This is a genomic window from Hafnia psychrotolerans, assembly GCF_014639435.1.
Taxonomy (GTDB): Bacteria; Pseudomonadota; Gammaproteobacteria; order Enterobacterales; family Enterobacteriaceae; genus Ewingella; species Ewingella psychrotolerans.
In genome coordinates, this window is record NZ_BMFZ01000011.1 from 1 (window position 1) to 57,671 (window position 57,671).

At 50.6% G+C, this 57,671-nt stretch carries 51 protein-coding genes and 3 pseudogenes (1 of these 54 running past the window's edge); 36 read left to right on the plus strand and 18 right to left on the minus strand.

The window, feature by feature from the left end; genetic code table 11:
- Positions 1 to 287 precede the first annotated feature (287 nt).
- Positions 288 to 977 carry a FadR/GntR family transcriptional regulator gene (locus IEV89_RS17600; RefSeq protein WP_188474828.1) on the plus strand — a complete coding sequence of 230 codons (690 nt, stop codon included), beginning with the start codon at positions 288 to 290 and terminating at the stop codon, positions 975 to 977.
- Here IEV89_RS17600 and rbsR read toward each other — a convergent pair.
- From rbsR to kup, 7 genes and pseudogenes are all read right to left on the minus strand, one after another.
- Entirely contained in the window at positions 957 to 1,970 is a 1,014-nt protein-coding gene (rbsR, locus tag IEV89_RS17605) for a ribose operon transcriptional repressor RbsR (RefSeq protein WP_188474829.1), read from the minus strand. The two genes, IEV89_RS17600 and rbsR, sit on opposite strands and share 21 nt — an antisense overlap.
- A complete protein-coding gene (gene rbsK, locus IEV89_RS17610) occupies positions 1,971 to 2,900 on the minus strand; it encodes a ribokinase (RefSeq protein WP_188474830.1) in 930 nt (309 codons plus the stop codon).
- 75 nt (positions 2,901 to 2,975) lie between these two features.
- Complete coding sequence (gene rbsB, locus IEV89_RS17615; protein ID WP_188474831.1) at positions 2,976 to 3,866, minus strand: ribose ABC transporter substrate-binding protein RbsB; 891 nt, start codon at positions 3,864 to 3,866, stop codon at positions 2,976 to 2,978.
- Positions 3,867 to 3,889: 23 nt separating this feature from the next.
- Positions 3,890 to 4,861, minus strand: coding sequence for a ribose ABC transporter permease (gene rbsC / locus IEV89_RS17620; RefSeq protein WP_188474832.1), 972 nt, complete (start codon positions 4,859 to 4,861; stop codon positions 3,890 to 3,892).
- A 6-nt stretch (positions 4,862 to 4,867) separates the two neighbouring features.
- Positions 4,868 to 6,344, minus strand: a pseudogene (gene rbsA / locus IEV89_RS17625) (ribose ABC transporter ATP-binding protein RbsA).
- Positions 6,345 to 6,351: 7 nt separating this feature from the next.
- The gene (gene rbsD / locus IEV89_RS17630) at positions 6,352 to 6,771 is read right to left on the minus strand and encodes a D-ribose pyranase (protein WP_188474833.1); all 420 of its coding nucleotides are present in this window, start codon (positions 6,769 to 6,771) and stop codon (positions 6,352 to 6,354) included.
- Positions 6,772 to 6,981: 210 nt separating this feature from the next.
- The gene (gene kup, locus IEV89_RS17635; protein ID WP_188474834.1) at positions 6,982 to 8,850 is read right to left on the minus strand and encodes a low affinity potassium transporter Kup; all 1,869 of its coding nucleotides are present in this window, start codon (positions 8,848 to 8,850) and stop codon (positions 6,982 to 6,984) included.
- Between the two features lie 290 nt (positions 8,851 to 9,140).
- Here kup and ravA point away from each other — a divergent pair, with 290 nt between their 5' ends.
- The 23 genes and pseudogenes from ravA to phoU all read left to right on the plus strand — a co-directional run bounded on the left by ravA (position 9,141) and on the right by phoU (position 33,083).
- A complete protein-coding gene (ravA, locus tag IEV89_RS17640; RefSeq protein WP_188474835.1) occupies positions 9,141 to 10,649 on the plus strand; it encodes an ATPase RavA in 1,509 nt (502 codons plus the stop codon).
- A gap of 3 nt (positions 10,650 to 10,652) precedes the next feature.
- Entirely contained in the window at positions 10,653 to 12,122 is a 1,470-nt protein-coding gene (viaA, locus tag IEV89_RS17645; RefSeq protein WP_188474836.1) for an ATPase RavA stimulator ViaA, read from the plus strand.
- A 138-nt stretch (positions 12,123 to 12,260) separates the two neighbouring features.
- Positions 12,261 to 12,722, plus strand: coding sequence for a transcriptional regulator AsnC (gene asnC / locus IEV89_RS17650; protein ID WP_140475459.1), 462 nt, complete (start codon positions 12,261 to 12,263; stop codon positions 12,720 to 12,722).
- 89 nt (positions 12,723 to 12,811) lie between these two features.
- Positions 12,812 to 13,255: an FMN-binding protein MioC gene (gene mioC / locus IEV89_RS17655; RefSeq protein WP_188474951.1), complete on the plus strand. Its 444-nt coding sequence runs from the start codon at positions 12,812 to 12,814 to the stop codon at positions 13,253 to 13,255.
- Between the two features lie 379 nt (positions 13,256 to 13,634).
- Entirely contained in the window at positions 13,635 to 15,524 is a 1,890-nt protein-coding gene (gene mnmG, locus IEV89_RS17660; protein ID WP_188474837.1) for a tRNA uridine-5-carboxymethylaminomethyl(34) synthesis enzyme MnmG, read from the plus strand.
- Between the two features lie 132 nt (positions 15,525 to 15,656).
- Positions 15,657 to 16,277: a 16S rRNA (guanine(527)-N(7))-methyltransferase RsmG gene (gene rsmG, locus IEV89_RS17665; RefSeq protein ID WP_188474838.1), complete on the plus strand. Its 621-nt coding sequence runs from the start codon at positions 15,657 to 15,659 to the stop codon at positions 16,275 to 16,277.
- Positions 16,278 to 16,923: 646 nt separating this feature from the next.
- The gene (gene atpI / locus IEV89_RS17670) at positions 16,924 to 17,322 is read left to right on the plus strand and encodes a F0F1 ATP synthase subunit I (RefSeq protein ID WP_188474839.1); all 399 of its coding nucleotides are present in this window, start codon (positions 16,924 to 16,926) and stop codon (positions 17,320 to 17,322) included.
- 22 nt (positions 17,323 to 17,344) lie between these two features.
- Positions 17,345 to 18,127, plus strand: coding sequence for a F0F1 ATP synthase subunit A (gene atpB / locus IEV89_RS17675; RefSeq protein ID WP_188474840.1), 783 nt, complete (start codon positions 17,345 to 17,347; stop codon positions 18,125 to 18,127).
- 50 nt (positions 18,128 to 18,177) lie between these two features.
- A complete protein-coding gene (gene atpE / locus IEV89_RS17680; RefSeq protein WP_004093904.1) occupies positions 18,178 to 18,417 on the plus strand; it encodes a F0F1 ATP synthase subunit C in 240 nt (79 codons plus the stop codon).
- 65 nt (positions 18,418 to 18,482) lie between these two features.
- A complete protein-coding gene (gene atpF / locus IEV89_RS17685) occupies positions 18,483 to 18,953 on the plus strand; it encodes a F0F1 ATP synthase subunit B (protein ID WP_188474841.1) in 471 nt (156 codons plus the stop codon).
- A 14-nt stretch (positions 18,954 to 18,967) separates the two neighbouring features.
- Entirely contained in the window at positions 18,968 to 19,501 is a 534-nt protein-coding gene (gene atpH / locus IEV89_RS17690) for a F0F1 ATP synthase subunit delta (protein WP_188474842.1), read from the plus strand.
- A gap of 12 nt (positions 19,502 to 19,513) precedes the next feature.
- A complete protein-coding gene (atpA, locus tag IEV89_RS17695; RefSeq protein ID WP_188474843.1) occupies positions 19,514 to 21,055 on the plus strand; it encodes a F0F1 ATP synthase subunit alpha in 1,542 nt (513 codons plus the stop codon).
- Positions 21,056 to 21,126: 71 nt separating this feature from the next.
- Positions 21,127 to 21,990 carry a F0F1 ATP synthase subunit gamma gene (gene atpG / locus IEV89_RS17700; protein WP_188474844.1) on the plus strand — a complete coding sequence of 288 codons (864 nt, stop codon included), beginning with the start codon at positions 21,127 to 21,129 and terminating at the stop codon, positions 21,988 to 21,990.
- 32 nt (positions 21,991 to 22,022) lie between these two features.
- Positions 22,023 to 23,405: a F0F1 ATP synthase subunit beta gene (gene atpD / locus IEV89_RS17705; protein WP_188474845.1), complete on the plus strand. Its 1,383-nt coding sequence runs from the start codon at positions 22,023 to 22,025 to the stop codon at positions 23,403 to 23,405.
- Between the two features lie 27 nt (positions 23,406 to 23,432).
- Entirely contained in the window at positions 23,433 to 23,855 is a 423-nt protein-coding gene (locus IEV89_RS17710; RefSeq protein WP_188474846.1) for a F0F1 ATP synthase subunit epsilon, read from the plus strand.
- Positions 23,856 to 24,126: 271 nt separating this feature from the next.
- A complete protein-coding gene (gene glmU, locus IEV89_RS17715; protein ID WP_188474847.1) occupies positions 24,127 to 25,497 on the plus strand; it encodes a bifunctional UDP-N-acetylglucosamine diphosphorylase/glucosamine-1-phosphate N-acetyltransferase GlmU in 1,371 nt (456 codons plus the stop codon).
- Between the two features lie 130 nt (positions 25,498 to 25,627).
- Positions 25,628 to 27,457, plus strand: a complete 1,830-nt coding sequence (glmS, locus tag IEV89_RS17720; RefSeq protein ID WP_188474848.1) for a glutamine--fructose-6-phosphate transaminase (isomerizing) — start codon at positions 25,628 to 25,630, stop codon at positions 27,455 to 27,457.
- 100 nt (positions 27,458 to 27,557) lie between these two features.
- Positions 27,558 to 28,283, plus strand: a pseudogene (gene rluF / locus IEV89_RS17725) (23S rRNA pseudouridine(2604) synthase RluF); the annotation flags it as partial.
- 194 nt (positions 28,284 to 28,477) lie between these two features.
- Positions 28,478 to 29,518: a phosphate ABC transporter substrate-binding protein PstS gene (pstS, locus tag IEV89_RS17730; RefSeq protein WP_188474850.1), complete on the plus strand. Its 1,041-nt coding sequence runs from the start codon at positions 28,478 to 28,480 to the stop codon at positions 29,516 to 29,518.
- Positions 29,519 to 29,612: 94 nt separating this feature from the next.
- Positions 29,613 to 30,569 carry a phosphate ABC transporter permease PstC gene (gene pstC / locus IEV89_RS17735; protein WP_188474851.1) on the plus strand — a complete coding sequence of 319 codons (957 nt, stop codon included), beginning with the start codon at positions 29,613 to 29,615 and terminating at the stop codon, positions 30,567 to 30,569.
- Position 30,570: 1 nt separating this feature from the next.
- Positions 30,571 to 31,458, plus strand: a complete 888-nt coding sequence (gene pstA, locus IEV89_RS17740) for a phosphate ABC transporter permease PstA (protein ID WP_188474852.1) — start codon at positions 30,571 to 30,573, stop codon at positions 31,456 to 31,458.
- Between the two features lie 115 nt (positions 31,459 to 31,573).
- Positions 31,574 to 32,341, plus strand: coding sequence for a phosphate ABC transporter ATP-binding protein PstB (gene pstB / locus IEV89_RS17745; RefSeq protein ID WP_373283413.1), 768 nt, complete (start codon positions 31,574 to 31,576; stop codon positions 32,339 to 32,341).
- 10 nt (positions 32,342 to 32,351) lie between these two features.
- Complete coding sequence (gene phoU, locus IEV89_RS17750) at positions 32,352 to 33,083, plus strand: phosphate signaling complex protein PhoU (protein WP_188474854.1); 732 nt, start codon at positions 32,352 to 32,354, stop codon at positions 33,081 to 33,083.
- A gap of 84 nt (positions 33,084 to 33,167) precedes the next feature.
- Here phoU and yieH read toward each other — a convergent pair whose 3' ends face one another.
- Positions 33,168 to 33,836 carry a 6-phosphogluconate phosphatase gene (gene yieH / locus IEV89_RS17755; RefSeq protein WP_188474855.1) on the minus strand — a complete coding sequence of 223 codons (669 nt, stop codon included), beginning with the start codon at positions 33,834 to 33,836 and terminating at the stop codon, positions 33,168 to 33,170.
- A gap of 175 nt (positions 33,837 to 34,011) precedes the next feature.
- Here yieH and IEV89_RS17760 point away from each other — a divergent pair, with 175 nt between their 5' ends.
- Positions 34,012 to 35,349, plus strand: coding sequence for an NCS2 family permease (locus IEV89_RS17760; RefSeq protein WP_188474856.1), 1,338 nt, complete (start codon positions 34,012 to 34,014; stop codon positions 35,347 to 35,349).
- Positions 35,350 to 35,417: 68 nt separating this feature from the next.
- On the opposite strand, the gene IEV89_RS17765 is transcribed toward IEV89_RS17760, so the two are convergent.
- Together IEV89_RS17765 and IEV89_RS17770 are read right to left on the minus strand one after the other, a co-directional pair.
- Positions 35,418 to 35,990 carry an NADPH-dependent FMN reductase gene (locus tag IEV89_RS17765; protein WP_188474857.1) on the minus strand — a complete coding sequence of 191 codons (573 nt, stop codon included), beginning with the start codon at positions 35,988 to 35,990 and terminating at the stop codon, positions 35,418 to 35,420.
- Between the two features lie 98 nt (positions 35,991 to 36,088).
- Positions 36,089 to 36,814 (minus strand): 4'-phosphopantetheinyl transferase family protein, encoded by a 726-nt coding sequence (locus tag IEV89_RS17770; protein WP_188474858.1) that lies wholly within the window; start codon positions 36,812 to 36,814, stop codon positions 36,089 to 36,091.
- Positions 36,815 to 37,113: 299 nt separating this feature from the next.
- On the opposite strand from IEV89_RS17770, the gene IEV89_RS17775 reads away from it, so the two are divergent.
- The 3 genes and pseudogenes from IEV89_RS17775 to IEV89_RS17785 form a co-directional block, all read left to right on the plus strand.
- Positions 37,114 to 39,009 carry a methyl-accepting chemotaxis protein gene (locus tag IEV89_RS17775; RefSeq protein ID WP_188474859.1) on the plus strand — a complete coding sequence of 632 codons (1,896 nt, stop codon included), beginning with the start codon at positions 37,114 to 37,116 and terminating at the stop codon, positions 39,007 to 39,009.
- 114 nt (positions 39,010 to 39,123) lie between these two features.
- Positions 39,124 to 40,422, plus strand: coding sequence for a cytochrome c (locus IEV89_RS17780; protein WP_229746527.1), 1,299 nt, complete (start codon positions 39,124 to 39,126; stop codon positions 40,420 to 40,422).
- Between the two features lie 75 nt (positions 40,423 to 40,497).
- Positions 40,498 to 40,779: pseudogene (locus IEV89_RS17785) on the plus strand (SDR family oxidoreductase); the annotation flags it as partial.
- Positions 40,780 to 40,797: 18 nt separating this feature from the next.
- On the opposite strand, the gene mnmE reads toward IEV89_RS17785, so the two are convergent.
- From mnmE to rpmH, 5 genes are all read right to left on the minus strand, one after another.
- Positions 40,798 to 42,162 (minus strand): tRNA uridine-5-carboxymethylaminomethyl(34) synthesis GTPase MnmE, encoded by a 1,365-nt coding sequence (gene mnmE, locus IEV89_RS17790; RefSeq protein WP_188474860.1) that lies wholly within the window; start codon positions 42,160 to 42,162, stop codon positions 40,798 to 40,800.
- A 113-nt stretch (positions 42,163 to 42,275) separates the two neighbouring features.
- Complete coding sequence (yidC, locus tag IEV89_RS17795; protein WP_188474861.1) at positions 42,276 to 43,910, minus strand: membrane protein insertase YidC; 1,635 nt, start codon at positions 43,908 to 43,910, stop codon at positions 42,276 to 42,278.
- Positions 43,911 to 43,912: 2 nt separating this feature from the next.
- Positions 43,913 to 44,170: a membrane protein insertion efficiency factor YidD gene (gene yidD, locus IEV89_RS17800; protein ID WP_072009927.1), complete on the minus strand. Its 258-nt coding sequence runs from the start codon at positions 44,168 to 44,170 to the stop codon at positions 43,913 to 43,915.
- Positions 44,134 to 44,493 carry a ribonuclease P protein component gene (rnpA, locus tag IEV89_RS17805; RefSeq protein WP_034794314.1) on the minus strand — a complete coding sequence of 120 codons (360 nt, stop codon included), beginning with the start codon at positions 44,491 to 44,493 and terminating at the stop codon, positions 44,134 to 44,136. Before rnpA ends, yidD begins: the two co-directional genes overlap by 37 nt.
- 18 nt (positions 44,494 to 44,511) lie before the next feature.
- Entirely contained in the window at positions 44,512 to 44,652 is a 141-nt protein-coding gene (gene rpmH, locus IEV89_RS17810) for a 50S ribosomal protein L34 (protein WP_140475521.1), read from the minus strand.
- Positions 44,653 to 45,350: 698 nt separating this feature from the next.
- Between rpmH and dnaA the strand changes: the two genes are divergently transcribed.
- From dnaA to IEV89_RS17840, 6 genes are all read left to right on the plus strand, one after another.
- Complete coding sequence (dnaA, locus tag IEV89_RS17815) at positions 45,351 to 46,748, plus strand: chromosomal replication initiator protein DnaA (protein WP_188474862.1); 1,398 nt, start codon at positions 45,351 to 45,353, stop codon at positions 46,746 to 46,748.
- A gap of 4 nt (positions 46,749 to 46,752) precedes the next feature.
- Positions 46,753 to 47,853 (plus strand): DNA polymerase III subunit beta, encoded by a 1,101-nt coding sequence (gene dnaN, locus IEV89_RS17820; RefSeq protein WP_188474863.1) that lies wholly within the window; start codon positions 46,753 to 46,755, stop codon positions 47,851 to 47,853.
- A 145-nt stretch (positions 47,854 to 47,998) separates the two neighbouring features.
- On the plus strand, positions 47,999 to 49,087 hold the full coding sequence (recF, locus tag IEV89_RS17825; RefSeq protein WP_188474864.1) for a DNA replication/repair protein RecF: 1,089 nt from the start codon (positions 47,999 to 48,001) through the stop codon (positions 49,085 to 49,087).
- 19 nt (positions 49,088 to 49,106) lie between these two features.
- On the plus strand, positions 49,107 to 51,521 hold the full coding sequence (gene gyrB, locus IEV89_RS17830) for a DNA topoisomerase (ATP-hydrolyzing) subunit B (protein WP_188474865.1): 2,415 nt from the start codon (positions 49,107 to 49,109) through the stop codon (positions 51,519 to 51,521).
- Between the two features lie 158 nt (positions 51,522 to 51,679).
- A complete protein-coding gene (yidA, locus tag IEV89_RS17835; RefSeq protein WP_188474866.1) occupies positions 51,680 to 52,495 on the plus strand; it encodes a sugar-phosphatase in 816 nt (271 codons plus the stop codon).
- 28 nt (positions 52,496 to 52,523) lie between these two features.
- A complete protein-coding gene (locus IEV89_RS17840) occupies positions 52,524 to 53,786 on the plus strand; it encodes a YidR family protein (protein ID WP_188474867.1) in 1,263 nt (420 codons plus the stop codon).
- 57 nt (positions 53,787 to 53,843) lie between these two features.
- Here IEV89_RS17840 and IEV89_RS17845 read toward each other — a convergent pair whose 3' ends face one another.
- On the minus strand, positions 53,844 to 54,221 hold the full coding sequence (locus tag IEV89_RS17845) for a YceK/YidQ family lipoprotein (RefSeq protein ID WP_188474868.1): 378 nt from the start codon (positions 54,219 to 54,221) through the stop codon (positions 53,844 to 53,846).
- A gap of 417 nt (positions 54,222 to 54,638) precedes the next feature.
- Between IEV89_RS17845 and ibpA the strand changes: the two genes are divergently transcribed.
- Entirely contained in the window at positions 54,639 to 55,049 is a 411-nt protein-coding gene (gene ibpA, locus IEV89_RS17850) for a small heat shock chaperone IbpA (RefSeq protein WP_188474869.1), read from the plus strand.
- A 113-nt stretch (positions 55,050 to 55,162) separates the two neighbouring features.
- Complete coding sequence (ibpB, locus tag IEV89_RS17855; RefSeq protein WP_188474870.1) at positions 55,163 to 55,597, plus strand: small heat shock chaperone IbpB; 435 nt, start codon at positions 55,163 to 55,165, stop codon at positions 55,595 to 55,597.
- 90 nt (positions 55,598 to 55,687) lie between these two features.
- Here ibpB and IEV89_RS17860 read toward each other — a convergent pair whose 3' ends face one another.
- Both IEV89_RS17860 and ghrB read right to left on the minus strand, forming a co-directional pair.
- Positions 55,688 to 56,944, minus strand: a complete 1,257-nt coding sequence (locus IEV89_RS17860; RefSeq protein ID WP_188474871.1) for a valine--pyruvate transaminase — start codon at positions 56,942 to 56,944, stop codon at positions 55,688 to 55,690.
- 187 nt (positions 56,945 to 57,131) lie between these two features.
- Positions 57,132 to 57,671: the 3' portion of a glyoxylate/hydroxypyruvate reductase GhrB gene (ghrB, locus tag IEV89_RS17865; protein WP_188474872.1), read on the minus strand. It continues 438 nt past the right edge of the window; only the last 540 of its 978 coding nucleotides appear in the window; its start codon lies beyond the right edge, outside the window; the stop codon is at positions 57,132 to 57,134.

A 57,671-nucleotide genomic window follows, 5' to 3' on the forward strand; every position in this document is an offset into this window, starting at 1 on the left:
GCTGAAGAGTCAAGAGATTATTCATTCGAACTTTCATCTTTTCCTCTTCCTGTCCGAGCGACTTGTCAGTCGTTGTTCCCGGTCAGTGGAGGCGCATTATAGGGAGTTCTCAGAAGGCCGCAACCCTTAATTTCAAATAAATTACTGACCGTTCTTTTTTTCAACAAACCGAGTGAATAAGCACAATATTCCCGCACTTTTCGTCTCAAAAGCGCCGTTTGAAGCGACAGCGGTAGGGTAAACTGTTTTTCTATTAGTTAGACCATCGCCTTCCAGGAACAATGACTATGCCCCTCAATGCTCAACAACAGGCCGCCCAGCGTAACCTTTCTTATCTATTAGCAGAGAAAATAGCTCAGCGTATTTTATCCGGGGAATATAACGAAGGCAGTATCCTGCCAGGTGAGATGGAACTGGGTAAGATTTTTGGCGTCAGCCGAACTGCGGTACGTGAAGCCGTCAAGACGCTTACAGCTAAAGGCATGTTATTGCCTCGTCCACGCATTGGTACCCGAGTGATGCCTCAATCAAATTGGAACTTTCTCGACCAAGACCTGCTGAACTGGTGGATGACGCGTGAAAACTTTGATCAGGTGATGTCACACTTTGTTATTTTACGTCGCGCGCTGGAACCCCAAGCCTGTGCTCTCGCCGCTATAGCGGCCAGTGATGAACAGAAACGTCAGCTCTCTTTATATATGATGGAAATGCGACAACTGCATACAAGCTTTGACAGAGAACGCTGGATAAACGTCGACACGCAATTCCACCAGCTGATTTATGAAGCCGGAAAAAACCCATTTCTGACGTCATTCTCTAATCTGTTCAGTTCGGTTTATCAAAGTTACTTCCGTGCCATCACAGGCAACGAGGTGATCAAACTGGAGTATCATCAGGCTCTGGTCGATGCCATCCTGAACAGCGACGCACAAGAAGCGCAGCTAGCCTGCCAACAGCTATTGATTGCCGTTGAATGAACCGACTGATTCACGCACGACCAGTTCAGGGGTCAGAACCAGCACCTGCGGTTCAGCTTCTGGAGCTTGTAAACGATGGAGTAATGCATCAATAGCCAGTTCGCCCAGCGAGTCTTTAGGCTGATGGATAGTTGTGAGCGGTGGCGTCATATATTGCGCCAGTTGGATATCGTCATAGCCTATAACAGCAACATCTTGCGGAACTCGCAGTCCTTTCTTATAGAGAGCCTGATAAACCCCCACAGCCATGGCATCATTACTGGCAAAGACTGCCTGCGGGCGCGGTGAAAGCGCCAACAGCTGGTTCATCGCCGGTACTCCACCCTCGAATTCAAAATCCCCACTGACTTCATATCCAGGTAGAACCGGCAAACCAGCACGATGCATCGCTTGACGGTAACCGTTCAGCCGCTCTTGTGCGGTGGTTTTATCTAGCGGACCGGTGATGCAAGCAATCCGTTGATAGCCTTGGCTTATCAGATAGTCGGTGGCCATCTCCCCGCCCAAGAAGGCATTATCCTGAATGACATCGTTAGCAGCACCAAAAGGCGCCCAATCCATCATCACGATAGGTAATGAAGGATAACGGCTGAGAGCATCCTGCGAAGGGCGGTGGTTTTCAGTACACATTAATAGCAGGCCATCGACACGCTTTTGCAGCAACGTTTCCATACTGCGGTTCATACGTTCTGCATCGCCATCCGTATTGCACAGAATCAAACTATAGCCACGCTCATAACAGCTGCGTTCAACCCCACGCACGACTTCTGAATAGAAAGGGTTGCTGCTGGCGGTCAGCAACATTCCAATGGTACGGGTTTGATTAAGTTTGAGGCTACGAGCCAGCGCCGAGGGAGCATAATTGAGACTATCAATGGCAGTCGTCACTTTGTCGCGGATAACGTCGCTGACAAAACGATTGTTATTAATCACATGAGAGACCGTGGAGGTTGAAACGCCCGCCAGGCGGGCGACATCTTTCATGGTAGCCAATCAGGACTCCTGACGAGCTAAGAAATCATCGATTTCGTGACGCCATGGCACTGAAGGTTGTGCACCTGGACGGGTTACTGCAATTGCGGCGGCGGCGTGAGCAAAACGCACGGCGCTTTCCATCAATTTGCCCTCTAGCAAAGACGTGACTAACGCACCATTAAAGGTGTCGCCGGCAGCAATCGTATCTATTGCTTTGACGCGGAAACCGACGATCTGTTTACCCTCACCTTTCTGACTGAGCCAAACGCCTTTGCTGCCCAGCGTGATAATGACGGTATCGATGCCTTTCTCATGCAGCACTTTCGCAGCGCGCGCGGCATCATCATTGTTATTGACCTGAACGCCGGTCAGACGCTCGGCTTCGGTCTCATTGGGGGTGATAATATCTACCAGCGACAACAGCTCCGCCGGTAAATCACAGGCCGGAGCCGGATTGAGGATCACCTGGGTATTATGTTGTTTCGCCAGTTTGGCGGCAGCGATAACCGTTTCCAGTGGTGATTCCAGCTGCATCAGTAAAGCTGATGCCTCGATAATATTCTGTTGGTAACGATTCAGGTACTCAGGAGTCACCGCTTTATTAGCGCCGGCATCAATGCCGATAACATTTTCACCTTCAGCATTCACAAAAATCAACGCAACACCGGTCGTGGCACCCGAGATGGCTTCAACAGGAGACGTATCAATGTCGTCACTCGCGAGCTGTTTGCAAACGCGCTCACCAATATCATCCTCCCCGACACAGGCAATAAACGAAATATCGGCACCAGCACGACCGGCAGCCACGGCTTGATTCGCACCTTTGCCACCAAACGCCACGGTATATTGTTTGCCGATCACGGTTTCGCCAGGCTGGGGGAATTGTTCGATATTAAGAATATGGTCGGCATTGATACTGCCAAGAACTACCAGTTTACCTGTATCCATTTTCATTTCCTGAGTCATATTACGCCACCCATTCCATTAAGGGTGGCGTAGATACTGCCAATAAAAACCGTAAAATTAAGGCTGGGCAACCAATTTCAGATCAACCGGAATGATGGCAGGTACTTTCTCGCCTTTCAGCACTTTATCCGCGGTCTGTACGCCAATCACACCAATTTGATCAGGACGTTGCGCGACTGTAGCCCCCATTTTACCGCTGTTAACCGCTTTGATGCCGTCTTCAGTGCCGTCAAAACCGACCACCAACACATCTGTTTTACCGGCGGTTTGCAGAGCACGCAAAGCGCCCAGCGCCATTTCGTCATTCTGCGCGAACACCGCTTGCACGTCAGGATGTGCAGTCAGCAAGTTCTGCATAACGTTGAGGCCTTTAGTACGGTCGAAGTCAGCAGGCTGAGTCGCGAGCATCACGAAATGATGTTTTTCAGCAGATTGTGCAAAACCTTTACCACGTTCACGGGCAACCGACGTACCAGCAATGCCTTCCAGTTCGATAACTTTAGCGTTTTCGCCGAGTTTCTTGGCGATGTAATCACCGGCCATTTTACCACCGAAGACATTATCCGATGCAACATGGCTGACAACGACACCTTTGGTCGCCTGACGGTCTAAAGTAATAACAGGGATCTTAGCCTGATTGGCCATCGCCACGGCGTTACCTACTGCATCAGAGTCCGTTGGGTTGATCAACAGCAGTTTGGTGCCGCGTACGGTCAAGTCCTGCACGTTTGCCAGCTCTTTCGCCGGGTTGTTCTGCGAATCCAACACCACCAGGTTGTAGCCCAGTTTGTCAGCTTCTTTCTGTGCACCGTCTTTCATCGAAACAAAGAACGGGTTATTCAGCGTAGAAACCACCAGAGCGATAGTGTCTTTTGCCAGCACGTTGGCACTGAACGAAGCGGTAATCGCTGCGGCGGAAACCCAAACTGCCAGTTTTTTCATATTCATGGTCATAATTCCTGTAGGAGAGATTATTTGTTGCTTTTGTTATCTACCAAAACCGCCAGCAGAATGACGACTGCTTTGACGATCATTTGGTAGTAGGAGGAGACACCTAATAAATTCAAACCGTTATTCAGGAAACCGAGGATCAGCGCACCGACCAACGTTCCGACAATACGTCCTTTACCACCTGACAGGCTGGTTCCTCCCAAAACAACAGCGGCAATTGCGTCCAGCTCGTAACCGGTACCGGCCGTCGGTTGCGCAGAAGACAAACGCGCCACTTCAATAATGCCAGCCAAAGCCGCTAATAGACCGCAAAGGGAGTAGACGATAATTTTTACTTTATCAACGCTGATACCAGACAAACGCGTAGCGGATTCATTACCGCCCAACGCATAGATATAGCGACCTAAACGGGTGTGATGCAGCATGTACCAGGCCGCAGCAAACACCACTACCATCAGCCAGACAGGTGTGGGAACACCAAGCGGGCGACCAATACCAAACCAGCCAAAAGTATCTGCGACATCATTGAAACCGGTACTTATCGGGCTACCATTGGTGTAAACCATAGTGACCCCGCGCAACAGCAACATCATCACCAAGGTGGCGATAAATGCCTGAACTTTACCTTTGGCGACAATGATCCCGGTTATGGCGCCAACCCCAGCCCCCACCGCCAAGGCTGCCGCCACAGCCACCAGCGCATTCACTTCCAACCCGACCACCGAAGCCGCAACCGCGCCGGAAAGCGCCAGAAGAGAACCCACTGACAAATCAATACCCGATGTCAGAATCACCAGCGTCATACCTACGGCCATAATGGCGTTGACGGACGTCTGTTGAAGAATATTGAACAGGTTATTCACCGTGAAGAAATTCGGGCTCATCGAAGAGACCACGGCAATCAGCACCAGCAGCGCAATCAGCGATTTCTGCTCTAATAACCATTCTTTAGTGATCCAGCGTTTTTTCGCCGGCAATGTCTGAGAACTCATAGTTGATTACTCCTGCGTCACGCTGTATTGCTTGCCGACAGCGGCTGCCATCAACACTTCTTGCGTTGCCTGTTCTATCGGGAATTCACCGCTTAAATGGCCTTCATGCATCACCAGAATCCTATCACTCATACCAATCACTTCCGGCATTTCAGAGGAAACCAAAATGATGCTCAACCCATCGCGCTTGAACTGGTTTATAAGCTGGTAAATCTCTTTCTTAGCACCGACGTCGACGCCACGCGTCGGTTCGTCGAGGATCAATATTTTCGGACGAGTCATTAGTACCACCAGACAACAACCCAATAGGCTGCATCATTGAGGGGGTTTTGATATTAAACATGCGGATGAAATCACCTACAGCCTGCTGCTCGTCAGCATGTTTGAGGCTACCGCCCGCACGGCTGAAATAGCGCAACGCCGTCAGTGACATATTGTCTTTGACCGACATCCCGAGAACGAGACCATCGCGCTTACGGTCCTCTGAGATATAAACAATACCGTTCGCCAGGCCGTCCTGAGGTGAGTGAGTCACCACTTCACGGCCATCAAGAGCGACATAGCCTGTTTTACGCGGCAGCGCGCCGTATAAAATTTTCATCAGTTCGGTGCGTCCTGCCCCCATCAAACCGGACACACCGAGAATTTCGCCACTGTATAAATTAAAACTCACATCTTCAACGCCAGGACCGGAAACATTACGCACCTGCAAACGCAGCGCTCCACGTTCCTGACTCAGACGGGGATACTGCTCTTCAAGCTTGCGGCCCACCATCATTTCAATCAGGGTATCTTCCTGCAATTCGTTGACCGGGCGTTCGGCAATGAACTGGCCGTCACGGAATACGGTGATGTCATCGCAGATTTCAAAAATCTCTCTCAGCCGATGCGAAATATAGACCACACCGCAACCCGCAGATTTCAATTCACGGATCACGTTAAACAAAGAGGCGGTTTCGGTATCGGTTAACGCATCGGTAGGCTCATCCATGATGATGACGCGCGATTCAAAGCTCAGCACTTTGGCAATTTCAACCATTTGCTGGTCGCCTATCGACAATTCGCCGACCAGTCGATGACTGCTATAGCTCAGATTCAGACGGGCGAGCAGTTTGTCAGCTTCGGCATACATCTTCTTCCAGTTGATGCGTCCAAAACCATTAACGAATTCCCGGCCAAGGAAGATGTTTTCGGCGATGGTTAATTGAGGGATCAGGTTGAGTTCCTGATGGATGATACCAATGCCGGCTTCCTGCGAGGCTTTAGGGCCATTGAACGCCGCTTCCTTTCCGAGGTAATGGACTGAACCGGCATCTTTTTGATAGATGCCGGTTAGTACTTTCATCATCGTGGACTTGCCCGCGCCGTTTTCACCCACCAGCGCCATAACCCGTCCCGGGTAGACGCTCAACGCCGCCCCGGAAAGTGCTTTTACGCCAGGAAACGCTTTATCAATCCCTGTCAGTTGCAGCAAAGGTTGCATAAAGGCCTCAGAAGGTTACGCCGGCACACAGAATAATGTTCGCGTAGGGCGAGCACTCCCCGCTGCGGATAACCGCCCGGCTTTGTTCAGTTTGTACCTTGAAAGCATCATGGCTGATGTAATCCAAGGTGATTGTGTTTCCCTGGTGTTGCTCAAGTTGTTTCAACTGCGCGAGTAACGCTTCATGGAGTTGAGGATTCTTTTCGATGATCTCCCCGGCGAGTATCGCCCGCTCAACCTGCATCTCATGTGTCACAACCTTTAAAACCTGTAAAAAGGTGGGAACACCCGCAGTCAGCGCCAGATCGATGCGTTGGGAAGATGGGGGTATCGGTAAACCCGCATCCGCAATAACCAGCTGATCGGTGTGACCTAACTTGGCAATGGTATGTGAGATTTCGGCATTCAAAAGCGGTGATTTCTTCATGGTTAGCTCCAACAGCGAAACGTTTCGCTCATTGATGAGTTTAGGAAGATGTAGAAATCTGGCAATGGTCTTGTGGCGAAATTGTGATCGTCGTCGAAACGTTTCGCTGACACATTGAGAAAAGAGCGGATAATTTGAGTTAGTGCGTTTTTTAGGCTTTTAGAAATGCAAAAGGGCACCAGAAGGTGCCCTCAGCCATCTTGTCAAAAATCAGATTTCGACTTGGGTTCCCAGTTCAATAACCCGGTTCGGTGGAATTTCAAACTGGTCCGGCGCACGCAGTGCATTGCGGCTCAAGGTCATAAACAGTTTCCCACGCAAATAGAGATACCAAGGACGCTTAGCAAGGATCAGTGACTCATGGGACATAAAGAACGAAGTTTCCATCATTCGGCACGGCAAGCCTTCCAGTCCACAACGATGGAAGACCTCCTCCACGTTCGGAGTCTCTTTGAAACCGTAGCTGGCAACCACTCGCCAGAAGGTCGGCGATAGCTGTTCGATAGTGACACGCCGGACATTATGAACATAAGGTGCATCTTCAGTACGCAGCGTCAGTAACACCACTCGCTCATGCAACACTTTGTTGTGCTTGAGGTTATGTAACAGTGCAAACGGGATGATGTTGATCGCACGCGACATGTAAACCGCGGTGCCCGGAACGCGCATCGGAGGAGATTTCTCTAGCGAGGCGATCATCGCTTCTAACGAGTTTCCGTGTTCATGCATACGCCGCATAAGTCTGAAACGCTCGCTTTTCCAGGTCGTCATGATAATAAACATACACAAGCCAAGCGTCAGCGGTAACCAGCCACCGGAGAACAGTTTAGTGGCATTCGCAGCAAACATTGGCACGTCGATAAGGAGAAGCACAACTAATAAAATACCCACCAGGAAGGGTTTCCAGTGCCAGTTTTTCAGCGCAACGGCACAGGCAAGAATACTGGTCAGCACCATCGTACCCGTTACAGCAATACCGTAAGCCGCCGCCAGATTACCAGAATGCTCGAAGCTGGCAATAACGATTACCACAGCGATATAGAGCGTCCAGTTAATGACCGGGATATAAATCTGGCCTGCTTCCATTTCCGAGGTGTGGATAATGCGCATCGGAGGTAAATAGCCCAGTCGCACAGCCTGACGCGTCAGGGAGAACACGCCGGAAATCACAGCCTGAGATGCAATGATGGTCGCTAACGTCGCTAAGACCAGTAAAGGAATTAACGCCCAGTCAGGTGCCAGCAGGAAAAAAGGGTTTTTGATAGCTTCCGGGTTCTTCAGCAGCAGCGCGCCTTGACCGAAATAGTTCAGCACCAGAGACGGCAATACCACCGTGAACCATGCCAGACGGATAGGGAATTTCCCAAAGTGGCCCATATCGGCATATAAGGCTTCCACACCGGTAATCGACAGAACGACAGCGCCGAGTGCCAGGAACGAGAAGGATTTATGTTCGATAAAGAAATTAACCGCCCACATTGGGTTCATCGCGCGCAAGACTTCAGGGTTCTGCATGATGCTATTCACGCCGAGAACAGCGAGCGTCAGGAACCACAGCAGCATCACAGGAGCGAAGAGTTTACCCACGATACCGGTACCGTGTTTCTGAATAATGAAAAGCAGTGTCAGGACAGTAATCGATAGAGGAACGATATAAGGGTCAAGCGAAGGCGCAGCAATCTCAAGGCCTTCCATCGCGGACAGGACCGAAATCGCCGGCGTGATCACCACTTCACCATAGAAGAAACTGCCACCGATCAATCCCAGAATGACCAGTATGGCGGTGTTTCTGGAGGAGGTATTTCTACCTGCCAGTGACATCAGCGTCAGGATACCGCCCTCACCGGCATTGTCTGCGCGCATCACAAAAGTGAGGTATTTCAGCGAGACAATGAGGATCAGCATCCAGAATATTAGCGACAGAAAGCCGAAAACAACGCTGGGTTCAACATTGAAGCCATAGTGGCCGGAAAAACACTCTCTAAGGGTATAAAGAGGACTGGTGCCAATATCGCCATACACTACGCCAATGGCGGCTAAGGTTACTGCCGGGAGTGACCGTTTATGTTCTGTGCTCATAATTGGGTTCTTATGCTGCTCTTTTATGACAAAGAATTCTGTAAGCGAAAAGGTACGCTCAATCCTTGATGCCCACTAAACGGCGCACAGTATGCACGAATAAAACAGATTGCCTATCCTTATATGAGCTAAGAAATACAGACTCAGGCAATAGATGTGGTAATTTTCATAATAGAAAATTTCTAGTAATCAACAAGCTATATCACTAAAAAAAGCATGGTTTATTATCCCTGCTCAGTCCACTATTCATTCATTTATGTCATCAATTTAACGAAAGCGGAAGACTCAGTATGGCCTATTCTCCCCTACTTGCAGAACGGATTGCCCGTCTTGCCAACGCGCTAGAACACGGCTTGTATGAGCGTCAACATGCTATACGTCTATGCCTTTTGGCCGCGTTGTGTGGCGAAAGTGTATTTCTACTTGGGCCACCAGGTATCGCCAAAAGCCTGATCGCTCGCCGCCTGAAATTTGCTTTCCGCAATGCACGCGCATTTGAATACCTGATGACCCGCTTTTCCACGCCGGAAGAGGTGTTCGGCCCATTGTCTATTCAAGCGCTGAAAGATGAAGGGCGCTATCTACGCCTGACACAAGGCTACCTGCCGGAAGCCGAAATCGTCTTTCTGGATGAGATATGGAAAGCCGGTCCGGCCATTTTGAATACCTTGCTAACCGCCATCAACGAGCGGCGTTTCCGCAACGGCGAACGTGAAGAGACCATTCCGCTGCGTCTGCTGGTCAGCGCATCCAATGAACTGCCTGAAGCAGATGGCAGTCTGGAAGCACTCTACGACCGCATGCTAATCCGCCTGTGGCTGGATAAAGTCCAGGATAAGCAGAATTTCCACTCATTACTCACCACGCGCCAGAATGAAAGTGCCAATCCGGTGCCCGAAGCACTGAGTATCAGTGACGAGGAGTATCAGCAATGGCAGCCGAAAATTGATAAAATCACCCTATCCGAACACTGTTTTGAATTAATTTTCCAACTGCGCCAGCGGCTGAACGCACTAGAAACAGCACCTTACGTCTCCGATCGTCGCTGGAAAAAAGCCTTACGCCTGTTGCAGGCATGTGCCTTCTTTAGTGGTCGTCAGGCCATCACTCCGGTCGATTTGATCCTGCTGAAAGATTGTTTATGGCATGACCTGAACACCTATCAACTTTTGCAGACGCAAATTGAACAGATGATCACCGAACAGGCCTACCAGCAGCAGACATTATTGATGAAGCTACGCCAATTGAATCAGGAATGGATGCAATATCAACAGCAACAGAGCTCCCGCCAGTCGCTTAAAATGAGCAAAAAAGTCGGCATCTTCAGCCGCAAGCCACAGTACAACCTGCCAGACTCACTTTCGGCCCCACACCTGACCTTATTATTGCAAATGCCTCTGCATCTGCATGATATCAGTGTCTCTCATTTAGTCGTGGAACGACCGGTGCTGGAGGAGTGGCTTAATAAAGGTGGCGTGCTGAAAGCAAAACTCAACGGTATGGGGTTTGCACAAAATATTGATGCTGAAGTCGATGAAAAATTACAGCTGGTGGTACGGGATATCAGCCGCCTGGCAACGCCGCTGACGCTGCCAGGCAAAGAAAATATTGCCGTACCTGCTGAGATGAAAAGTACCCTCGAAGGGATTACGGCCAAACTCAATCAACAACGGCATGAATTCAGCCAACAACAGGGCTGTCTCTTTATTGAGGCTACCTGGGCTGCAAAAATTGAAGCGAGCCTGGTTGCTGTCTCCGAACAGTTGATTCATCAGCAACAGCTGTTCAGTGGGCACTGACCGATGCTCAGTCTGGAATCTCTCGATCTTTTACTGTCGATCAGCGAAGGCGAACTGATCGACGAATTGATCATTGGTTTATTAGCGACACCACAGTTGGTGATTTTCTTCGAGAAATTCCCTCGACTTAAACGAGCGCTGACCAAGGATCTCTCTGAGTGGAAATTTCGCCTGCGCCAGAGGATCCATGAAGCCGCGGTCCCGCCCGATCTGGCCACAGAGTTCTATCTTTATCAGCATTGCCAACAGATAGATGCTGCCACTTTTCAGTCTGAACTGGCTGCGCTGGTGGATTCACTCGATACACTGAGCTCTCCTTTTATTACTGAAGCCCGCAAACTGCAAAAAAATGCCGATGAGACGCGCAGCCCGCAAACAGGAAACAGCTTTCACACGCTATTTCTGCAGCGCTGGCGGTTGAGCCTGACTTTCCAGACGGTGACCGTTCATCATCATCTGCTTGAGCAGGAACAAGAACAACTGCAGGAGGAATTACAACAGCGATTGGAACTGAGCGGCAAACTCTCGCCCTTATTAGCCGAAAATGATGCGGCCGCAGGACGTCTCTGGGACATGAGTAAAGGGCAGCGCCAGCGCGGTGAAGTGCAATCATTGGCACGTTATGGCAGTTTTTTGCAGCAACAACCTGAACTGCAAAGGCTGGCTGAGCAACTTGGGCGCAGCCAGAAGGCCAAAACCAGCCCACATGATGATACAAAAATGGTGGAGCATCGGCTAATGGTGCGTGAGCCCGCCACGGTCCCAGAAGAGGTCAATGGCATCCATCAAAGTGATGACATTTTGCGCCTGATGCCAACCGAGCTCGGCACACTAGGTATCCCTGAATTGGAGTATGAATTTTATCGGAAATTACTGGAAAAACGCCTGATGACTTATCGCCTGCAGGGCGACGTTTGGCGGGAAAAAGTGGTTAAACGCCCGATAACGCATCAGCAGCAGGAACCACAACCGCGCGGGCCGTTTGTGGTCTGTGTGGATACATCAGGATCGATGGGTGGGTTCAACGAACAGTGCGCCAAGGCGTTCTGTCTTGCGCTGCTGAGGATCGCGTTGGCGGATAACCGCCGCTGCTACATCATGTTATTTGCCAGTGAAGTCATTCATTACGAGCTGACCTCTTCCAGTGGTCTCGAGCAGGCACTGCGTTTTCTCGGCCAGCATTTTCGCGGAGGGACTGATCTGACAGCCTGCCTGAATGCTACCCTGGATAAACTCTCTTCGCCGGAATGGCAAGATGCAGATGCCGTGATCATTTCCGACTTTATCGCTCAAAGGCTTCCGGAGGAGGTTAAGAAAAGAGTGAAAAAGTTGCAGCAAGATAAACATCACCGCTTTCATGCACTGGCCATGTCGCAGTATGGCAAGCCCGCGATCATGCGTATTTTCGACCATATCTGGCGCTTTGATACCGGAATGAAAAGCCGCGTCCAGCGTCGCTGGCAGCGTTCCTAAATCTGCTGATGGAAAAATCCCTACCATCAATAAAATCCTCGTTATACCTAACATTTAATAATAAATGTTGCCTGGAAATTATTATTCCCTCATTTTTAGGGTGAAATGATCACGAAATAGGAATAACTGAGGACAAAAATGACCGAAATTTATCAGATCGATAATCTCGATCGCGCCATTCTTAACGCCCTGATGGAAAATGCCCGTACGGCCTACGCCGAACTCGCGAAGGTGTTTGCCGTCAGTCCCGGCACTATTCACGTTCGGGTAGAGAAAATGAAGCAGGCGGGGATCATTACCGGTGCCAACGTCACGGTGAATCCGAAGCAATTGGGCTATGACGTGTGCTGCTTTATCGGCATTATTCTCAAAAGTGCCAAAGATTATCCTTCCGCGCTAAAAAAACTGGAAAGCATTGAAGAAGTGGTAGAAGCCTATTACACCACAGGGCATTACAGTATCTTTATTAAGATAATGTGCCGTTCTATCGATTCGCTACAACACGTACTTATCAACAAGATCCAAACCATTGATGAGATCCAGTCTACAGAGACCCTAATCTCCCTGCAGAACCCCATTATGCGGACCATCAAGCCATAACAGCCAATTTCTATACCCCTATTATCCACAGGTAGATCCCAGCTGATTCACAGCGTACAATGCCGTTTCTTTTATCGGGTGAGAGCATGATGTCTGATATTACCCTGATTAGTGGAAGTACACTTGGTAGTGCTGAATATGTGGCAGAACATGTCGCAGATAAATTAGAAGATGCGGGTTTCAGCACGCAGATGTTTCATGGTCCTGAGCTGTATGAGGTGCCAACTGAAGGCATTTGGCTGGTGGTGTGTTCAACACACGGTGCCGGTGAGGTTCCCGATAATCTTCAACCTTTCATGGAACAGTTGGAAGAGCAGCAGCCGGATCTATCAAAAGTCCGTTTCGGTGCTCTGGGGTTAGGCAGCAGTGAATACGATACGTTTTGCGGTGCGATCCGATCTTTGGATCAAAAACTGACCTCGTTAGGGGCAAAACGCATAGGGGATCGCATGGAGATCGACGTGACTCAACATGAGATTCCTGAGGATCCTGCTGAGATTTGGGTGTTCGACTGGATTGATTTAGTCAAATAAGTGTAAATTTCAAGCGATCAGATGTGGATAACTATGCTTATAAGCAGGGTAAAACCAGTAGTTATCCCTCTAACAACCGATGGTAGCAATTCATGCTGTGCATAACTCTCTATTTTGATCCCAGCTTATACTGAACAGGATCACCGATCATTCACAGCATTCGATCGTTAGTAGTGCCTTGATCCTTATCGAGAATAATCACTTATGCACAGAGGATCGCGATCTTAATAGAAGTAATAGTAAGAGATCTTTAAATAAAAAAGATCTTCTTTTAATTAGTGACGATCCCCCGGGACTTGTGGAACCTCTAAACTTGAGTAGAATCCTTCATCCCAACACCACACATCATTTCATCGCATGAACTCCGAGGTGCAGTACCATGTTTTATCCGGAACAATTTGACGTCATCATCATCGGTGGAGGCCATGCGGGCACAGAAGCCGCGATGGCTTCTGCAAGAATGGGACGTCAGACCCTGTTATTGACCCACAATATCGACACGCTTGGGCAAATGTCGTGTAACCCTGCTATTGGCGGGATCGGGAAAGGACATCTGGTTAAAGAAGTGGATGCACTCGGTGGATTAATGGCCACCGCCATTGATCATGCAGGGATACAGTTTAGGATACTAAACGCCAGTAAAGGCCCGGCAGTTCGTGCGACACGTGCCCAGGCTGACCGCGTACTGTATCGACAAGCGATCCGCACTGCACTGGAAAACCAGCCGAACCTCATGATCTTCCAACAGCCCGTTGAAGATCTGATCATGGAAAACGATCGTGTTGTTGGTGCAGTGACACAAATGGGTCTTAAATTCCGTGCCAAGGCCGTTGTACTGACCGTCGGTACTTTCCTGGATGGTAAGATCCACATCGGTCTTGAAAATTACAGCGGTGGCCGTGCAGGTGATCCTCCTGCTATCTCGCTTTCACAGCGTTTGCGTGAACTGCCACTGCGTGTCAATCGCCTCAAAACCGGTACACCGCCGCGAATTGACGCACGCTCCATCGATTTCAGTTGCCTTGCGCCACAGCACGGTGACAATCCAGCACCCGTATTCTCTTTCATGGGCAATGTGTCGCAACATCCGCGCCAGATCCCGTGTTACATGACCTATACCAATGAAAAAACGCATGATGTGATCCGCAGTAATCTGGATCGTAGCCCGATGTATGCCGGAATAATCGAAGGGATCGGCCCACGTTACTGTCCGTCGATCGAAGATAAAGTCATGCGTTTTGCCGATCGCACTTCTCACCAGATCTTCCTGGAACCTGAAGGTTTGACGAGTAACGAAGTTTATCCAAACGGGATCTCCACCAGCTTGCCTTTTGACGTACAGATAAAGATCGTGCGTTCAATGCAGGGTTTGGAAAATGCGGTGATCGTTCGCCCAGGCTATGCGATTGAGTATGATTTCTTTGACCCACGTGACTTAAAACCAACCCTGGAGAGCAAGTTTATTCCAGGTTTATTCTTCGCAGGCCAGATCAACGGCACCACAGGCTATGAAGAAGCTGCGGCACAAGGGTTACTGGCTGGTCTGAATGCTGCTCGTCATGCATCAGAGCAAGAAGGATGGGCACCACGCCGTGATCAGGCTTATCTGGGAGTTCTGGTCGACGACCTCTGTACTCTTGGAACCAAAGAGCCCTACCGCATGTTTACGTCACGTGCTGAATACCGACTGATGCTGCGTGAAGACAATGCTGATTTGCGACTGACTGAAAAAGGTCGTGAGCTGGGTCTGGTTGATGACGCACGCTGGGCCCGTTTCAATCAAAAACTGGAAATGATTGAACAAGAACGTCAGCGTCTGCGAGGTATTTGGATTAATCCGCGTTCTGAGCAGGTAGAGCAAGTCAATGCTGCGCTTTCAGCTCCGCTTTCGAAAGAAGCCAGTGCTGAAGAGTTGCTACGTCGTCCTGAAATGACTTATGCGCTGTTAACCAGTCTTACACCGTTTACACCGCCAGTACCTGATGTTCAGGCTGCTGAGCAGGTGGAGATCCAGGTTAAATACGAAGGATATATTGCCAGGCAACAGGACGAGATCGAAAAACAGCAGCGTAACGAAAATACGTTGTTACCGCTGGATCTTGATTACCGCCAGGTCAACGGCTTGTCGAATGAAGTGATCGCTAAACTTAACGATCACAAACCGACGTCAATCGGCCAAGCGACACGTATCTCAGGCATTACCCCCGCAGCCATTTCTATTTTGTTAATCTGGTTGAAAAAACAGGGTCTGCTGCGTCGCAGCGCCTGAATTATCTCCGCTTCTGGCCGCTGAATGATTTCTATTCGGCGGCTAAATCAATCTTTTCCCGTCTGGCAGACTGTTTTATTATTACCGTTCCGGACTTCTCCGGAGCTTCGTTTTCGTTAGAGGACCTCAATAGTGCATAAGAAATTAGACTCGCTGCTTGCTGCGGCAGAATTAACGCTACCCGATCAGCAAAAACAGCAGTTAGTCGCATACATAGAGATGCTGCACAAGTGGAATAAGGCCTATAACCTCACCTCTGTCCGTGATCCCATGCAAATGCTGGTGCGTCACATCATGGACAGTATCGTCGTTAACGCTCACCTGTCCGGTTCACGCTTTATTGATGTCGGCACTGGGCCCGGCTTACCCGGTATTCCGCTGGCTATCGTGCGTCCTGATTCGCACTTCACTCTGTTGGACAGCTTAGGCAAGCGTATACGCTTCCTACGCCAGGTGCAGCATGAACTGGGACTGACCAATATTGAGCCTGTGCAAAGCCGCGTCGAAGAGTTCATCCCTGAACGGCCTTTCGATGGTGTTATTAGCCGAGCCTTTGCCTCGCTGCAGGACATGATCTCCTGGTGCCATCACTTGCCCGCAAAAGGTCAGGGACATTTTTATGCCCTCAAAGGTGTCCGCCCTCATGATGAACTTGATTTACTTGGGCCAGGTGTTGTGTTGGAAGGGATAGTAAAACTACGAGTGCCAGAACTTGATGGAGAACGCCATTTGGTGATTCTTAAAGCGAACTAAGTTTGCGGTGAGTCAATAAATCTTCAGAATTCAAATGTGTGTTAAACGTAAAATAAGCACGCTAATTAAATTAATGTCATGCTTATTAATTCACCTGATTCTTACATCTTGATAGCAATTCAATGACCTTTGCTATTTAATCAGGTCCGAAATAGAGACTTTTGAGATTAGATTGCTCTTCTCTCCGCATTAATCAATATGTAATGAAAATGTTGTTGTTTGTTGGGTTGTTGTTTCGTATTCGTTTCGTTATTTGGAATTTTGCTTTAATAATCAATCTTATTTATTTATCTTTTTGATTATTAAGGTTTTTAAAAGGCTTCTTTAGCTTAAAAGAATCCACATCATTGGGGTATAGGGGACTGAAAATAGCAATTATGTGATCCGGCGCACGCTTCTTTGTCGATCAATAAAATATTCAGACAAGTGCATAGGGCTGATTCATAGCTATAGTTTCCTTATGAAAATAGCGATAAAGGGTAAAATTTAAATAATTGTTCACCTTTTCGCTACTTATCCATTGAATTCGTTTGAGTGGCCCGTATAATTTGCTCGTTTTTTGCTGCTTGACTCAAAACCGTAAAGGCTATGATATACGGCACTCAGCATACCTCTAGCTAGGTACTTGAAGGAGAGAACAAACGTCATGTCTGTACCGGGTATTTTAAACAGTATGAACGGCGCGAAGATGGCCAGAAAACTGTTGATACTGCAGTTACTGACCTTTGTTCTGCTCAGTGTGCTACTTGGCTTTAAAAGTCTGACATGGACGACGTCAGCCTTGATGGGAGGGATGGCTGCTTGGCTACCCAACGTACTCTTCATGCTGTTTGCATGGCGTTATCAAGCGCAAACAACGGTATCTGGACGGGTTGCCTGGACTTTTGCCATCGGAGAAGCGCTGAAGGTTCTGATAACGATTATCTTGATGATTATCGCGCTGGGCCTGTTCAAGGCGGTTTTTGCTCCGCTGGGTTTGGCTTATTTATCGGTGTTGATGACGCAGATTTTAGCACCGGCCATCATTAACAGTTACCGAACTTAACTACTAAAGGGTAAGAGGCATCATGTCTGCATCAGGAGAAATCTCTACTCCACAAGAGTATATCGGTCACCATCTGACTCAGCTTCAGGTAGGGACGGGATTCTGGTCGATTAACATCGATTCGATGTTTTTCTCCGTGGTCCTTGGGGTACTCTTTCTGGTTATTTTCCATCGCGTCGCTAAAAGCGCCACCAGTGGTGTTCCAGGAAAGCTGCAAACGGCCATCGAGTTGGTTGTAGGCTTTGTTGATAGCAACGTGCGTGACATGTATCACGGCAAAAGCAAGGTCATTGCTCCTTTGGCTCTGACTGTCTTCGTCTGGGTGTTCATGATGAACATGATGGATTTGCTGCCAATCGATTTTCTGCCGTACATCGGCGAACATCTTCTTGGTCTGCCGGCTCTGCGTGTTGTACCCACGGCTGACGTGAATATCACGTTGTCTATGGCGCTCGGCGTATTCATTCTGATTCTTTTCTATAGCATTAAGATGAAAGGCGTTGGCGGTTTCGTTAAAGAACTGACAATGCAGCCATTCAATCATCCGGTTTTTATTCCGATTAACCTGATTCTTGAGGGTGTCAGCCTGCTGTCTAAACCCGTTTCACTGGGTCTGCGACTGTTTGGCAATATGTATGCGGGTGAGTTGATCTTCATCCTTATTGCTGGCCTGCTGCCGTGGTGGTCACAGTGGATCCTGAGTGTGCCTTGGGCCATTTTCCACATCCTGATCATTACGCTGCAAGCTTTTATCTTCATGGTTCTGACGATTGTCTATCTCTCGATGGCATCTGAAAAACACTGATTTTTCTTTCAACACTACTGCGTTTTAACTGAAACAAACTGGAGACTGTCATGGAAAACCTGAGTATGGATCTGCTGTACATGGCTGCCGCTGTGATGATGGGCCTGGCGGCAATCGGTGCTGCAATCGGTATCGGCATCTTGGGTGGTAAATTCTTGGAAGGTGCTGCACGTCAGCCTGACCTGATCCCTCTGTTGCGTACACAGTTCTTTATCGTTATGGGTCTGGTCGATGCAATCCCAATGATTGCTGTTGGTCTGGGTCTGTACGTGATGTTTGCTGTCGCTTAACGCTGAGCTTGCTCACGGTTAAACGAACTACATCAAATATTTCACTTTGAAAGAGGCATTGTGCTGTGAATCTTAACGCAACAATCCTCGGCCAGGCTATCGCGTTTGTCCTGTTTGTCCTGTTCTGCATGAAGTACGTATGGCCGCCAATTATGGCTGCCATCGAAAAACGTCAGAAAGAGATTTCTGAAGGTTTGTCTTTCGCAGAACATGCCAAAAAAGAGCTGGACTTAGCGCAAGCCGATGCGACCGACCAACTGAAGAAAGCCAAAGCTGAAGCTCAGGTAATCATCGACCAGGCGAACAAGCGTAAAGCACAGATCGTCGACGAAGCGAAGACCGAAGCCGAGCAGGAACGTAACAAGATCGTAGCGCAAGCTAAGGCAGAGATTGACGCCGAACGCCAACGTGCACGTGAAGAGTTGCGTAAACAGGTCGGGATTTTGGCCATTGCTGGCGCCGAGAAGATCATCGAACGTTCCGTAGATGAAGCTGCTAACAGCGACATCGTTGATAAACTGGTCGCTGAACTGTAAGGAGGGAGGGGCTGATGTCTGAATTTGTAACTGTAGCTCGCCCCTACGCCAAAGCAGCTTTTGACTTTGCCGTTGAGCACCAAAGCTTAGATCGCTGGCAGTCCATGCTGGCGTTCACCGCTGAAGTCACGTGTAATGGACAGATTGAAGAACTGCTTTCCGGGGCCTTGGCACCAGAAACTATGTCTCAAACTTTCATTGCGGTATGTGGTGACCAACTCGACGACGCAGGCCAAAATCTGATTAAGGTTATGGCTGAAAATGGGCGTTTACGCGTTCTTCCGGAAGTGCTGCAACAGTTCATTGAACTGCGTGCCTCATTAGAGGCCATTGCTGAAGTAGACGTCACTTCAGCAGCTCCACTATCCGAAGCGCAGCAGGCAAAAATTGCTGCTGCCATGGAAAAACGTCTGTCTCGCAAAGTTAAGCTGAATTGCAAAATTGACAAGTCTGTTCTTGCCGGTGTCGTAATCCGTGCAGGTGATATGGTGATTGATGGCAGCGTTCGCAGTCGTCTTGAACGCCTGGCAGACGTATTGCAGTCTTAAGGGGACTGGAGCATGCAACTGAATTCCACCGAAATCAGCGAACTGATAAAGCAGCGCATTGCTCAGTTCAATGTAGTGAGCGAAGCTCACAATGAAGGTACTATCGTTTCCGTCAGTGACGGAATCATCCGCGTGCACGGCTTGGCCGATGTTATGCAAGGGGAAATGATTGCGTTGCCGGGTAACCGTTACGCTATCGCCCTGAACCTGGAGCGCGACTCCGTAGGTGCTGTTGTTATGGGCCCTTACGCTGACCTCGCCGAAGGGATGAAAGTAAAATGTACTGGCCGTATCCTGGAAGTCCCCGTTGGCCGTGGCCTGTTAGGTCGCGTTGTTAACACCCTGGGTGCGCCAATTGACGGTAAAGGTCCGGTAGAGCACGACGGTTTCTCAGCTGTCGAAGCAATCGCACCTGGCGTTATCGAACGCCAATCCGTAGACCAACCTGTGCAGACAGGTTACAAATCCGTTGATGCCATGATCCCAATCGGTCGTGGTCAGCGTGAATTGGTCATCGGTGACCGTCAAACCGGTAAAACTGCTCTGGCAATTGATGCGATCATCAACCAGCGCGATTCCGGCATCAAATGTATCTATGTGGCTATCGGCCAGAAAGCGTCCACCATTTCTAACGTGGTGCGTAAACTGGAAGAGCATGGCGCACTGGAAAATACCATCGTGGTGGTTGCGACTGCATCAGAGTCTGCTGCACTGCAATACCTGGCACCGTACTCCGGTTGCGCAATGGGTGAGTATTTCCGTGACCGTGGTGAAGACGCACTGATCGTTTATGATGACCTGTCTAAACAGGCTGTTGCTTACCGTCAGATTTCCCTGCTGCTTCGTCGTCCACCAGGTCGTGAAGCTTACCCAGGCGACGTTTTCTATCTCCACTCCCGTCTGCTCGAACGTGCTGCGCGTGTAAACGCGGATTACGTTGAAGCATTCACCAAGGGTGAAGTGAAAGGCAAAACAGGTTCCCTGACTGCGCTTCCAATCATCGAAACGCAAGCGGGTGATGTTTCCGCGTTCGTTCCGACTAACGTAATCTCGATTACCGATGGTCAGATCTTCCTGGAATCGAACCTGTTCAACGCCGGTATTCGTCCTGCGGTTAACCCGGGGATTTCCGTATCCCGTGTTGGTGGTGCTGCTCAGACCAAGATCATGAAAAAACTGTCCGGTGGTATTCGTACTGCATTGGCTCAGTATCGTGAATTGGCTGCGTTCTCCCAGTTTGCTTCCGATTTGGATGAAGCAACGCGTAAACAGTTGAACCACGGTCAGAAAGTGACCGAGTTGCTGAAGCAGAAACAGTATGCGCCAATGTCTATCGTTGCGCAGTCACTGATTATCTTTGCAGCAGAACGTGGTTATCTGGAAGACGTTGACTTGTCTAAAGTGGGTAGCTTTGAAGCTGCGTTGTTGGCTTATGCTGACCGCGAGCACTCAGAGCTTCTGCAACAAATCAACCAAACTGGTGCGTACAACGATGAGATCGAGGGGAAATTCAAAAATATCCTCGATACCTTCAAAGCAACCCAGTCCTGGTAACACTAAGCGGCCCTGTTGCCCTGCTTAATGCAGATAAGCAACAGGCCGTTTGGTAATGAGGAGAAGCAGAGATGGCCGGCGGAAAAGAGATACGTAGTAAGATCAGCAGCGTGCAAAACACGCAAAAGATCACTAAAGCGATGGAGATGGTCGCCGCCTCCAAAATGCGTAAAACGCAGGATCGCATGGCGGCCAGCCGTCCTTATGCAGAAACCATTCGTGAAGTGATCGGTCACCTCGCGTTGGGTAATCTGGAATACAAACACCCATACCTGGACGATCGTGAAATTAAGCGTGTCGGGTATTTGGTGGTGTCTACCGACCGTGGTCTGTGTGGTGGTTTGAACATTAACCTGTTCAAAAAACTGCTGGCAGAGATGAAAGGCTTGTCCGAAAAAGGTGTTGAGGTCGACTTAGCCCTGATCGGCTCCAAAGCAGCCTCTTTCTTCAATTCCGTGGGTGCGAATGTCGTTGCCCAAGTTACTGGCATGGGAGATAACCCTTCTCTGTCAGAATTGATCGGACCGGTGAAAGTGATGTTGCAAGCCTTCGACGAAGGTCGTTTAGACAAGTTATGTATTGTTAGCAATAAATTCGTCAATACCATGTCTCAGGAACCACGTATCGTTCAGCTGTTACCTCTGCCACCAGCAGAAGATGACGTGCTGGCGAAAAAATCCTGGGATTACCTGTATGAGCCAGACCCTAAAGCACTGCTGGATACTCTCCTGCGTCGCTATGTGGAATCTCAGGTTTATCAGGGCGTCGTAGAAAACCTGGCCAGCGAACAGGCCGCGCGAATGGTAGCGATGAAAGCCGCAACCGATAACGGCGGCAGCCTGATCAAAGAGCTGCAGTTGGTTTACAACAAAGCTCGTCAGGCCAGCATCACTCAGGAACTCACCGAGATCGTCGGGGGAGCCTCCGCGGTTTAAGCTAGGTTTACGAATTACGTAGAGGATTCAAGATGGCTACTGGAAAGATTATCCAGGTAATCGGCGCCGTGGTGGACGTCGAGTTCCCTCAGGATGCAGTACCGCATGTGTACAATGCTCTTGAGGTAGAAAACGGTACCTCCAAGTTGGTGCTGGAAGTTCAGCAACAGTTAGGCGGCGGTGTTGTTCGTTGTATCGCAATGGGTACCTCAGACGGCCTACGTCGCGGTCTGAAAGTTAACAACCTTGAGCACGCCATTGAGGTGCCGGTTGGTGTTGCAACGTTGGGTCGTATCATGAACGTATTGGGCGAACCAATCGACATGAAAGGTCCTATCGGTGAAGAAGAACGTCGTGGGATCCACCGTCCTGCTCCTTCTTACGAAGAGCTGGCAAACTCCCAGGAATTGCTGGAAACCGGTATCAAAGTGATGGACTTGATGTGTCCGTTCGCTAAGGGCGGTAAAGTCGGTCTGTTCGGTGGTGCTGGTGTCGGTAAAACTGTAAACATGATGGAGCTGATCCGTAACATCGCGATCGAACACTCCGGTTATTCCGTGTTTGCAGGTGTGGGTGAACGTACTCGTGAGGGTAACGACTTCTACCACGAAATGACTGACTCTAATGTTATCGACAAAGTTTCCCTGGTCTATGGCCAGATGAACGAGCCACCAGGTAACCGCCTGCGTGTGGCGCTGACCGGCCTGACCATGGCGGAGAAATTCCGTGATGAAGGTCGTGATGTACTGCTGTTCATCGATAACATTTACCGTTACACCTTGGCCGGTACCGAAGTGTCTGCACTTCTGGGCCGTATGCCATCAGCGGTAGGCTATCAGCCAACGTTGGCGGAAGAGATGGGCGTTCTGCAAGAACGTATTACCTCGACAAAAAGTGGTTCAATCACCTCTGTACAGGCCGTTTACGTCCCTGCGGATGACTTGACTGACCCCTCTCCAGCCACCACCTTCGCTCACTTAGATGCGACAGTGGTACTGAGCCGTCAGATCGCGTCACTGGGTATCTACCCTGCGGTTGACCCACTTGACTCGACTAGCCGCCAGCTGGATCCACTGGTTGTTGGTCAGGAACACTATGATGTGGCTCGTGGCGTGCAGTCTATTCTGCAACGTTACCAGGAACTGAAAGACATCATCGCGATCCTGGGTATGGACGAGTTGTCAGAAGATGACAAACTGGTTGTATCCCGTGCGCGTAAGATTCAGCGTTTCCTGTCCCAGCCGTTCTTTGTGGCCGAAGTCTTCACCGGTTCTCCGGGCAAGTTCGTATCGCTGAAAGATACCATTCGTGGTTTCAAAGGCATTATGGACGGCGACTACGATCACCTGCCTGAACAAGCGTTCTACATGGTTGGCGCCATTGAAGAAGCAGTGGAAAAAGCCAAGAAACTGTAACGCTAGTTTGTTGTGAGAGAGGATGACATGGCTGAAAAAGCTTACCATCTGGATGTAGTCAGTGCGGAAAAGAGAATGTTTTCCGGCATGGTACAGAAGATCCAGGTGACGGGTAGCGAAGGCGAACTGGGTATTTTCCCTGGGCATGCTCCGCTGCTCACCGCCATCAAGCCTGGCATGGTGCGTATTGTTAAAGAACACGGTGAAGAAGAGTATATTTATCTTTCCGGTGGCATCCTTGAGGTGCAACCGAGCGCTACGACCGTGTTGGCTGACACTGCAATCCGTGGGCAAGACCTCGATGAAGCACGTGCGCTTGAAGCTAAGCGTAAAGCTGAGGAGCACATCAGTGGTTCTCACGGTGACGTCGACTTCGCTCAGGCTTCTGCTGAACTGGCTAAAGCGATCGCAAAACTTCGTGTTATCGAGTTGACCAGGAAAGCGATGTAACGACATCATCGTAAAAGGCGACCTTCGGGTCGCTTTTTTTTTACCTTTAAAAAAGCCCTATTTTCATCCCTATTCTCATGACATTTGCCCTTACTCAGTGGAATACTAGCAATCAAAGTAGAGACTTTGTAGGCGATTCACTCACTATCGTCTATCGAGTGTTACCCCTTGCTGACTAAGGCCTGCGGGCGGTTTTTGATGCGAAATATGTAGTAATCCTGTTAGCTAACAGGTTACTTTTGTCCCTCAAATTGGATTTGTCAGGTTACCTATGTCAAACAGCACACTGAGTGTGGTGATCCTTGCCGCAGGCAAGGGAACTCGCATGTATTCTAACCTTCCTAAAGTTCTTCATTTATTGGCCGGTAAGCCAATGGTTCAACACGTTATTGATGCGGCCACACAGGTTGGCGCTAAGAACGTGCATCTGGTCTATGGCCACGGTGGCGGCTTACTGAAGCAAAACCTGGCTGGTAGTGATCTTAATTGGGTCTTACAAGCTGAACAATTGGGCACTGGCCATGCGATGCAACAGGCGGCGCCTTATTTTGCTGATGACGAAGACGTGCTAATGCTTTACGGCGATGTTCCGTTAATTTCTGTTGAAACATTGGATAAATTGCTGAAAGCGAAACCAGAAGGCGGCATTGGTTTACTGACTGTTGTTCTGGATAATCCGACAGGCTATGGCCGTATTGTTCGTGAAAATGGCACGGTGACTGGCATCATTGAGCAAAAAGATGCCAGCGAAGAACAGCTGAAAATTCGAGAAATCAACACCGGTATTTTGGTTGCCAACGGTGCGTCATTCAAACGCTGGTTGAGTCAGCTCAACAACAATAATGCGCAGGGTGAATATTACATCACTGACATTATTGCGATGGCACATGCCGAAGGTCATCAGATTGCTACTGTCCATCCGGCGCGTAGTAGCGAAGTCGATGGCGTTAACAACCGCCTGCAACTTTCCCGCCTTGAGCGCGTGTATCAGAGTGAACAGGCGGAACGCCTGCTGCTGGCAGGGGTGATGCTGATGGATCCGGCGCGCTTTGATCTGCGTGGTGAGCTGTCCCATGGCATCGACGTACAGATCGACACCAACGTGATTATCGAAGGTCACGTCAAACTGGGCGATCGCGTGAAAGTCGGCGCGGGCTGCGTGCTGAAAAACTGCGTGATTGGCGATGACTGCGAAATCAGCCCTTACAGCGTTTTCGAAGATGCGGTGCTGGAAAGCGGCTGTACGGTCGGACCTTTCGCCCGTCTGCGCCCTGGCGCTGAACTGGCCGAAGGCGCCCATGTCGGCAATTTCGTCGAAATCAAAAAATCGCGTCTGGGCAAAGGCTCCAAAGCCGGCCATCTGTCCTACCTCGGCGACGCTGAGATTGGCGATAACGTGAATATCGGCGCGGGTACCATCACTTGCAACTACGATGGTGTGAATAAGCATAAAACTGTCATCGGAAACGATGTCTTCGTCGGGTCTGACACACAGCTGGTCGCACCCGTCACCGTCGGCAATAACGTGACTATCGCGGCGGGTACGACCGTGACGCGCGATGTGCCAGACAGCGGTTTACTGTTAAGCCGGGTGCCTCAGGTGCATAAACCTGACTGGCAAAAACCGGTGAAGAAAAAATAAGCATTACATAATAATCCCCAACTTCTACAAGGCTCGGGGAACCGCAGGTACACCGGAAAACGGGGCTCGCGGATAAATCAGGTCAGGCAGCAAAAAAGGTCCCGAAAGACCTTCAATAGGAATAAAACTGATGTGTGGAATTGTAGGTGCAGTAGCACAACGCGATATTGCTGAAATTCTGTTAGAAGGCTTACGCCGTCTCGAATACCGCGGTTATGACTCGGCCGGTCTGGCAGTCATTAATGCGGAAGGCAAAATGGGGCGCTTGCGTCGTCTGGGTAAAGTCCAGATGCTGGCTGACGCGTTGGATGAACACCCACTGCACGGCGGCACTGGTATTGCGCACACCCGTTGGGCAACCCATGGCGAACCTTCCGAAGTCAATGCGCACCCACATGTTTCTGATTATATAGCGGTTGTGCATAACGGCATTATCGAAAACCACGAACCTCTGCGTGAATTACTGATCGAACGCGGCTACCGTTTTGATTCCGAAACGGATACCGAAGTGATCGCGCATCTGGTGCATTGGGAACAACTTCAGGGCGGCACGTTGTTGGAAGTGGTTCAGCGTGTTATCCCGCAGCTGCGTGGTGCTTATGGCGCTGTGATGATGGACAGCCGTGATCCGTCCGTTCTGGTCGCCGCCCGTTCCGGCAGCCCGCTGGTGATTGGCCGTGGCGTGGGTGAAAACTTCATTGCTTCCGACCAGCTGGCGCTGTTGCCGGTCACCCGTCGCTTCCTGTTCCTGGAAGAAGGCGATGTGGCGGAAGTGAAACGTCGCTCGGTTAGCGTGTATGACAAAAATGGTCATGCGGTTGAGCGCGAAGAAATTGAATCCAAAGTGCAGTACGACGCCGGTGATAAAGGCCTTTACCGTCACTACATGCAGAAAGAAATCTACGAGCAGCCACTGGCGATCAAAAACACGCTGGAAGGACGTTTCAGCCACGGTGAAGTGAACCTGAGCGAGCTTGGCGAAAAGGCCGACGACATTCTGTCACGCGTTCAACATATCCAGATCATCGCCTGCGGGACGTCTTACAACTCTGGCATGGTCGCGCGCTACTGGTTTGAGTCTCTGGCAGGTATGCCGTGCGATGTGGAAATCGCCTCTGAGTTTCGCTATCGCAAATCCGCTGTTCGCCCTGGTAGTCTGATCATCACGTTGTCGCAGTCTGGCGAAACCGCCGATACGCTGGCCGCGCTGCGTCTGTCTAAAGAGCTTGGGTATCTTGGTTCTCTGGCCGTATGTAACGTAGCTGGCTCGTCTCTGGTACGTGAATCCGATATGGCGTTGATGACCAAAGCCGGCACTGAAATTGGCGTGGCTTCCACCAAAGCCTTCACCACGCAATTGACTGTTCTGCTGATGCTGGTGGCCCGTATGGGGCGCCTGAAAGGCATGGCACCGCAGGTCGAGCACGACATCGTTCATGCGCTTCAGGCTTTGCCTGCGCGTATTGAGCAGATGCTGTCGCTGGATAAGACCATCGAATCTCTGGCGGAAGGTTTCTCTGACAAACATCACGCCTTGTTCCTCGGTCGCGGCGATCAATACCCAATCGCGATGGAAGGTGCACTGAAGCTGAAAGAGATCTCCTATATTCATGCCGAAGCCTATGCGGCAGGCGAGCTGAAGCACGGCCCGCTGGCGCTGATCGACGCGGATATGCCGGTGATCGTCATTGCGCCAAATAACGAACTGCTGGAAAAGCTGAAGTCGAATATCGAAGAAGTGCGCGCCCGTGGCGGTTTGCTGTATGTCTTCGCCGATCAGAATGCCGGTTTCACCGACAGCGAAGGCATGAAGATCATCCAGTTGCCACACGTTGAAGAGATCGTCGCACCGATTTTCTACACCGTTCCGCTCCAGTTGCTGTCCTACTATGTCGCGCTGATCAAAGGCACCGACGTAGACCAGCCGCGTAACCTGGCGAAATCTGTGACGGTAGAATAACCGCCCCAGCATTCGGTTTTTAAGCGCCCCACGTGGGCGCTTTTTTTATTTCTGCGACGCAACAAGGTATAGTCCGCCTTTTACTGAGGTTCCCTGCGCAATGCCGACTCCGTCTTCTATCAGGATTAACAAATACATCAGCGACAGCGGCCTGTGTTCGCGTCGTGACGCCGACCGTTACGTCGAGAATGGGCGGGTGTTAATTAATGATACGCAGGCTGGATTTGGCGCGCAGGTCTTTGCCGGAGATGTGGTGACCGTGAATGGTCAGCCGATCGGGCGACGTGATGAAGCCGGTCTGGTGCTGCTCGCGTTGAATAAACCCGTGGGCATTATTACTTCGATGGATGAAAATCTGCCGGATAACATAGGTACACTCATTTATCACAGTAAGCGCCTCTTCCCGGTCGGGCGTCTGGATAAAGACTCGCAAGGGCTGATTCTACTGACCAATCACGGTGATCTGGTCAATAAAATCCTGCGCACCGGCAACGATCACGAAAAAGAATACGTGGTTACCGTCAACAAACCGGTGACTAACGAGTTCATTCTTGGTCTGAGTGCCGGTGTGCCGATGTTAGGTACAGTGACTAAAGCATGTAAAGTAAAGAAAGAATCTGACTTTGTATTTCGTATTACGCTGGTGCAGGGGCTCAACCGTCAAATTCGGCGCATGTCTAAATATTTTGGCTATGAAGTGATCCGACTTGAACGCATACGCATTATGAACATTCACCTGGAAGGCTTACCTCCGGGGGAATCGAGGGATTTGACCCACCAGGAACTGCTCGAGTTATTTATACGGATTGAAAACTCAGTGTCCGAACGCTAACCGGCGAAATAGCGCAGATCAGTAAGCTACATCTCTTGAATTGTGATGTTAGTCATAAAACTGTCATATAAAGTACATTTTACTGTCACGTAACTGTCCTATTTTCCTCCTGTGCCAAACACTTTATAAACCTCGACCTCGGTCGAATATCTTTGCTCGAATAAATAAGAAACCACTAGGAGTGGAACATGAAATTGATGCGTAACACCGTCGCCGGTATTGTGGCAGCGACTTTTTCCCTCACAGCAATGTCTGCTTTCGCTGCTAGTAATCTGACTGGCGCTGGCGGCACCTTCCCTGCTCCTGTCTATGCCAAATGGGCTGATGCTTACCACAAAGATACCGGCAACCAGGTGAACTACCAGGGCATCGGTTCTTCCGGTGGCGTAAAACAAATCATCGCCAAAACGGTCGACTTCGGTGCATCTGATGCGCCAATGAAAGAAGAAGACCTGAATAAAAACGGCCTGTTCCAGTTCCCTACCGTGATCGGTGGCGTGGTATTGGCGGTGAATCTGCCAGGTATCAAATCTGGTCAACTGACGCTGGACGGCCCAACGCTGGGTGATATCTACCTCGGCAAAATCAAAAAGTGGAACGATGCGGCGATTGCTAAATTGAACCCAGGTGTAAAACTGCCTGATACCAACATTGCCGTTGTGCGCCGTGCTGATGGTTCAGGTACCTCTTTTGTGTTCACCAGCTATCTGTCTAAGGTCAGTCCTGAGTGGAAAGAGAAAATTGGTACGGGTACAACGGTTAACTGGCCAACGGGCCTGGGCGGTAAAGGTAACGACGGCGTGGCAGCATTTGTACAACGTCTGCCAGGTTCAATTGGTTATGTCGAATACGCGTATGCGAAACAAAACAGCTTGGCTTACACCAAACTGGTTGATGCAGATGGTAAAGCGATTGCTCCGACTGAAGCATCCTTCAGCGCATCGGCTAAAGGCGCTGACTGGAAAAGAACCTTCGCTCAGGACTTGACCAACCAGAAAGGTGATAACGCGTGGCCAATCAGCTCCACCACCTTCATACTGGTTTACAAAAATCAGCAAGATGCAGCGAAAGGCACTGAAGTGCTGAAGTTCTTCGACTGGGCTTACAAAAATGGCAACAAGCTGACGACCGATCTGGATTATGCATCACTGCCTGAGTCCGTGGTTGAACAAATTCGCGCAGCCTGGAAAACTAATATTAAAGACAGTAATGGCAAAGCACTCTACTAGGATCTGACCTTCAGTCTGATATAGAGTACAAGTCTTCTGCTTCATTCCCTCTCCGGCCGGGGAGGGAATTAAATCTTAATTAAAAGAGAGTGGTATGGCTGAATACAAGCCGGCTATCAAGGCACCAGGCAAAAACGGTGACATTATCTTCGGCGCGCTGGTCAAACTGGCTGCGCTGATTGTGTTATTAATGCTGGGCGGTATTATCGTCTCGCTGTTTATTGCTTCCTTACCGAGCATCGAAAAGTTCGGTTTATCCTTCCTCTGGAATAAAACCTGGGACGCCCCGAACGAGCAATTTGGCGCACTGGTGCCGATTTACGGTACGGTCGTTACTTCCGTTATTGCCCTATTAATTGCTGTACCTGTCAGTTTCGGTATCGCACTGTTCCTGACTGAACTGGCGCCGAACTGGCTGCGACGCCCGTTGGGTATTGCCATTGAACTGCTGGCGGCTATTCCCAGTATCGTTTATGGCATGTGGGGCCTGTTCGTTTTTGCCCCGCTGTTTGCTACCTATTTCCAGACCCCAGTTGGTGACGTGCTGTCCGGTATTCCGATCGTCGGTGCCCTGTTCGCAGGCCCCGGTTTTGGTATCGGTATTCTGGCCGCAGGTGTGATCCTCGCTATCATGATTATCCCTTACATTGCCTCGGTGATGCGCGACGTGTTCGAACAAACGCCGGTGATGATGAAAGAGTCCGCTTACGGTATCGGCTGTACGACGTGGGAAGTGATCTGGCGCATCGTGCTGCCGTTCACCAAAAATGGCGTGATCGGCGGTGTGATGTTAGGGCTCGGGCGAGCTTTGGGGGAAACCATGGCGGTGACCTTTATCATCGGGAACACTTACCAACTCGACAGCATCTCGCTTTACATGCCGGGCAACAGTATTACCTCGGCGTTGGCTAACGAATTCGCCGAAGCCGAAGCTGGTCTGCATACTGCCGCGCTAATGGAACTGGGCCTTATCCTGTTCATAATTACCTTTATTGTTCTGGCGCTATCGAAAGTGATGATTCTGCGCCTGGCTAAGAAAGAGGGCCGTTAAGATGACGACACTCGAAATGCGAAGCACGCCTGAACTGCTGGAGTCTCGCCGTAAACGTCAGGCATGGCGTCGCCAGAAAAACCGTCTGGCGCTGCTGATGTCCATGATGACCATGGTGTTTGGTCTGTTCTGGCTGGTGTGGATCCTGTTTACCACCGTGGTTAAAGGGGTAGACGGCATGTCACTGGCGCTGTTCACCCAGAATACCCCGCCACCGAACACTGCGGGCGGCGGTCTGGCTAACGCCATTGCGGGCAGCGGATTACTCATTTTGTGGTCGACCGTGATCGGCACGCCACTGGGCGTCATGGCAGGGATTTATCTGGCCGAATATGGCCGTAAATCCTGGTTGGCGGAGTTAATTCGTTTCATCAATGACATTCTGCTTTCTGCGCCTTCTATCGTCGTTGGCCTGTTTGTGTACACCATCATGGTGGCTAAAATGGGGCACTTCTCCGGTTGGGCGGGCGTTCTGGCGCTAGCATTGCTGCAAATCCCTATTGTTATTCGTACTACGGAAAATATGCTCAAATTGGTGCCTGACAGCCTGCGTGAAGCGGCGTACGCACTGGGTACACCGAAGTGGAAGATGATCTCTGCTATTACGCTGAAAGCGTCGGTTTCCGGCATCATGACTGGCATCCTGCTGGCGATTGCTCGCATTGCTGGTGAAACCGCACCGCTGCTGTTTACATCGCTCTCCAACCAGTTCTGGAGCACCGACATGATGCAGCCTATTGCCAATCTGCCGGTGACCATCTTCAAATTTGCCATGAGTCCGTTCGGTGAGTGGCAGAAACTGGCATGGGCGGGTGTACTGCTAATCACAGTCTGTGTACTGGTACTGAACATTCTGGCGCGTGTGATTTTTGCCCAGAAGAAACAGTGAGCCCTGACTGAAAACAGTAAACACCAATTGAAGGTGGCTTTGGCCATCATCACAGTTACCCGGCGCCGCAGTTGCGGTGCACGAAAGATAAAAGAGAGATGTCTTAATGAGTCGAATGACTGACGCATCCAACAGCAAAATCCAGGTTCGCGACCTGAATTTTTATTACGGCAAATTTCACGCGCTGAAAAATATTTCCCTGGATATCGCAAAAAACGAAGTCACGGCTTTTATCGGCCCGTCGGGCTGTGGTAAATCGACGTTGCTGCGCACGCTAAACAAAATGTATCAGCTTTATCCCGATCAGCGTGCCGAAGGTGAGATCTTGCTTGATGGCGAGGATATTCTGGTCGATAAGCAGGACATCGCGTTGCTGCGCGCTAAAGTCGGCATGGTCTTTCAGAAACCCACGCCTTTCCCTATGTCGATTTACGACAACATTGCCTTCGGTGTGCGTCTGTTTGAGAAACTGTCACGTACCGATATGGATGAGCGCGTACAGTGGGCGCTGACCAAAGCAGCACTGTGGAATGAGTCCAAAGATAAACTGCAGCAGAGTGGTTACAGCTTGTCTGGTGGTCAGCAACAGCGTCTGTGTATTGCGCGTGGTATTGCGATCCGCCCTGATGTGCTGTTGCTTGACGAACCTTGCTCGGCGCTGGATCCGATTTCCACCGGACGTATTGAAGAGTTGATCACCGAGCTGAAGTCTGACTACACCGTGGTTATCGTTACCCACAATATGCAGCAGGCGGCACGTTGTTCAGATCGCACGGCGTTTATGTATCTGGGCGAACTGATCGAATACAGCGATACCGACTCCCTCTTTACTTCTCCTGCCCGTAAGCAGACAGAAGACTACATTACTGGCCGCTACGGTTGAGGCAAGAAAAATGGATAACCTGAACTTAAATAAACACATTTCCGGCCAGTTCAATGCAGAACTTGAGCACATTCGTACCCAAGTCTTGGCGATGGGCGGGCTGGTGGAACAGCAACTGACTGATGCGATCACCGCGATGCACAATCAGGACCCTGAACTGGCACAACAAGTCATCAAAGGCGATGACAAAGTAAACATGATGGAAGTGGCGATTGACGAAGCCTGCGTGAGGATTATTGCCAAGCGCCAGCCGACCGCCAGTGACCTGCGTTTAGTTATGGCGATCATCAAAACTATTTCCGAGCTGGAACGCATTGGCGACGTGGCGGACAAAATCTGCCGCACCGCGCTGGAAAAATTCTCGCATTTGCATCAGCCGTTGCTGGTTAGCCTTGAGTCTCTGGGCCGCCACACGGTTCAAATGTTGCATGACGTGCTCGACGCCTTTGCGCGCATGGACCTCGACGAAGCGGTGCGTATTTACCGTGAAGACAAGAAAGTTGATCAGGAATATGAAGGCATCGTGCGTCAGTTGATGACCTACATGATGGAAGATCCGCGTACTATTCCAAGTGTGCTCACCGCGCTGTTCTGCGCCCGCTCCATTGAGCGCATCGGTGACCGTTGTCAGAATATTTGTGAGTTCATTTTCTATTTCGTCAAAGGCCAGGATTTCCGTCACGTTGGCGGCGATGCGCTGGAAAAATTACTGACTGAAAATAAAACCGACAAAAAAGAGTAAGTTTTTGCTCTTATTGCCTTGGTAGCGCGACGCCACGATCACCACTCGCGGGTGGAATGGCGGATAAACCGGTGGTGTATAGCATTATCGGGTGATCTGATAGCCTCTCTCTCGCCACAGTTTGGGCAGTTCCTGCATGTCATTGAACGCGGTGACTAATGGATGGTCAATCGGCAGATTATGAGGGTCAGCGCAGTAGTAAAACACTGGGATCCCGGCGGAGATACCCGCCTGGGTGCCTGCAGCGGAATCCTCCACCAGAATACAGCGATCAATATTAACCTGCATCACTTCAGCTGCTTTATATAGTACAGCCGGGTCTGGCTTCCAGCGCTGCAAATCATAGCCGCTGAATAGATTATCCCCCATGAATTGCAGCAGACCCGTTTTCCCGAGCGACAACTGCATTTTACTGACCGGGCCATTAGAGACGACGCACATCGGGATAGTGATTTGTTCTAACAATTCGCGTACACCGGGTATCGGTTCTAATTTACGGTCAAAGAGTCGGGCGATATGCTGACGGAACACGACCTCCATCTCCTCTTTAGTGACTTGCAGCCCATATTCTTTATTGATGATGGCAATGATCTCGTAAAGTTTGACGCCTTTATAGGTTTTGTACATTTCATCAAAAGAGACCGCCACGCCGAAATGCGCGAACATTTCCACATAGGCTTCACAACACAGCAATTCGCTGTCGACCAGAGTCCCGTCGCAGTCAAAAAGGACACATTCTATCTGGTGGGGCATAGTTCCTCCGTAGAGAGATTGAGTACATTGAATCTGTTCGATCCAACTTTACCTCACCGCTGCCAGGATATGCGGGTTTAATTGCCATAAAAAAAGAGTGTGACCCACGTCAAAAAGGATACTTTTTGGTATAGGATAGCCTTCGACCGTTATTTCCCTTCTTCGGAACTCACTAATGAGCAAACCACAAAGCAATGTCTCCAGCGGACAGGGCCTGTTCGAGCGTTTATTTAAGCTGACGCAGCACGGCACTACCGTTCGTACTGAAACTATCGCCGGACTGACCACGTTCCTGACCATGGTGTATATCGTGTTCGTGAATCCGCAGATCCTTGGTGTGGCTGGCATGGATAAGTCGGCCGTTTTTGTGACCACCTGTCTGATTGCCGCCTTTGGCAGCATCCTGATGGGACTGATTGCTAATCTGCCCGTCGCACTGGCACCCGCCATGGGCCTGAATGCGTTCTTCGCTTTTGTGGTGGTTGGCGCGATGGGCATTTCATGGCAAGTCGGCATGGGTGCTATTTTCTGGGGCGCAATCGGTTTCCTTTTGCTGACAATTTTCCGTATCCGCTACTGGATGATCGCCAACATTCCGGCCAGTCTGAGGATCGGGATCACTGCCGGTATCGGCCTGTTCATTGGCATGATGGGGTTGAAAAATGCCGGCATTATTGTTGCGAACCCAGACACCATCGTCACTATCGGTAATTTAACGTCACATAATGTTCTGCTCGGCGCACTGGGCTTCTTCATTATTGCTGTGCTGGCGTCGCGTAATATTCACGCGGCGGTTCTGGTTTCTATCGTGATAACCACGGTGATTGGGCTGGCAATTGGTGATGTGCATTACACCGGTATTTTCTCTATGCCACCCAGTGTGATGTCAGTGGTGGGACAGGTTGATATTAAAGGGGCGTTAAATATTGGTCTGGCGGGGGTTATTTTCTCCTTCATGCTGGTCAACCTGTTTGACTCCTCCGGTACACTTATCGGTGTAACCGATAAAGCCGGGCTGACCGATGCCAACGGCAAGTTCCCGCAGATGAAACAGGCGCTGTACGTTGATAGTATCGCTTCGGTTGCCGGTGCGGTGGTCGGAACGTCCTCAGTAACCGCGTATATCGAGAGCTCCTCCGGCGTTTCCGTGGGTGGCCGTACCGGACTCACTGCGGTAGTGACCGGTATTCTGTTCCTGCTGGTGATTTTCATCTCTCCGCTGGCCGGTATGGTGCCCGCATACGCTGCTGCTGGCGCGCTGATCTATGTCGGCGTACTGATGACCTCCAGTCTGGCTCGCGTTACCTGGGATGACCTGACTGAAGCTGTTCCAGCGTTTGTCACTGCCGTGATGATGCCGTTCAGCTTCTCGATCACCGAAGGTATCGCGCTGGGCTTTATCTCTTACGTGGTGATGAAACTCGGTACTGGCCGCTGGAGAGAAATCAGCCCTTGTGTGGTGGTGGTGGCGTTGTTGTTCGTGCTGAAAATTGCGTTTGTTGACAGCCACTAAGTTCTTCGAATAGTGCCATAGAAAAGCCCGCAAAATTCTGCGGGCTTTTTTGTTTCTTCGCGGGGATATTATTTCAGCGCGACCCGGCGGGTGTAATCAGCAAATGCGGTCAGTTGACCGGTCAGGAAATCCAGCGTGGCCGGCTCGATCACTTCGCCAATCTGCTCATCGACTTTGTTCTGAATCACGCCGCCCATAAATTCAGGACGGTTCATGACCATTGCATCGAGGAATACCAAAATTTGGCGCAGATGATATTGACAGCGCGCACCGCCAATAGGTCCCATGGAACTGGTCTGGATCAGCACCGGTTTTCCCGACAAGGGCTGACCAGGTAAGCGTGATATCCAGTCGATAGCATTTTTAAGGCCACCAGGCACCGAGTAGTTATATTCTGGCGTGACGATAATCACGCCATCTGCCTGACGAATTTGTTCAGCAATGGCCTCGATATCAGCCGGGAAACCCTCTTCTTGTTGAATATCTGCATCATATAACGGCAAGCTTCCAATCGATGGCAGAGCTTCAATGGTAACGCCTTCCGGAGCCAGTTTAGGCAAAGTACGCGCGATCATGGCGTTGTAAGAGCCTTTACGCAGGCTACCTAGCAGTGTGACAAACTTCAGTGGTTGAGTTGACATTGGCGACTCCTGTGATGGGTGAGTACTAAAATAAGTACGGGATTAATCTAGCCCAGGGTGTGATCGACTGGATAGCTTTTGGCACTCTGGCAGGGATGTTATTTCACCGGAGGCAGACTGGTGAATTTCATAAAATGTGGTGAATCAGACTGCTGTTGCGCTGACAATGTTTGCGTGCGCGTGAAACCGTTATCCGGGTCATAGTGCCAGCACAGCAGCCGCATGATCGAGGGCGTATGCGCGCATGCCCAAGTGAGAGAGCCGTCGATATCACTCATCACCTGCGCTTCGGGTGTGAGAGCTGAACGCAGGCGGCCCGATGCCGGGTTCAGACTCAGGCTATTTTCACCATACTCAGTCAGACCGGATAGTTTCAGCATACTTTGACGAATACACCAAAGCTGAAGAGCAGACTCCACGGGATCGCTTTGTTGGGTGATCCAAGTTTGCTCAACGGTTGATAACTGTGCCTGCTGCCGTGGGTTAATCAGCGCGCTGCGCGCATGGATGATTTCTAGGTCGAGACCGACCTTACCTTCACTACTGAGCATGACGCCTGCTGTACTGCCTGCGAAGGCCAGGCTGAAATCCGGGAGATTGGGCGATTCAAAACTCGGGCGGCCGCTGGGCAAAATAATGATAGTGGGCAACTCAGTGATGCCGTAAAGATAAAACATCATTTCTGCCAGCAGAACACGACCCGTTAAAAAGCGTTTGCGCTGTTTTTCGGAAAGAGTTCTTGCGGATAATATTACGTCGGCGGGAAGGCGGTGAGTATCAGTCTCAGGATCCGTAGCTACCCATTTAGCAAAGTGGCACGCCATCGTTCACTCCATGATTAATGGTTCGGCTTATTTTCTCTCAGGGTTGGGAGAATAACATTAAGATAAATCATTAAAAATAGCTGAAAATCTGCTCTTAATCTGCTTGAAAAAACGTGATGAGCGCAAAAAAGGTGGCCCAGTTCACATCCTCATGTTGTTGTTGATAAAAGTTGCATAACGAACCCTCTTTGAGCCCCCAAATACAACACCTAATGACGACAAAAGCATAAAGAAACGTCGGAAAATGCCGTTAGTACTAAAGCAGCGAGATCGCTGCTTTGCCTGCGAGCACCGCGAAAATGTTAAAAACAACACAATCACGCTTTATCGCTTTAATCAGCTTGTTTTTCATTTTACTGATTATTGTTACGCTCATCGTTATCCAGGTATTTATCTCTCCCAAACTGAAGCAGGCTGAGAGTCTATTGGTCGCAGGCCAGGTGGGCGATGTCGCCGTGGTCATCAACGACCGCCTGAACAAAGTCGAGTCGCAGGTTCGCAGTATCACTCAAAGTGTGGCACAGATGGACAGCGCGTCAATCGATGCTCTGTTGCCTTCGCTGGTGGATCAGTACGGAGACAGTGCGGTGTTTGGTGGAGGTATCTGGCCGTTACCCAATCAACGCGATCCTTCTAAGGTTAAGTTCAGCAGTTTCTTTGCCCGCAACGGCAACAATAAATTGACCGTCAATACATTCTGGAACAGTGCAGAATCGCCAAACTATTTTGAGCAATCCTGGTATTTGGCTGCACTAAAAGGCGAAAAAGGGCGGTGTGTTTGGGCTCCCGCTTACTTTGATGACGCCAGCACTCAGCCGCGAACTAACTGCGCGATGGCCATTTATAAAGGCGATAAGCAGTGGGGTGTGGCAACCATCGACGTGACTCTGGGCTTCTTCAACCAATTGGTTATCGATATGGAGAAAAAAGTCCACGCGACGATTTACATCGTTGAGCAGAATGGCACCCTCGTTGGCACGAGCAAAAGCAGCGACGAAAAACTGCCTAAACTGGCTTCACTTGGTGAGCAGTCACCGCTGGCAGCACAGATCCGCAAAAGTCTCGATCAGATAAAAGACAGTCGCAATCTTGAAGTGCAGTACAGCAATGACGGTATAGATCACACCCTGTTTATGAGCAAAATTCAGGGGCCATGGTACATCGTGACCGACATGCCAACCAGCCAGTTGCTGCAACGTACCCACAGTATTCTCGCCAGTCTGGGATTAGTGCAAATCCCGATGGTATTACTGTTGTTACTGATTCTGGTTATTGCTATCAAAATCTTCATGCGGCAGCTTGCAGCGCTGAATAAAAATATCAGTCAGCTTTCAGCTGGCGGCGCCGATTTGACGCAGCGTTTACCCCAAAGCAGTAGTCCGGAATTTGACGAAGTAAACCGTAGCTTTAACAACTTCCTCGACTTTTTGCAGTCTATCCTCAAACAGGTCGGTGACAGCACATTGGCCATCGCGTCAGCGTCACGCCAGATTGCCAGCGGTAACCTTGATCTTTCGGCACGAACGGAGGAACAGGCGAGCTCCATCGAACAAACCGCAGCATCAATGGAGCAGTTGACCAGCACGGTGAAGCAAAACGCTGGAAATGCTGAAGGGGCTAACCAGTTGGCGCGTGATGCTTCGGCAGTGGCTGAAAAAGGCACGCGGGTCGTGCGGCAGGTGGTGGAGACAATGGGTTCCATCAATGGGTCATCGAAAAAAATCGTCGATATCATTAGTGTGATCGACGGTATCGCTTTCCAGACCAACATTCTGGCACTGAACGCGGCGGTTGAAGCGGCGCGTGCCGGTGAACAAGGGCGTGGTTTCGCGGTGGTTGCCTCTGAAGTGCGCAGTCTGGCTCAGCGCTCAGCGACATCTGCGCGCGAAATCAAGAAGCTCATCGAAGACTCCGTCGCAAATATCACCACCGGTAGCCAGTTGGTCGCCACCGCAGGCAGCACCATGGATGAATTGGTGGTTGGCGTTAACAATGTGGCAACATTGATGAGTGAGATCATGTCTTCAAGCCAGGAGCAAAGTCTTGGCATTGAGCAGGTAAACATAGCCATCACTCAGCTTGATAACACCACACAGCAAAATGCCGCGCTGGTGGAACAGGTTTCAGCCGCAGCTCAGGCCATGCAGGACCAAACGTTGCAACTGGAAACCGTGGTAGCAAGCTTTAAACTCTGACTTTTTGCATACATACTCAAGCCCGGCAGATAACCGCCGGGCTTTTCTCGTTCTGGCGGGATATATCCTGCCAGCCCGGCATGAAAATATCATACTTAACCAATGGTTGAATGCATGAGTGCATGGATTAAAACGAGAATGGTAGGGTACGCCGCCATCGTGTTGTGGCGCTGCCTGAGCAGTGCCGGGGCTCAGGCTGCTACGTTGGATCCTGCACAAATCAACGCGGGTGAATATCTGTCGCGCATGGGGGATTGTGCCGCTTGCCATACCGCTGCGGGCGGCAAGCCGTTCGCTGGTGGCCTGAAAATGAGCACGCCGGTGGGTGCTATCTATTCCAGCAATATCACGCCGGATAAAAATACCGGGATTGGTCATTACAGTGAGAAAGATTTTAGTAAAGCCCTGCGCCAGGGGATTGCTAAAGATGGGCATCATCTCTATCCGGCTATGCCTTATCCGTCATTCAGTAAAATAACAGATAGTGATGTACATGATTTATATGTCTATATTACACAACGAGTTGTTGCGGTTGATCAGAAAAACCGCGGTAGTGATATCTCTTTTCCGCTGAATATGCGTTGGCCGTTAGCGGTCTGGAACACGGTTTTCCTCGAGAAAAAGCCCTATTATTCTGATCCGCAAAAAACCGCTGACTGGAACCGGGGAGCTTATCTGGTTCAGGGATTAGGGCATTGCGGCAGCTGTCATACTCCTCGTGGCGTGGGTTATCAGGAAAAAGCACTGGATCAGAATTCAAAATATTATCTTTCCGGCGGCACGCTGGAGGGCTGGCATGCGCCAAACCTACGTGGGGATGCGACAACCGGCCTCGGGCAGTGGAATGCAGCTGAGATTGGTCAGTTCCTTAAAGTCGGGCACACCGAAAGGGCAACGGCCTTCGGCTCAATGACGGAAGTTATTCACAATAGCACGCAATATCTCAACGATGCCGACCGGCAGGCGATAGCGGTTTACCTGAAATCATTACCGGCAGACGGCAATTATCGGGCACAGGTGAATAATAATGCGACGACTAAAGCGCTGGACGCTGAAATCTCCACCGCACCAGGTGCACAGATTTATGTGGATAATTGCCTCGATTGCCATCTTTCCAGCGGACAGGGTGAGGCAAATCGTTATCCGACGTTGGCGCAAAACCCGGTAGTGGTGAGCGACGATCCGTCTTCCCTGATCAATCTGGTGCTGAACGGATCCCGCGCGCCTGCAACACAGTTTTCATCGAAACCGGTTAAAATGCCGGGCTTTGCGGCGGATCTGGACGACCAGCAGATCGCCGATGTAGTGACGTTTATCCGCCACGGATGGGGAAATCAGGCCAGCACGGTCAGCGCCGGACAGGTGAAAGAGATGCGCCAACTAACGGCGAATAAAAATCAGGCCGATCAGTAATCTGCATTTTCCACAAAGAAGTGAATCAGACTGGTAAGCTTCGGGCGCGGCCTGAAATCAGGGAGATACACCCGATTGATCGGCCAAAAATTCCTTAATGATGGCGGTTCGATCACTCTGACCCGCGGTATTATCGCCGAAGAGCCTATCTGGCAGGGAGCCAACGCCACTACGGTGAATGCCGCCGTCGAAGGTTTTGTCCGCGGTGCAGCCATCGAATTACCGCGCGGGATCCGCATCAATGGCGTCAGCCCGACGGTGGTTGAGGAATCGCTGCAAAGTTACGGCCCGTTCTTCCCCGGCTTCGAAGCGGCACCGGCCGCACGTGTGGCAAAAGCGTATCGCCGCAGCGTGTAAGGTTCTCAGACCGATAAATCACTTACCAATGCAGAAACTCGAGAAGATGCGTCCCAGCAAATCATCGGAGGTGAACTCGCCGGTGATTTCACTTAGGGCAAGTTGTGATATGCGCAGCTCTTCAGCCAAGAGTTCCCCTGCGCGGGCACCGAGAAGCTGGTCTTTACCCTGTAGAAGATGCTCTGCTGCCAGCTCCAGCGCCTGTAAGTGACGGCGACGGGCGAGGAATCCACCTTCCATGTTGTGATTGAAACCCATGACCTGTTTCAGATGATCGCGCAGCAGATCGATACCGTCGCCGGTACGGGCGGAAAGACGAATAAGTGAGTGACCATTCACTTCCGTCTGGCCTAGTGCTTCGCCAGTAATATCGGCTTTGTTGCGCACTACGACGATAGGTAGCGATGCCGGCAGGCGCGCCATAAACTCTGGCCAGATGTCGGCAGGCTCGGTTGCGGATGTCGTCGTGCCATCGACCATGAACAGCACTAAATCAGCTTGTTCGATCTCATTCCACGCACGTTCGATACCAATACGCTCCACTTCGTCGCTGGCTTCGCGCAGACCGGCAGTGTCGATGATATGCAAAGGCATGCCATCGAGATGAATGTGCTCACGCAGAACGTCGCGGGTGGTACCGGCGATGTCGGTGACGATCGCCGCTTCGCGACCCGCTAGGGCGTTCAGCAAGCTGGATTTACCGGCGTTAGGGCGACCTGCAATGACCACTTTCATCCCTTCACGCAGCAGGCTGCCCTGACGGGCTTCGGCGCGCACGGCATCGAGATCACTCATCACAGTGTTGAGTTTGGCTTCAATTTTACCGTCAGACAAGAAGTCGATTTCTTCATCCGGGAAATCGATGGCCGCTTCGACAAAGATTCGCAGGTGAGTAAGTGCTTCCACCAATTGATGAATACGCTTTGAGAAGGCACCTTGTAATGAGTTAACCGCCGAACGGGCCGCTTGTTCGGAACTGGCGTCAATTAGATCAGCGATAGCTTCAGCTTGGGCCAGATCCAGCTTGTCATTGAGGAAGGCGCGTTCGGAGAATTCACCGGGGCGCGCAATGCGTACGCCGTCCAGCGATATAATACGTTTTAGCAGTAAATCGAGGATCACCGGGCCGCCGTGGCCTTGCAGTTCCAGCACATCTTCGCCAGTGAAAGAGTTAGGGCCGGGGAACCACAGCGCGATGCCCTGATCCAGCGTGCTGCCATCTGCGTCCTGAAACGGCAGATAATCGGCATAACGGGGTTTGGGCAGCTTACCTAAGACAGCCTGTGCCACATCCCGCGCCGCTCGGCCTGAAATGCGCAAAATGCCAACGCCGCCTCGGCCGGGAGGCGTTGCCTGGGCAATGATGGTATCTGAGGTACTCATAGCTGTTTATCTCTTTTAGACTTTTACTGATATGCAAAAGGCGGTCAAATGACCGCCTTTGTCTTTTTATCATCAAGTTTAGCTGTCAGGACGAAAGTCGCCCTGACATTCACTTATGACTTTTTCTTGTCGCGGCTGTGCAGGCCACGTTTTTCCAGACCGCGGTAAATCAATTGCTGCTGGAGAATGGTCACCAGGTTACTGACGATGTAGTACACCACCAGACCAGACGGGAACCACAGGAAGAACACGGTGAAGATGACCGGCATGAAGGTCATGATCTTCTGCTGCATCGGGTCTGTGACGGTCGTTGGCGACATCTTCTGAATGAAGAACATCGTAATACCCATCAGGACCGGCAGAATGTAGTACGGGTCTTGCGCTGACAGGTCATGGATCCACAGAGCAAACGGTGCGTGACGTAATTCAATGGAGCCCGACAGCATGTAATACAACGCCAGGAAGATTGGCATCTGGATAACCAGCGGCAGACAACCTCCCAACGGATTCACTTTCTCAGCTTTATACAGCGCCATCATCTCCTGACTCATGCGCTGTTTGTCATCACCAATACGCTCACGCATAGCGGCCAGTTTTGGCTGCAGCATACGCATTTTGGCCATCGACGTGTATTGAGCGCGGGTCAGTGGGTACATGATACCGCGGACAATAAAGGTGATGATGATGATGGAGAAGCCCCAGTTACCGATGAAACCGTGAATGAACTTCAACAGTTTGAACAGTGGCTGAGAAATGAACCACAACCAGCCGTAGTCTACGGTGAGATCAAGGTGTGGCGCGATAGCGGCCATTTTGTCCTGAATTTCCGGGCCAACCCACAAGGTCGAAGCAACTTGCTGCTGCGCACCAGGTTGAACAACAAACGGCGTACCTTTAAAGCCTACTGCTGAGATACCGTTGTTGGTCGTGGTGTAGAAGTGGTTGGTATCATTCGGTGATGGGATCCAGGCAGTTGCAAAATATTGCTGCAACATGGCAACCCAACCGCCTTGCGTCGTAACATTCAGCGCATCGCTTTTATCGAACGCATACTTCTGATATTTGTCATCGCTGGAAGAGTACGCTGCGCCGCGGAAAGTATGCAGAGCGAAGTTATTACTTCCGGTGTCTTTATGTTTCGGCAGGTCAGTGGTTTGACGCAACTGGCCGAACAGGGTCATTTCAAGCGGTGTCGAGGTCGTGTTGTTGATGTTGTACTCAACATTGACGGCATAAGAGCCACGCTTGATAACGAAGGTTTTGGTGATCACTGCGCCATTCTCAGCCGTATAAGTCAGAGGAATGCGCAATTCGGCCTGGCCTTCACCTAAAGTGAAGTCATCCTGGCTGGCTTTGAACAGAGGACGCTCGCCGTTTGCCGGGTTGTCAGGACCGTTTTTACCTGTCAGACCGCTTTGAGCCTGATAGACGAAATTAGGGGTGGTTTCCAGGAGTTGGAAAGGTTGATTTGAACCCAGAGTCGTTGGGTAAGCAGTCAGTAATGCCTGGTCAATGTCGCCACCACGGGTGTTGATGGTTAATGAAAGCACGTCAGTATTAACCGTGATCATTTTGCCCTGTCCGCTGCCAGGAACAGCCTGGTTAGCAGCATCGCCGTTAGCAGTATTCGCTGTCTGTTGCGTGGTCTGGTTGGCTGGTTGCGGAGCGTGGTCCGTCTGCCAGGCCTGCCAGATCATGAAAGACACGAACAGCAGAGCGATGAGAAAAAGATTGCGTTGCGAATCCATCGTTAGAGTTCTCTGTTATTGTCGGTTTTCGGCGGCACGGGGTCATCACCACCTGGGTTCAAAGGATGGCATTTTAATACGCGTTTCAATGTCAACCAACTGCCTTTTAACATGCCAAAACGACCAATTGCCTCAATACCGTATTGAGAGCAGGTTGGTCGAAAACGACAATGCGGCCCAAGCAAAGGACTGATAAAAAGCTGATAACCACGTATCAGCCCGATCAGGATGCGGGAGCCTGCCGGCAATGTCGACGCCATAATTTCTCCAACGCTTCCGTCAATGCACGATTATCTAAATCGGCGACACCCTTTTTGGCAACCACCACAAAATCCATCGAAGGCAACTTATGTTGAAGTAGCCGGAAACTTTCGCGGGTAAGGCGTTTGATCCGGTTACGCTCATGAGCGCGTTTGACATGTTTTTTGGCGACAGTGAGACCCATGCGGGGATGCCCCAGCTCGTTCAGGCGGCCGAGTATAGTGATTTGCGGCGTGCCAGCCCGTTGTGGCTGCTGGAAGACAAAAGTGAAATGACGGGGAGTTAACAAGCGTAACTCCCTGGGAAAAGCGAGCTTAACCACTAAATAGGTTAGCTTTTATTACTTAGAAGCTGACAGACGGGTACGGCCTTTCGCACGACGGCGGGCCAGAACCAGACGACCATTTTTGGTTGCCATACGAGCACGGAAACCGTGGCTACGGTTGCGCTTCAATACGGACGGTTGGAAAGTGCGTTTCATAGCGATTTCTACCTAAACTTAAATTATTACTGATCAGTAAACGCGTTGGCTGTCGGCGAAAAAACGACCGATGCCTTTATCGCAACGTATAAAGAAGCGGGATTGTAATAACTGTACAGTCCTGAGTCAATTTACATTACCAGAAAGTCGCCAGATCTATTTACCAGAGATGCCATAATGGCCCGTGGTCACCGCTTAATCCCATCTGACTATGACCATCAGGAACACAGGCGTCACACGTAGGGCTGAGGATTATACGGACTCCACCATAAAGCGCAAGGATCCGTGGTTGATCCTTACAACTTTCTCTTATGATCTTTTGGCCGACATCTTCAAAAATGCCTCAGCGCAATCTTATTTTTTCGCCACCGTGACGATAACACCGTCTAATTATTTTAGGATCGGCTAAGCTTATGCACTTGCCGATCCTAGCCTGTGGATAAAAAGGATCAATCTATCAGGAAGGGGAGGATCTCTGTGCCGTATTGCGTTATGATCCGCCATTCCGATCGCGATCCCAACTGGGGTGGCCGTCGACAAATCCGCAAAAAGCGGTTCGCACGTTACTTCACATTGCTGACAGGGTGATGTGAATACTTATTCCTCCGCTATGCCGGGCGGAACGTGTGCCAAAAATCATGATTTAAAAAATATCCTGATCCTTTTCTTTTTTTGATCTTGTTCGAGTGGAGTCCGCCGTGTCACTTTCGCTTTGGCAGCAATGTCTTGCCCGTTTGCAGGATGAATTACCTGCCACAGAATTCAGTATGTGGATACGCCCTTTGCAGGCAGAACTTAGTGACAACACTTTGGCGCTTTACGCACCGAATCGTTTTGTTTTGGATTGGGTGCGAGATAAATACTTAAACAACATCAACGGATTGCTCAATGATTTCTGTGGCATCGATGCGCCATTACTGCGTTTTGAAGTAGGCAGTAAGTCACTTATTCAGCGAGTTAATCAGCCTGTCACTACCGCCAGCGTCAGCTCACCGGCAGCTCATCAACCGGTGCCACGCCTTGCGCCTTCGCGTCCCAGTTGGGACAGCTCTGCTGCGCAGCCTGAATTGTCTTACCGTTCGAACGTCAACCCTAAGCACACTTTTGATAATTTCGTTGAAGGTAAATCGAACCAGCTGGCTCGTGCTGCGGCACGCCAGGTGGCTGATAATCCGGGCGGCGCTTATAATCCTTTATTCCTTTATGGCGGTACCGGTCTCGGTAAAACCCACTTGTTGCACGCGGTAGGCAACGGCATCATGGCGCGTAAAGCCAATGCCAAAGTGGTGTACATGCACTCCGAGCGCTTTGTTCAGGACATGGTTAAGGCCCTGCAAAATAACGCTATTGAAGAATTTAAGCGCTACTACCGTTCGGTCGATGCATTGCTTATCGATGACATTCAATTTTTTGCTAATAAAGAGCGTTCTCAGGAAGAGTTCTTCCACACGTTTAATGCCCTGCTGGAAGGTAATCAGCAGATCATCCTGACTTCGGATCGCTACCCGAAAGAGATCAACGGTGTGGAAGATCGCCTGAAATCTCGTTTCGGCTGGGGTCTGACTGTGGCGATCGAACCGCCTGAGTTGGAAACCCGCGTAGCGATCCTGATGAAGAAAGCCGACGAAAATAATATTCGTCTGCCGGGTGAAGTGGCGTTCTTTATTGCTAAACGTCTGCGTTCTAACGTCCGTGAACTAGAGGGCGCGCTGAACCGGGTTATTGCCAATGCCAACTTTACTGGCCGGGCGATCACCATCGACTTCGTTCGCGAAGCGCTGCGCGATTTATTGGCGCTGCAAGAGAAGTTGGTCACCATTGATAATATTCAGAAAACGGTGGCCGAGTATTATAAGATTAAGATCGCAGACTTGCTTTCCAAACGGCGTTCCCGTTCGGTTGCCCGCCCACGCCAGATGGCGATGGCGCTGGCAAAAGAGCTCACCAACCACAGCCTGCCAGAAATCGGCGATGCGTTCGGTGGTCGCGATCATACAACGGTGTTGCACGCCTGCCGGAAAATCGAGCAGTTGCGTGAGGAAAGTCACGACATCAAAGAAGATTTCTCCAATTTAATCAGAACATTATCCTCCTAGCGCTATGAAATTTATTGTTGAACGTGAGCATTTGCTAAAACCGCTGCAACAGGTCAGTAGCCCGCTGGGTGGACGACCGACGCTGCCTATTCTCGGCAACCTGTTATTACAGGTTACTGAAGGTTCGTTGTTGCTGACCGGAACCGATTTGGAAATGGAGATGGTGGCAAAAGTTGCCCTGACCCAACCCCACGAAACGGGCGCGACCACCGTACCGGCGCGTAAATTCTTTGATATCTGCCGTGGATTGCCAGACGGTGCGGAAATTTCCGTGGCACTGGACGGCGATCGGATGCTGGTACGTTCCGGCCGCAGCCGCTTCTCTTTGTCGACCTTACCGGCGACGGATTTCCCTAACCTCGACGACTGGCAAAGTGAAGTCGAATTCACGCTGCCTCACGCGACGTTAAAACGTCTGATCGAAGCCACTCAGTTTTCTATGGCGCACCAGGACGTTCGTTACTATTTAAATGGCATGTTGTTTGAAACCGAAGGTGAAGAACTGCGTACTGTCGCTACCGACGGCCACCGCCTGGCGGTCTGTTCTATGCCCATCGGCCAGTCTTTACCATCGCATTCGGTGATCGTTCCGCGCAAAGGCGTGATGGAGCTGGTGCGTCTGCTCGACGGCGGCGAAACACCGTTGCAGCTGCAAATCGGTAGCAACAACATTCGTGCTCACGTCGGTGACTTCATCTTTACGTCGAAGCTCGTTGATGGCCGTTTTCCTGATTATCGCCGCGTATTGCCGAAAAACCCTGACAAAGTCCTGCAAGCCGGTTGCGACTTGCTCAAACAGGCGTTTGCCCGTGCAGCGATCCTCTCTAACGAGAAGTTCCGCGGTGTGCGTTTGTATGTCAGTCATAACCAATTGAAAATCACTGCGAATAACCCTGAACAGGAAGAAGCAGAAGAGATTCTGGACGTTGGGTATGATGGCACTGAAATGGAAATCGGCTTTAACGTCAGTTACGTACTGGATGTGCTTAACGCGCTCAAGTGCGAAGACGTGAATCTGCTGCTGACCGATTCCGTATCAAGCGTACAGATCGAAGATGCGGCCAGCCAGTCTGCGGCTTATGTCGTCATGCCGATGAGGCTGTGATCGGGCTATCTTACTTGTCATTTTGCGATTGGGCAGTGCTCGCTTTTTTTATAAAAATCGGCTCACGTACTTGAGTACGCGCCGTTTACTGCGTGCTGTCCGTACGCAAACTGACTGCGACGATGACGCCCTGGAATTGGTTTAGATGGCTTTAACGCGCTTACTGATAAAAGATTTCCGCAACATTGAGGCGGCGGATTTAGATCCGTCGCCTGGTTTTAACTTTCTCGTCGGTCCCAATGGCAGTGGTAAAACCAGCGTGCTGGAAGCGATATATACGTTGGGGCACGGACGTGCTTTTCGAAGTTTGCAGGCTGGCCGGGTTATCCGTCACGATCAGGCTGAATTTATTCTGCATGGCCGTATTGATGATGGCGGTGAGCGTGAAATTTCTGTTGGCTTAAGTAAAAGCCGGCAGGGAGACAGCAAGGTACGTATTGATGGTAGCGACGGACATAAAGTCTCGGAGCTCGCGCAAATGTTACCAATGCAACTGATTACACCCGAAGGCTTCACCCTGCTCAATGGCGGACCGAAGTACCGGCGGGCGTTTCTCGACTGGGGTTGTTTCCATCATGACCCCGGTTTTTTTATTGCCTGGAGCAACCTGCGAAGGTTACTCAAGCAGCGCAACGCTGCGCTGCGTCAGGTGAGTCGCTATGCGCAAATTCGTGCCTGGGATCAAGAGTTGATCCCGTTAGCCGAGCGCATCAGCGAATGGCGTGCGGCTTATAGCGATGCAATCGCGGCTGATATCAGCGCGACCTGTGCGCAGTTCCTACCGGAGTTTGCCCTCAGCTTCTCTTTCCAGCGTGGATGGGACAAAGAGACTGAATACGGTGAGCTGCTGGAGCGTAATTTTGAACGGGACAGAGCCTTAACCTATACCGCCTCTGGCCCGCATAAAGCCGATTTTCGCATCCGTGCCGATGGTACGCCGGTGGAAGATTTGCTGTCACGCGGGCAGTTGAAATTATTGATGTGCGCACTTCGGTTAGCACAGGGTGAGTTTCTCACCCGAAAGAGCGGGCGGCGTTGCCTGTATCTTCTTGACGATTTTGCCTCCGAGCTGGACGCCGACCGACGTCGGTTGCTGGCTGATCGCCTAAAAGCCACCCAGGCACAGGTATTTGTCAGCGCTATCGGCGCTGAGCAAGTTACCGATATGATGGGTGAAAAGGGCAAGATGTTCCGCGTGGAACAGGGTAAAATAGCCGTTCTATCACAGGACTAAAAATGAGCGAGAAACGTTGATGTCGAATTCTTATGACTCCTCAAGTATCAAGGTATTAAAAGGGCTGGACGCGGTGCGTAAGCGCCCCGGCATGTATATCGGCGATACCGATGACGGCACTGGTCTGCACCACATGGTATTCGAGGTTGTGGACAACGCTATCGACGAAGCCTTGGCTGGCCACTGTAAAGAGATTCAAGTCACGATCCACGCAGATAACTCCGTCTCCGTTCAGGATGATGGCCGTGGTATTCCAACCGGTATTCATGAGGAAGAGGGCGTTTCTGCTGCTCAGGTCATCATGACCGTTCTTCATGCCGGTGGTAAATTTGATGATAACTCATACAAAGTGTCTGGCGGCCTCCATGGCGTGGGTGTTTCTGTCGTTAACGCCCTGTCGGAAAAACTTGAGCTGGTTATCCGCCGCGAAGGCAAAGTGCATGAGCAAACTTATGTGCACGGCGAACCGCAGAATCCGTTAAAAGTGGTCGGTGAAACCGAAGCAACCGGTACCACCGTTCGCTTCTGGCCAAGTTTTAACACCTTTACCAATAACACAGAATTCGAGTATGAGATTCTGGCTAAGCGCTTGCGCGAACTGTCATTCCTGAACTCCGGCGTGGCGATCCGTCTGCTGGACAAGCGTGACGGAAAGAACGATCACTTCCACTACGAAGGCGGTATCAAAGCGTTCGTGGAGTATCTGAGCAAGAATAAGAACCCAATCCATCCGACCGTGTTCTATTTCTCCACCGTGAAAGACGATATCGGTGTGGAAGTCTCACTACAGTGGAATGACGGTTTCCAGGAAAATATTTACTGCTTTACCAACAATATCCCTCAGCGCGACGGCGGCACTCATTTGGTCGGTTTCCGTTCTGCGATGACTCGTACGCTCAATGCGTACATGGATAAAGAAGGCTACAGCAAAAAATCCAAAATCAGCGCCACCGGTGATGATGCCCGCGAAGGTCTGATTGCCGTCGTTTCGGTAAAAGTACCGGATCCTAAATTCTCTTCTCAGACCAAAGATAAGCTGGTTTCTTCCGAAGTGAAGACCGCCGTTGAGTCATTGATGAACGAGAAGCTGGTTGATTATCTGCTGGAAAACCCGAGCGACGCGAAAATCGTGGTCGGGAAAATCATTGATGCAGCCCGTGCTCGTGAAGCAGCACGTAAAGCCCGCGAAATGACCCGCCGTAAAGGTGCGCTGGACCTGGCCGGTTTGCCGGGCAAACTGGCTGACTGCCAGGAACGTGATCCGGCCCATTCAGAACTGTATTTAGTGGAAGGGGACTCAGCGGGCGGCTCAGCAAAACAGGGCCGTAACCGTAAGAACCAAGCGATCTTGCCGCTAAAAGGTAAAATCCTCAACGTTGAGAAAGCGCGTTTCGACAAAATGCTTTCGTCGCAGGAAGTTGCCACACTGATCACTGCGCTCGGTTGCGGCATTGGTCGCGACGAATACAACCCGGATAAACTGCGCTATCACAGCATCATCATCATGACCGATGCCGACGTCGATGGTTCTCACATCCGTACTTTACTGCTGACTTTCTTCTTCCGTCAGATGCCTGAAATTATCGAGCGCGGTCACGTGTATATTGCCCAGCCACCGCTGTATAAAGTTAAAAAAGGCAAGCAAGAACAGTATATTAAAGATGACGAAGCGATGGATCAGTACCAGATTTCTATTGCCATGGACGGTGCGACGCTGCATACCAATGCCCACGCTCCGGCGCTGGCGGGTGCTGCACTGGAAAGACTGGTTGCTGAACATTACAGCGTACAGAAAATGATTGGCCGTATGGAGCGCCGCTTCCCGCGCGCACTGTTGAACTGCCTGGTCTACCAACCCACACTGAGTGAAACCGATCTCAACGAGCAGGTAAAAGTTCAGGACTGGATGGCATCCCTGGTGGCGATGCTGAACGAAAAAGAGCAGCACGGCAGCAGCTATAGTGCGATTGTGCGTGAAAACCGCGAACGTCAGATGTTTGAACCGGTTCTGCGCATTCGTACACACGGCGTAGATACCGATTACGATCTCGATTTCGACTTCGTTCATGGTGGTGAATACCGCAAGCTCTTTACCTTGGGTGAAAAACTGCGTGGCCTGATCGAAGAAGATGCCTATATCGAACGTGGTGAACGTCGTCAGCCGATCGCCAGCTTCGAACAAGCACTGGAATGGTTGGTGAAAGAGTCGCGTCGCGGCCTTTCGGTACAGCGTTATAAAGGTTTGGGTGAAATGAACCCCGATCAGCTGTGGGAAACGACCATGGATCCGGAACAACGCCGTATGCTGCGGGTAACCATCAAAGATGCTATCGCTGCGGATCAGCTGTTTACTACCCTGATGGGTGATGCCGTTGAACCTCGTCGCGCCTTTATCGAAGATAACGCCCTGAAGGCCGCTAACATCGATATTTGATAACGAAAAGTGAGTCATTGGCTGAGCTGAAAACCAGAGTCCGAATCGGGAAACCGTTTCGGACTTTTTTTCATCCGTTTCAAGCCCCGTTTCAGACTGGCTTTACAGCGCTAAGTCGCGTTAGCATTGAGAAAGAATATTTAAACTTTGAGGATGTTATGGCTATTGAGTTAATTGCAATTGATATGGATGGCACGTTGCTCAATCCGCAGCATGAAGTCACTCCTGCCGTGAAACATGCTCTGGCAGCAGCCCGTAAAAAAGGGGTCCAAATTGTATTGGCGACGGGACGCCCTTTTATCGGTGTGCAGCGTTATCTGCAAGAATTAGATCTGCAACAAGAGGGCTGTTACTGCATCACGAATAACGGTGCCTTAGTGCATGATGCGCAAAGTGGCAGCGTGATTGCTGAAGTAGCCCTCAAGATTGACGATTATCACTACTTTGAAAAATTATCACGTGAGCTCGGCGTACACTTCCATGCGCTGACTAAAACCGATCTGTTCACCGCTAACCGCCACGTCAGCCGCTACACCGTGCATGAATCCTTCACTACCGGCATTCCGTTGCAGTTCTGCCCGGCAGAAGAGATGGATCCGTCGCTGACTTTTCCCAAAGTGATGATGATTGACGATCCGGAACTGCTGGATCGCGCTATCAGCCAGTTACCGGACGACGCCAAAGCGCGTTACACCATCATGAAAAGCTCGCCGTATTTCCTCGAAATTCTCGATAAGCGCGTGAATAAAGGCGAAGGTGTGAAAACGCTGGCGGAAAAACTGGGTATCGCGCGCGAAAACGTGATGACCTTGGGCGATCAGGAAAATGACATTGCTATGCTCGAATATGCTGGCATTGGTGTGGCGATGGGCAATGCGCTGGACAGCGTAAAAGCGGTCAGCCAGTTTGTGACCAAAACCAACACGGAAGACGGCGTGGCATTTGCGATTGAGAAATTTGTTCTGAACGTTTGAACGGCGCCCAAAAGGAGAATGCGTAGCGATGGAAAAACAACTCACTTTCGACGCCCGCGGGCATCAACTGACCAATATTAACGTCTGGACACCAGACAGCCAGTGGCTGGTTTACGATGTCCGTCCGCATGGCGGTTCATTTACCGGTTCAACCATCGAACGGGTGCATGTAGCGACGGGTGAAGTGCAGGTGATTTACCAGGCAACGCAGGGCGCACATGTTGGTGTGGCGACGGTCAGCCCGGACCAACCCGCTCGTTACGTGTTTATTCATGGCCCGGAAAATCCTGATAGTACCTGGCAGTACGACTTTCACCATCGTCGCGGCGTGATTGTCAGTGAACCGCTTCGTTCTCCGGCTGTCACGCTGGATGCCTTTGATATCAGCGCCCCTTTTACGCCCGGCGCGCTACGCGGTGGCACGCATGTTCATGTCTTCAGTCCAGACGGTTCGCGCCTCAGTTTTACCTATAACGATCACGTTTTGCATGAACGGGACCCCGCGCTAGATCTGCGCAACGTCGGCGTGGCAATTTCGGACCATCCGGTGCTGTCTGCAAAACATCATCCGCGCGAATACGACGGTAACCACTTCAGCGTACTGGTCAGCCAGACCACACCGCATCCTCAGCCAGGCAGCGACGAGATTAACCGCGCCTATGAGGAGGGCTGGATCGGTCAGGAAGGCTATCAAAAACCGGATGGTCGCCGTCAGCGCTGGGCGCTGGCTTTCATTGGCGATACGCTTTCTGCCTTAGGTGAAAAACACCCGGAGATTTTTGTGGTGGATTTACCTGAACACGATAGCGGTTATAGGCAAGCCGGTGAGAAGCCACTTGAAGGGACGCCGGACACGCTGCCAGCCCCTCCGGCCAGCGTCAAACAGCGACGCATTACCTTCACGGCAAAAGGCATCGCGCAGCAGCCGCGACACTGGTTGCGCACCTCGCCCGACGGTTCGGCTATTGCATTTCTGATGCAGGATGATGATGGGGTCGTTCAGCTGTGGACGGTTTCGCCCAACGGCGGTGAGCCGCAGCAAATCAGCCATGCGGTGACGAGCATTCAGTCGGCCTTCAGTTGGAGCCCGAATGGCCGCAGCCTGGCGCTGGTCTGCGACAATAGCTTGATGCAACTTGATGTGGAAAGCGCAAAGATGCACCGGTTGACGGAGAGAACCGACGTTGCGCCTTGTGCTGATGCGGTGGTGTTTTCACCCGACGGCAAAAAAGTGGCGTTTATGCGCCAGTGTGGCGAGTTTGCCCAGATCGCAGTAACGTTCAGCCGCTAATCGCAGAGAACCGGCCTGCTCAGGCCGGTTAGACGTCAATTTTTTTACTGGAAACCGTTACTTTTTGTGGGCTGATGACTTTTGCGAATGTGTTGTCGCCGTCATTGGCGGAACGTGGTCGATATCCACCCCGTGGCTTAACGCCAGATTATGTTCTTCGCTGGTTTTGATGCGATCCCGGGTGTTCTGATTTCCCTGACGATAGTAGTCATAAGGTAATAACAGCGTATCAAGTAGCGCACTGAAAGGCAGATCGACAATTAACAAAGGCGTCATTGCCCAACTGGTGTCATCACTGGCAATCATGGTCATGTCGGCGCGGGTCCCGGGATAATATCCCTGATGGCCCCCGGTGTGAGTCATGACGCTGGAGCAGCCGCTGGTCGATAAAAAAGCACATCCTGTCACGAGCGGCAGTAAAACTGTTTTCATCATGTTCGAACTCATCTCATGCTGTCGGACTGAGGATTTATCGTCAAAGGTGACTTATATCACTCAGCCAAAAAAATTAACAAAGCAAGGTGTGGCTCTGTGGTGGCCGTCTCAATTATTCGTTTATATCTGAAGCTACTGCCTTAGCTAAACGTCGGTATGTTGAATTATAGTCTAAGGGATGACGGATATCCTGCGATGAAAAATCTAAATATATTGTGTAGGGTGATTGTTTAGGTTACTCACTTTTTTATTTAGCCAGCATATTTTTTTCGTTTGCTGACTTGAAATTCTTTTTTATACCACCATTTTTATCATACAACGCAGGAAAGCATACGCCGTAAGGGTATGACGCGTCACAGACCTGTCCCGAGGGAAGGTCACTAACAATCGACTCGCTGCATGTCAGGAGAATCACTCATGCGTAATTTTGATTTATCCCCGTTATACCGCTCAGCTATTGGTTTCGACCGTCTATTCAATTTAATTGAATCCGGACAAAATCAGGGTGGCGGCTACCCTCCTTATAATGTCGAACTGGTGGATGAAAACCATTATCGCATTGCGATTGCGGTGGCCGGTTTTGCTGAATCCGAGTTGGAGATCACGGCTCAGGATAATATGTTACTGGTTAAAGGTGCTCATCAAGACGCCGCAGCAGAGCGTACCTATTTATATCAGGGCATCGCAGAACGTAATTTCGAGCGTAAATTCCAGCTGGCTGAACATATTCAAATTAAATCCGCCAATTTGGCGAATGGTTTGCTTTACATCGATCTTGAACGCGTCGTGCCGGAATCATCTAAACCGCGTCGCATCGATATACGTTAATTTGGACCACAAACACTTTTGAAACAGCATTGCTCGCCGTCAGGGAGCAGAAACGCCACGCCTTTGAAACCGTGGTGACTTCATTTATCTCGCTTCATAGAAGGAGTTACACTATGCGTAATTACGATATTTCCCCATTGCTGCGTCAATGGATTGGCTTCGATAAACTCGCCAGCTCAATGCAGGGCGCCGATCAGGCCTTCCCACCGTATAACATTGAGAAATCAGACGATAATCATTATCGCATCTCACTGGCGCTGGCTGGTTTCCAGCAAAGCGATCTGAATATTGAAGTGGAGGGGCCGCGTCTGACGATCAGCGGGACGCCAGTACCGCCGGAAACCAAGGTGGAATATTTGCATCAGGGATTAGTGATCAAGCCTTTTAGTCTGAGCTTTACGCTGGCTGAGCACATGCATGTTTCCGCTGCTGAGTTTACTCACGGCCTACTGCACGTCAGCCTGGTCCGCGACGTACCGCCAGCGCTGCAACCGCAGAAAATTGCTATCGGGACGGATAAACCTACGTTAGAAAATCAGCTGTCTTAATTCATCTCGTTTTAAACTCTTCTTTAAAACGTATAAAAAAAGCCGGGGTCATGTTGCCCCGGCTTTCTTATCTATCTGTTATTCGTGGCATCATGACGGGTTTTCCGCGTGCGCTTTTTCCACTTCTTCCGCCAGAATCTTCACGCCTAACTCAATTTGCTCAGCGTCAGGCACGTAGTTCATCCGCATACATTGATGCGTATGCGCCCACGGATGCTCCAGCCCCGGAAAGAAGTAATGCCCCGGTACCATCAGCACGCCGCGCTTCTTGAGACGCTGATACAGAACTTCAGTGGTGATAGGCAGGTTTTTAAACCATAACCAGAGGAAAATCGCGCCTTCGGGTTTATGGATCAAACAGCGCTCTGGCGGTAGATAGCGGCGCAGCGTGGCGATGGTTTCCTGCACTCGCTGATAGTAGAAGGGTTTAATCACCTCTTCTGACAGCCGCAGCAGATCACCACGCGTGATCATTTCAGTGGCGATGGCAGGACCGACGCTGCCCGGTGACAAACTGATGATGCCGTTCATATTACTGATGGCTGTAATGACTTTCTCGTCAGCAATCACGATGCCGCAGCGCGATCCCGGCAGGCCAAGCTTCGACAAGCTCATGCACAGAATAATGTTTGGGTTCCACAACGGTGTGGCGTCAGTAAAGATGATGCTGGGGAAGGGCACGCCGTAGGCATTGTCGATCAGCAGCGGAATGTCACGCCGTTGAGCCAGTACATCCAGACGCTGTAACTCCTGATCGGTTATCACATTGCCTGTTGGGTTGGTCGGGCGTGATACGCAAATCAGACCGATATCATCCGTTATGTTGAGATGATCGAAGTCGACATGATATTTAAACTGGCCTTCAGGCAGTAATTCAATATTGGGTTTGGCAGAAATGAACAGATTTTCGTCTAGCCCGGCGTCGGCATAACCGAGATATTCCGGTGCCAGCGGGAACAGAACCTTCGCCATCGAGCCGTCGGCGCGGCGGCCGGCATACAAGTTAAACAGATAGAAGAAGGCGCTCTGGCTGCCATTGGTCAGCGCAATATTTTTTGCGTCCAGCTCCCAGCCCAGTTCTTTCTTCAGCAGGCCAGCTAATGCATGGCGCAGCACGTCTTTACCCTGCGGTCCGTCATAGTTACACAGGGCTTCTGTCAGCTTACCTTCTGCTAACATTTCGCTTAACAGCGTTTGGAAATAGTCCTGCATCTCCGGTATTTGCGCAGGGTTCCCACCGCCGAGCATGACCGCCCCAGGCGTGCGCAAGCCATCATTCATATCGCCCATCAGGCGGCTAATGCCTGTGAAGCGGGTAAATTTATCGCCGAAAACAGAAAACGTCATAGAAAGATTTGTGTGTTATCAGAATGTGACGCTCACCATAACGTCTGCTGTAAAACAGTGCAATCGCCCCCGATACGTAGAAATGTATTGTTACAGCCACGACAGATAAAAAAGGACCGCCATCATGAAGTGAATCCCCTTTTATTGGACACTTTATCTGGCGGAATTTTACGCGTTGTTTGACGATCTATTTCTTCAAAATATGCGGGTTAACACAGTTCTCTTTGACTTCACCGGTAAGGGCGGCGATAAGGTTATCCACTGCGCAGGCGGCCATGCCATAACGGGTTTCATGGGTAGCAGAACCGATATGCGGCAGCGCCACGACGTTGGGTAAGCTGAGCAGCGGGGAGTTTTTCGGCAGCGGTTCAGTTTCAAAGACGTCCATGCCTGCGGCGTGGATCGTGCCCTCTTGCAGGGCCGCAATCAGCGCTTTTTCGTCGATGACCGGACCACGACCTGCACTGATCAAAATGGCGCTGGACTTCATTTTGGCTAGCTGTTCTTTACCAATCGTGTGGAAGGTTTGATTGGTCAGTGGCAACAGTACGCAAACGAAATCTGACTTAGCCAGCAGCTCGTCCAACTCGCACTTCTTCGCGCCGAAGCGCTCTTCGGCAGCTTTATGCTGGCTGCGGGCGTTGTACAGTACCTGCATATCAAAGCCGAAATGCGCACGCTGCGCCAGCGCAAGGCCGATACGGCCCATACCGATAATCCCGAGGGT

Coding starts and splice junctions, on each gene's coding strand:
- atpI (WP_188474839.1), top strand. CDS start 16,924: ATGTCTGTACCGGGTATTTTAAACAGTATGAACGGCGCGAAGATGGCC.
- ravA (WP_188474835.1), top strand. CDS start 9,141: ATGGCCTATTCTCCCCTACTTGCAGAACGGATTGCCCGTCTTGCCAAC.
- yieH (WP_188474855.1), bottom strand. CDS start 33,836: ATGCCCCACCAGATAGAATGTGTCCTTTTTGACTGCGACGGGACTCTG.
- pstS (WP_188474850.1), top strand. CDS start 28,478: ATGAAATTGATGCGTAACACCGTCGCCGGTATTGTGGCAGCGACTTTT.
- ibpB (WP_188474870.1), top strand. CDS start 55,163: ATGCGTAATTACGATATTTCCCCATTGCTGCGTCAATGGATTGGCTTC.
- atpE (WP_004093904.1), top strand. CDS start 18,178: ATGGAAAACCTGAGTATGGATCTGCTGTACATGGCTGCCGCTGTGATG.
- pstA (WP_188474852.1), top strand. CDS start 30,571: ATGACGACACTCGAAATGCGAAGCACGCCTGAACTGCTGGAGTCTCGC.
- mioC (WP_188474951.1), top strand. CDS start 12,812: ATGTCTGATATTACCCTGATTAGTGGAAGTACACTTGGTAGTGCTGAA.
- IEV89_RS17760 (WP_188474856.1), top strand. CDS start 34,012: ATGAGCAAACCACAAAGCAATGTCTCCAGCGGACAGGGCCTGTTCGAG.
- IEV89_RS17775 (WP_188474859.1), top strand. CDS start 37,114: ATGTTAAAAACAACACAATCACGCTTTATCGCTTTAATCAGCTTGTTT.
- IEV89_RS17780 (WP_229746527.1), top strand. CDS start 39,124: ATGAGTGCATGGATTAAAACGAGAATGGTAGGGTACGCCGCCATCGTG.
- atpG (WP_188474844.1), top strand. CDS start 21,127: ATGGCCGGCGGAAAAGAGATACGTAGTAAGATCAGCAGCGTGCAAAAC.
- kup (WP_188474834.1), bottom strand. CDS start 8,850: ATGAGCACAGAACATAAACGGTCACTCCCGGCAGTAACCTTAGCCGCC.
- rpmH (WP_140475521.1), bottom strand. CDS start 44,652: ATGAAACGCACTTTCCAACCGTCCGTATTGAAGCGCAACCGTAGCCAC.
- viaA (WP_188474836.1), top strand. CDS start 10,653: ATGCTCAGTCTGGAATCTCTCGATCTTTTACTGTCGATCAGCGAAGGC.
- gyrB (WP_188474865.1), top strand. CDS start 49,107: ATGTCGAATTCTTATGACTCCTCAAGTATCAAGGTATTAAAAGGGCTG.
- yidC (WP_188474861.1), bottom strand. CDS start 43,910: ATGGATTCGCAACGCAATCTTTTTCTCATCGCTCTGCTGTTCGTGTCT.
- glmS (WP_188474848.1), top strand. CDS start 25,628: ATGTGTGGAATTGTAGGTGCAGTAGCACAACGCGATATTGCTGAAATT.
- IEV89_RS17770 (WP_188474858.1), bottom strand. CDS start 36,814: ATGGCGTGCCACTTTGCTAAATGGGTAGCTACGGATCCTGAGACTGAT.
- rbsC (WP_188474832.1), bottom strand. CDS start 4,861: ATGAGTTCTCAGACATTGCCGGCGAAAAAACGCTGGATCACTAAAGAA.
- atpH (WP_188474842.1), top strand. CDS start 18,968: ATGTCTGAATTTGTAACTGTAGCTCGCCCCTACGCCAAAGCAGCTTTT.
- yidA (WP_188474866.1), top strand. CDS start 51,680: ATGGCTATTGAGTTAATTGCAATTGATATGGATGGCACGTTGCTCAAT.
- asnC (WP_140475459.1), top strand. CDS start 12,261: ATGACCGAAATTTATCAGATCGATAATCTCGATCGCGCCATTCTTAAC.
- rbsK (WP_188474830.1), bottom strand. CDS start 2,900: ATGGATACAGGTAAACTGGTAGTTCTTGGCAGTATCAATGCCGACCAT.
- glmU (WP_188474847.1), top strand. CDS start 24,127: ATGTCAAACAGCACACTGAGTGTGGTGATCCTTGCCGCAGGCAAGGGA.
- pstB (WP_373283413.1), top strand. CDS start 31,574: ATGACTGACGCATCCAACAGCAAAATCCAGGTTCGCGACCTGAATTTT.
- pstC (WP_188474851.1), top strand. CDS start 29,613: ATGGCTGAATACAAGCCGGCTATCAAGGCACCAGGCAAAAACGGTGAC.
- mnmG (WP_188474837.1), top strand. CDS start 13,635: ATGTTTTATCCGGAACAATTTGACGTCATCATCATCGGTGGAGGCCAT.
- IEV89_RS17765 (WP_188474857.1), bottom strand. CDS start 35,990: ATGTCAACTCAACCACTGAAGTTTGTCACACTGCTAGGTAGCCTGCGT.
- IEV89_RS17840 (WP_188474867.1), top strand. CDS start 52,524: ATGGAAAAACAACTCACTTTCGACGCCCGCGGGCATCAACTGACCAAT.
- rbsB (WP_188474831.1), bottom strand. CDS start 3,866: ATGAATATGAAAAAACTGGCAGTTTGGGTTTCCGCCGCAGCGATTACC.
- IEV89_RS17600 (WP_188474828.1), top strand. CDS start 288: ATGCCCCTCAATGCTCAACAACAGGCCGCCCAGCGTAACCTTTCTTAT.
- ibpA (WP_188474869.1), top strand. CDS start 54,639: ATGCGTAATTTTGATTTATCCCCGTTATACCGCTCAGCTATTGGTTTC.
- mnmE (WP_188474860.1), bottom strand. CDS start 42,162: ATGAGTACCTCAGATACCATCATTGCCCAGGCAACGCCTCCCGGCCGA.
- yidD (WP_072009927.1), bottom strand. CDS start 44,170: ATGGCGTCGACATTGCCGGCAGGCTCCCGCATCCTGATCGGGCTGATA.
- rbsD (WP_188474833.1), bottom strand. CDS start 6,771: ATGAAGAAATCACCGCTTTTGAATGCCGAAATCTCACATACCATTGCC.
- IEV89_RS17845 (WP_188474868.1), bottom strand. CDS start 54,221: ATGATGAAAACAGTTTTACTGCCGCTCGTGACAGGATGTGCTTTTTTA.
- IEV89_RS17860 (WP_188474871.1), bottom strand. CDS start 56,944: ATGACGTTTTCTGTTTTCGGCGATAAATTTACCCGCTTCACAGGCATT.
- recF (WP_188474864.1), top strand. CDS start 47,999: ATGGCTTTAACGCGCTTACTGATAAAAGATTTCCGCAACATTGAGGCG.
- dnaN (WP_188474863.1), top strand. CDS start 46,753: ATGAAATTTATTGTTGAACGTGAGCATTTGCTAAAACCGCTGCAACAG.
- phoU (WP_188474854.1), top strand. CDS start 32,352: ATGGATAACCTGAACTTAAATAAACACATTTCCGGCCAGTTCAATGCA.
- IEV89_RS17710 (WP_188474846.1), top strand. CDS start 23,433: ATGGCTGAAAAAGCTTACCATCTGGATGTAGTCAGTGCGGAAAAGAGA.
- atpD (WP_188474845.1), top strand. CDS start 22,023: ATGGCTACTGGAAAGATTATCCAGGTAATCGGCGCCGTGGTGGACGTC.
- atpA (WP_188474843.1), top strand. CDS start 19,514: ATGCAACTGAATTCCACCGAAATCAGCGAACTGATAAAGCAGCGCATT.
- atpB (WP_188474840.1), top strand. CDS start 17,345: ATGTCTGCATCAGGAGAAATCTCTACTCCACAAGAGTATATCGGTCAC.